Source organism: Enterobacter sp. PGRG2, assembly GCF_030291195.1.
Lineage (GTDB): Bacteria > Pseudomonadota > Gammaproteobacteria > Enterobacterales > Enterobacteriaceae > Enterobacter_D.
On record NZ_CP127837.1, the window covers coordinates 3,122,788 to 3,168,150 of the forward strand.

Annotated in this window: 47 protein-coding genes (1 of these 47 only partly in view); 17 read left to right on the top strand and 30 right to left on the bottom strand. The window is 56.1% G+C overall.

From position 1 onward, the window contains the following. Positions 1–175 carry the beginning of a mannose-6-phosphate isomerase gene (manA, locus tag QRD42_RS13925; RefSeq protein ID WP_321987395.1) on the bottom strand. The gene continues 1,004 nt to the left of window position 1, outside the view, so 175 of the gene's 1,179 nt are visible here — the first part of the coding sequence; it begins with the start codon at positions 173–175; the stop codon falls past the left edge of the window. Between the two features lie 199 nt (positions 176–374). Here manA and fumA point away from each other — a divergent pair, with 199 nt between their 5' ends. Continuing rightward, positions 375–2,021, top strand: a complete 1,647-nt coding sequence (gene fumA, locus QRD42_RS13930) for a class I fumarate hydratase FumA (RefSeq protein ID WP_318363065.1) — start codon at positions 375–377, stop codon at positions 2,019–2,021. Between the two features lie 147 nt (positions 2,022–2,168). Continuing rightward, positions 2,169–3,572, top strand: a complete 1,404-nt coding sequence (gene fumC / locus QRD42_RS13935; RefSeq protein ID WP_321987396.1) for a class II fumarate hydratase — start codon at positions 2,169–2,171, stop codon at positions 3,570–3,572. On the opposite strand, the gene tus is transcribed toward fumC, so the two are convergent. The 6 genes from tus to ydgH form a co-directional block, all read right to left on the bottom strand. After that, entirely contained in the window at positions 3,569–4,498 is a 930-nt protein-coding gene (gene tus, locus QRD42_RS13940; protein ID WP_321987397.1) for a DNA replication terminus site-binding protein, read from the bottom strand. The genes fumC and tus overlap by 4 nt on opposite strands. 64 nt (positions 4,499–4,562) lie before the next feature. Further along, a complete protein-coding gene (gene rstB / locus QRD42_RS13945; protein ID WP_321987398.1) occupies positions 4,563–5,870 on the bottom strand; it encodes a two-component system sensor histidine kinase RstB in 1,308 nt (435 codons plus the stop codon). A gap of 26 nt (positions 5,871–5,896) precedes the next feature. Further along, on the bottom strand, positions 5,897–6,616 hold the full coding sequence (gene rstA, locus QRD42_RS13950) for a two-component system response regulator RstA (protein ID WP_321987399.1): 720 nt from the start codon (positions 6,614–6,616) through the stop codon (positions 5,897–5,899). A 66-nt stretch (positions 6,617–6,682) separates the two neighbouring features. Further along, positions 6,683–7,405: a dihydromonapterin reductase gene (gene folM, locus QRD42_RS13955; RefSeq protein WP_072568342.1), complete on the bottom strand. Its 723-nt coding sequence runs from the start codon at positions 7,403–7,405 to the stop codon at positions 6,683–6,685. 37 nt (positions 7,406–7,442) lie between these two features. After that, entirely contained in the window at positions 7,443–8,825 is a 1,383-nt protein-coding gene (locus QRD42_RS13960; RefSeq protein ID WP_321987400.1) for an amino acid permease, read from the bottom strand. Between the two features lie 180 nt (positions 8,826–9,005). Further along, positions 9,006–9,950, bottom strand: a complete 945-nt coding sequence (gene ydgH / locus QRD42_RS13965) for a DUF1471 family protein YdgH (protein WP_072568344.1) — start codon at positions 9,948–9,950, stop codon at positions 9,006–9,008. Between the two features lie 525 nt (positions 9,951–10,475). Between ydgH and pntA the strand changes: the two genes are divergently transcribed. Next, positions 10,476–12,005 (top strand): Re/Si-specific NAD(P)(+) transhydrogenase subunit alpha, encoded by a 1,530-nt coding sequence (pntA, locus tag QRD42_RS13970; protein ID WP_321987401.1) that lies wholly within the window; start codon positions 10,476–10,478, stop codon positions 12,003–12,005. Positions 12,006–12,015: 10 nt separating this feature from the next. Further along, positions 12,016–13,404 (top strand): Re/Si-specific NAD(P)(+) transhydrogenase subunit beta, encoded by a 1,389-nt coding sequence (gene pntB, locus QRD42_RS13975; RefSeq protein WP_321987402.1) that lies wholly within the window; start codon positions 12,016–12,018, stop codon positions 13,402–13,404. A gap of 57 nt (positions 13,405–13,461) precedes the next feature. On the opposite strand, the gene uspE is transcribed toward pntB, so the two are convergent. From uspE to ogt, 3 genes are all read right to left on the bottom strand, one after another. Continuing rightward, positions 13,462–14,409, bottom strand: a complete 948-nt coding sequence (gene uspE / locus QRD42_RS13980) for a universal stress protein UspE (RefSeq protein WP_072568348.1) — start codon at positions 14,407–14,409, stop codon at positions 13,462–13,464. Between the two features lie 143 nt (positions 14,410–14,552). Next, a complete protein-coding gene (gene fnr / locus QRD42_RS13985) occupies positions 14,553–15,305 on the bottom strand; it encodes a fumarate/nitrate reduction transcriptional regulator Fnr (protein ID WP_072568349.1) in 753 nt (250 codons plus the stop codon). 194 nt (positions 15,306–15,499) lie between these two features. Next, positions 15,500–16,015, bottom strand: coding sequence for a methylated-DNA--[protein]-cysteine S-methyltransferase (ogt, locus tag QRD42_RS13990; RefSeq protein WP_321987403.1), 516 nt, complete (start codon positions 16,013–16,015; stop codon positions 15,500–15,502). A 503-nt stretch (positions 16,016–16,518) separates the two neighbouring features. On the opposite strand from ogt, the gene smrA reads away from it, so the two are divergent. Then, positions 16,519–17,082, top strand: a complete 564-nt coding sequence (gene smrA, locus QRD42_RS13995; protein WP_321987404.1) for a DNA endonuclease SmrA — start codon at positions 16,519–16,521, stop codon at positions 17,080–17,082. A gap of 184 nt (positions 17,083–17,266) precedes the next feature. Here the strand turns inward: smrA and map are convergent, their stop codons facing one another. Next, the gene (map, locus tag QRD42_RS14000) at positions 17,267–18,049 is read right to left on the bottom strand and encodes a type I methionyl aminopeptidase (RefSeq protein WP_318363058.1); all 783 of its coding nucleotides are present in this window, start codon (positions 18,047–18,049) and stop codon (positions 17,267–17,269) included. After that, positions 18,046–18,297, bottom strand: coding sequence for a ParD-like family protein (locus QRD42_RS14005; protein WP_318363057.1), 252 nt, complete (start codon positions 18,295–18,297; stop codon positions 18,046–18,048). Before QRD42_RS14005 ends, map begins: the two co-directional genes overlap by 4 nt. Before the next feature lie 165 nt (positions 18,298–18,462). Between QRD42_RS14005 and QRD42_RS14010 the strand changes: the two genes are divergently transcribed. Beyond that, positions 18,463–18,651 (top strand): DUF1272 domain-containing protein, encoded by a 189-nt coding sequence (locus tag QRD42_RS14010; RefSeq protein WP_321987405.1) that lies wholly within the window; start codon positions 18,463–18,465, stop codon positions 18,649–18,651. 78 nt (positions 18,652–18,729) lie between these two features. Here the strand turns inward: QRD42_RS14010 and QRD42_RS14015 are convergent, their stop codons facing one another. Together QRD42_RS14015 and QRD42_RS14020 are read right to left on the bottom strand one after the other, a co-directional pair. Continuing rightward, positions 18,730–20,568 carry a glycoside hydrolase family 15 protein gene (locus tag QRD42_RS14015; RefSeq protein ID WP_321987406.1) on the bottom strand — a complete coding sequence of 613 codons (1,839 nt, stop codon included), beginning with the start codon at positions 20,566–20,568 and terminating at the stop codon, positions 18,730–18,732. 52 nt (positions 20,569–20,620) lie between these two features. After that, complete coding sequence (locus QRD42_RS14020) at positions 20,621–21,505, bottom strand: SDR family oxidoreductase (protein ID WP_072568356.1); 885 nt, start codon at positions 21,503–21,505, stop codon at positions 20,621–20,623. Positions 21,506–21,936: 431 nt separating this feature from the next. On the opposite strand from QRD42_RS14020, the gene QRD42_RS14025 reads away from it, so the two are divergent. From QRD42_RS14025 to QRD42_RS14050, 6 genes are all read left to right on the top strand, one after another. Beyond that, positions 21,937–22,176: a hypothetical protein gene (locus tag QRD42_RS14025; protein ID WP_318374808.1), complete on the top strand. Its 240-nt coding sequence runs from the start codon at positions 21,937–21,939 to the stop codon at positions 22,174–22,176. Positions 22,177–22,395: 219 nt separating this feature from the next. After that, positions 22,396–22,827 (top strand): hypothetical protein, encoded by a 432-nt coding sequence (locus QRD42_RS14030; RefSeq protein ID WP_321987407.1) that lies wholly within the window; start codon positions 22,396–22,398, stop codon positions 22,825–22,827. Positions 22,828–22,884: 57 nt separating this feature from the next. Next, on the top strand, positions 22,885–23,028 hold the full coding sequence (locus tag QRD42_RS14035; protein ID WP_199775925.1) for a hypothetical protein: 144 nt from the start codon (positions 22,885–22,887) through the stop codon (positions 23,026–23,028). 427 nt (positions 23,029–23,455) lie between these two features. Then, positions 23,456–23,806, top strand: a complete 351-nt coding sequence (mdtJ, locus tag QRD42_RS14040; protein ID WP_072568360.1) for a multidrug/spermidine efflux SMR transporter subunit MdtJ — start codon at positions 23,456–23,458, stop codon at positions 23,804–23,806. Beyond that, complete coding sequence (gene mdtI / locus QRD42_RS14045; protein ID WP_321987408.1) at positions 23,793–24,122, top strand: multidrug/spermidine efflux SMR transporter subunit MdtI; 330 nt, start codon at positions 23,793–23,795, stop codon at positions 24,120–24,122. Before mdtJ ends, mdtI begins: the two co-directional genes overlap by 14 nt. A gap of 101 nt (positions 24,123–24,223) precedes the next feature. Next, on the top strand, positions 24,224–26,386 hold the full coding sequence (locus tag QRD42_RS14050; RefSeq protein WP_321987409.1) for a bifunctional diguanylate cyclase/phosphodiesterase: 2,163 nt from the start codon (positions 24,224–24,226) through the stop codon (positions 26,384–26,386). Here the strand turns inward: QRD42_RS14050 and QRD42_RS14055 are convergent, their stop codons facing one another. From QRD42_RS14055 to QRD42_RS14065, 3 genes are all read right to left on the bottom strand, one after another. Beyond that, entirely contained in the window at positions 26,387–27,208 is an 822-nt protein-coding gene (locus tag QRD42_RS14055) for a trypsin-like serine peptidase (RefSeq protein WP_318363053.1), read from the bottom strand. It lies immediately after the preceding gene. Positions 27,209–27,487: 279 nt separating this feature from the next. Then, complete coding sequence (gene asr, locus QRD42_RS14060; protein WP_072568364.1) at positions 27,488–27,811, bottom strand: acid resistance repetitive basic protein Asr; 324 nt, start codon at positions 27,809–27,811, stop codon at positions 27,488–27,490. 153 nt (positions 27,812–27,964) lie between these two features. After that, positions 27,965–29,449, bottom strand: a complete 1,485-nt coding sequence (locus QRD42_RS14065; protein ID WP_321987410.1) for a carboxypeptidase M32 — start codon at positions 29,447–29,449, stop codon at positions 27,965–27,967. Positions 29,450–29,614: 165 nt separating this feature from the next. Here QRD42_RS14065 and QRD42_RS19615 point away from each other — a divergent pair, with 165 nt between their 5' ends. After that, complete coding sequence (locus QRD42_RS19615) at positions 29,615–29,710, top strand: KPN_01571 family protein (RefSeq protein ID WP_415877714.1); 96 nt, start codon at positions 29,615–29,617, stop codon at positions 29,708–29,710. A gap of 50 nt (positions 29,711–29,760) precedes the next feature. Here the strand turns inward: QRD42_RS19615 and QRD42_RS14070 are convergent, their stop codons facing one another. Next, complete coding sequence (locus tag QRD42_RS14070; RefSeq protein WP_321987411.1) at positions 29,761–31,011, bottom strand: MFS transporter; 1,251 nt, start codon at positions 31,009–31,011, stop codon at positions 29,761–29,763. Positions 31,012–31,132: 121 nt separating this feature from the next. Here QRD42_RS14070 and QRD42_RS14075 point away from each other — a divergent pair, with 121 nt between their 5' ends. From QRD42_RS14075 to bioD, 3 genes are all read left to right on the top strand, one after another. Further along, positions 31,133–32,026: a LysR family transcriptional regulator gene (locus tag QRD42_RS14075; RefSeq protein WP_321987412.1), complete on the top strand. Its 894-nt coding sequence runs from the start codon at positions 31,133–31,135 to the stop codon at positions 32,024–32,026. 130 nt (positions 32,027–32,156) lie between these two features. Then, the gene (gene mlc, locus QRD42_RS14080) at positions 32,157–33,377 is read left to right on the top strand and encodes a sugar metabolism global transcriptional regulator Mlc (protein WP_072568368.1); all 1,221 of its coding nucleotides are present in this window, start codon (positions 32,157–32,159) and stop codon (positions 33,375–33,377) included. Between the two features lie 126 nt (positions 33,378–33,503). Then, positions 33,504–34,199, top strand: a complete 696-nt coding sequence (gene bioD, locus QRD42_RS14085; RefSeq protein WP_072568369.1) for a dethiobiotin synthase — start codon at positions 33,504–33,506, stop codon at positions 34,197–34,199. Between the two features lie 113 nt (positions 34,200–34,312). On the opposite strand, the gene osmV is transcribed toward bioD, so the two are convergent. The 9 genes from osmV to QRD42_RS14130 all read right to left on the bottom strand — a co-directional run bounded on the left by osmV (position 34,313) and on the right by QRD42_RS14130 (position 43,067). Continuing rightward, on the bottom strand, positions 34,313–35,461 hold the full coding sequence (gene osmV / locus QRD42_RS14090; RefSeq protein ID WP_318363047.1) for an osmoprotectant ABC transporter ATP-binding protein OsmV: 1,149 nt from the start codon (positions 35,459–35,461) through the stop codon (positions 34,313–34,315). After that, entirely contained in the window at positions 35,461–36,108 is a 648-nt protein-coding gene (osmW, locus tag QRD42_RS14095; protein ID WP_072568371.1) for an osmoprotectant ABC transporter permease OsmW, read from the bottom strand. The genes osmV and osmW overlap by 1 nt, the downstream gene beginning before the upstream one ends. Before the next feature lie 9 nt (positions 36,109–36,117). Further along, a complete protein-coding gene (gene osmX, locus QRD42_RS14100) occupies positions 36,118–37,020 on the bottom strand; it encodes an osmoprotectant ABC transporter substrate-binding protein OsmX (protein WP_321987413.1) in 903 nt (300 codons plus the stop codon). 22 nt (positions 37,021–37,042) lie between these two features. Further along, positions 37,043–37,753, bottom strand: coding sequence for an osmoprotectant ABC transporter permease OsmY (gene osmY / locus QRD42_RS14105; RefSeq protein WP_318363044.1), 711 nt, complete (start codon positions 37,751–37,753; stop codon positions 37,043–37,045). 310 nt (positions 37,754–38,063) lie between these two features. After that, on the bottom strand, positions 38,064–38,675 hold the full coding sequence (gene dmsD / locus QRD42_RS14110) for a Tat proofreading chaperone DmsD (RefSeq protein WP_321987414.1): 612 nt from the start codon (positions 38,673–38,675) through the stop codon (positions 38,064–38,066). A 14-nt stretch (positions 38,676–38,689) separates the two neighbouring features. Next, positions 38,690–39,547, bottom strand: coding sequence for a dimethyl sulfoxide reductase anchor subunit family protein (locus QRD42_RS14115; protein WP_321987415.1), 858 nt, complete (start codon positions 39,545–39,547; stop codon positions 38,690–38,692). A gap of 1 nt (position 39,548) precedes the next feature. After that, positions 39,549–40,166: a DMSO/selenate family reductase complex B subunit gene (locus QRD42_RS14120; RefSeq protein WP_072568376.1), complete on the bottom strand. Its 618-nt coding sequence runs from the start codon at positions 40,164–40,166 to the stop codon at positions 39,549–39,551. A 10-nt stretch (positions 40,167–40,176) separates the two neighbouring features. Further along, entirely contained in the window at positions 40,177–42,615 is a 2,439-nt protein-coding gene (gene ynfE / locus QRD42_RS14125) for a selenate/tellurate reductase subunit YnfE (protein WP_321987416.1), read from the bottom strand. Positions 42,616–42,764: 149 nt separating this feature from the next. Next, entirely contained in the window at positions 42,765–43,067 is a 303-nt protein-coding gene (locus QRD42_RS14130) for a DUF1161 domain-containing protein (RefSeq protein WP_072568378.1), read from the bottom strand. A gap of 167 nt (positions 43,068–43,234) precedes the next feature. Between QRD42_RS14130 and QRD42_RS14135 the strand changes: the two genes are divergently transcribed. Then, a complete protein-coding gene (locus tag QRD42_RS14135) occupies positions 43,235–43,948 on the top strand; it encodes a YnfC family lipoprotein (protein ID WP_072568379.1) in 714 nt (237 codons plus the stop codon). Positions 43,949–43,957: 9 nt separating this feature from the next. Here QRD42_RS14135 and speG read toward each other — a convergent pair whose 3' ends face one another. The 3 genes from speG to QRD42_RS14150 form a co-directional block, all read right to left on the bottom strand. After that, a complete protein-coding gene (speG, locus tag QRD42_RS14140; protein ID WP_072568380.1) occupies positions 43,958–44,518 on the bottom strand; it encodes a spermidine N1-acetyltransferase in 561 nt (186 codons plus the stop codon). Between the two features lie 23 nt (positions 44,519–44,541). After that, complete coding sequence (locus tag QRD42_RS14145) at positions 44,542–44,883, bottom strand: DUF1283 family protein (protein WP_318372879.1); 342 nt, start codon at positions 44,881–44,883, stop codon at positions 44,542–44,544. Positions 44,884–44,965: 82 nt separating this feature from the next. Then, on the bottom strand, positions 44,966–45,363 hold a 398-nt coding region (locus tag QRD42_RS14150), incomplete at its 5' end, for a MarR family transcriptional regulator (protein ID WP_321987417.1).

Genomic DNA, 45,363 nt, shown 5'->3' on the forward strand with positions numbered 1-45,363 from the left:
GCAGCACCTGAACGGAACCGTCCGCGTTCTGCACTTTTGAGCTGCTCTTCGGGTGCGCGCCCATCCACAGTTCCGCCATTGGCAACTGCTGTGGGTTGGCAATTCCGTAGAGATCCGTTAACGCACTTTTACTTCCCCAGGCATAGTTCTGCACTGAGTTGATGAGTTTTTGCATTATCAAGCCCTGTAGTTTCGTTAAAGAGTTTGCGGGTATTAAAGCAATAAACATCAGGGAAGTAACCACTGCATGCAAAAAGTCGTACTAGTCTCAGTTTTTGTTAAAAAATTGTGTAGGATAAAGCGACTCGCTTTTAAACAGGGCAATGGAACATCTGCCCGAACCATAACCAGACCGTGCAGTCAGTGAGAGAACAATGTCGAATAAACCCTTCCAGTATCAGGATCCTTTTCCGCTGAACAAGGACCAGACCGAATACTATCTGTTGAGCAGTGACCACGTCTCCGTCGCCGAATTCGAAGGACAGGAGATCCTCAAAGTCGATCCCCAGGCGCTGACCTTGCTGGCGCAACATGCGTTCCACGATGCGTCCTTTATGCTGCGCCCGGCGCACCAGCAGCAGGTGGCCGATATTCTGGCCGACCCGGATGCCAGCGAAAACGATAAGTATGTCGCGCTGCAATTCCTGCGTAACTCCGAAATCGCCGCCAAAGGCATTCTGCCCACCTGCCAGGATACCGGCACGGCGATCATCATGGGCAAGAAAGGCCAGCGCGTGTGGACCGGCGGCGGCGATGAAGCGGCGCTCGCGCGTGGCGTCTACAACACCTATATCGAAGACAACCTGCGCTATTCGCAAAACGCGGCGCTGGATATGTATAAAGAGGTGAACACAGGCACCAACCTGCCGGCGCAGATCGACCTCTACAGCGTCGACGGCGACGAGTACAAATTCCTGTGCATCGCCAAGGGCGGCGGCTCGGCCAACAAAACCTATCTCTATCAGGAAACCAAAGCGCTGCTGACGCCGGGCAGACTGAAGGATTACCTGGTGGATAAGATGCGCACCCTGGGCACCGCGGCTTGCCCGCCTTACCATATCGCTTTTGTCATCGGCGGCACCTCGGCGGAAGCGACGCTGAAAACGGTGAAGCTGGCCTCCACCAAATATTATGACGAGCTGCCGACGACGGGGAACGAGCTGGGTCAGGCGTTCCGCGACATCGAACTGGAAAATGAGCTGCTGCGCGCGGCGCAGGATCTGGGCCTCGGCGCACAGTTCGGCGGCAAATATTTCGCCCACGATATTCGTGTGGTGCGCCTGCCGCGTCACGGCGCTTCCTGCCCGGTAGGTATGGGCGTTTCCTGCTCCGCTGACCGTAATATCAAAGCGAAGATCAACCGCCACGGCGTGTGGCTGGAAAAACTGGAAAACAATCCGGGCAAATACATTCCGCAGGCACTGCGCCAGGCCGGGGAAGGTGAAGCGATCAAAGTGGATCTTAATCGCCCGATGGCGGAGATCTTACGCCAGCTGTCGCAGTATCCGGTGTCCACCCGCCTGTCACTGAGCGGCACCATCATCGTCGCCCGCGATATTGCCCATGCGAAGTTAAAAGAGCGTATGGATCGCGGCGAAGGCCTGCCGCAGTACGTGAAAGATCACCCGATCTATTACGCAGGCCCGGCCAAAACGCCGGAAGGTTACGCTTCCGGCTCCCTCGGCCCGACCACCGCCGGACGCATGGACTCCTATGTGGATCAGCTCCAGTCGCAGGGCGGCAGCATGATCATGCTGGCAAAAGGCAACCGCAGCCAGCAGGTGACGGATGCCTGTCACAAGCACGGCGGTTTCTATTTAGGCAGCATCGGCGGTCCGGCGGCGGTACTGGCGCAGAGCAGCATCAAAAGTCTGGAATGCGTGGAGTACCCGGAACTGGGTATGGAAGCCATCTGGAAAATCGAAGTGGAAGATTTCCCGGCGTTCATACTCGTGGATGATAAGGGCAATGACTTCTTCGCTCAGATCCAGTCCTCCGCCTGCGCGCGCTGCGTGAAATAAACCCTTTTCGTCCGGCAACGCAGCCCGTCGCCGGACGTTTTTTTGCAACATTTTCTATCGTGCCACGCAACTTCAGTAATACTTACAACTTCGTTTGCAGGTGAGCAATGTCGGCAACCCACATCACTTGGTATCCAGGGAGAAAGTATGACTTCGCATCGCAATGAAAAAGATTCGATGGGCGCCATCGACGTTCCGGCAGATAAATTATGGGGCGCGCAAACCCAACGGTCGCTGGAGCATTTTCGCATCTCGACGGAAAAAATGCCGGAGGCGCTGATCCGCGCGCTGGCGCTGACCAAACGTGCCGCCGCTAAGGTGAATCAGGATCTGGGGCTGCTGCCCGAAGAAAAAGCCCGCGCCATTATCAGCGCCGCCGATGAAGTGCTGGCGGGGAAACATCCTGACGAGTTCCCGCTGGCCATCTGGCAGACCGGCTCCGGCACCCAGAGCAACATGAACATGAACGAAGTGCTGGCGAACCGCGCCAGCGAGCTGCTGGGGGGCGTGCGCGGTATGGAGCGCAAAGTTCACCCGAATGACGACGTTAATAAAAGCCAGAGCTCGAACGATGTTTTCCCCACGGCGATGCACGTCGCCGCGGTGATCGCCATCCGCGAACAGCTGCTCCCGTCGCTGAACGAACTCAAAACCACGCTCAGCGAAAAATCCCGCGCCTTTGCGGATATCGTCAAAATCGGCCGTACCCATTTGCAGGACGCCACGCCGCTGACGCTGGGGCAGGAGATCTCCGGCTGGGTGGCGATGCTGGAGCATAATCTCAAACATATTGAGCACAGTCTGCCGCATCTCAGCGAGCTGGCGCTGGGCGGCACGGCGGTGGGCACCGGCCTGAACACCCATCCGGAATACGCGGTGCGTGTGGCGGAAGAGCTGGCGGCCACCACCGGGCAGGCGTTTGTCACCGCGCCGAATAAATTCGAAGCCCTCGCCACCTGCGACGCGCTGGTGCATACCCACGGCGCGCTGAAAGGGCTGGCGGCCTCGATGATGAAAATCGCCAACGATGTGCGCTGGCTGGCCTCCGGCCCGCGCTGCGGCATCGGCGAGATCGCCATTCCGGAAAACGAGCCGGGCAGTTCCATTATGCCGGGCAAAGTGAACCCGACGCAGTGCGAAGCCATGACCATGCTGTGCTGCCAGGTGCTGGGCAACGACGTGGCGGTGAACATGGGCGGCGCGTCCGGTAACTTTGAGCTGAACGTCTTCCGCCCGATGGTCATTCATAACGTGCTGCAATCGGTGCGTCTGCTGGCGGACGGCATGGAGAGCTTTAACGAACACTGCGCCACCGGTATCGAACCGGTGCGCAGCCGTATCGATCAGCTGCTCAACGAGTCACTGATGCTGGTGACGGCGCTGAACACCCACATCGGCTATGACAAGGCAGCGGAAATCGCCAAGAAAGCGCATAAAGAAGGGCTGACGCTGAAAGACGCTGCCCTGGCGCTGGGCTATCTCACCGCTGAAGAGTTCGACAGCTGGGTGCGGCCTGAATCCATGGTCGGCAGCATGAAGCCGGGCCACTAACCGGCAACAAAGAGGTGCAGCCGGGGAATAATCGGCGTTAACGGCTGCGCCTCAGGCTTATAACGATGCTGAATATTGTCAGCATCGTAATTCAGCAGTTCCCCGATATCCGGCACCCGGCCGCCGTTTTCCGCATCAATCAGCGCAATCATCGGCGCGGGGCAGGCGTACTGCACCTGCTTTTTGGTGTCCGCATACCAGACGCGGGCAATGGGCTGCACCTTCACCGGCCGTTTGATTTTCAGTTTCGCCCGTTGCGGCAGGGCGGCAATATCGTTGTACTCCTGCTCCAGCCGCGTCTGCCACTGTTCACGCGTCCAGCCGCCCACCGCGCGGGGGGCTTTCAGGCTCTTCGCCAGCATCGCCAGCACCTCATCCCGGGTCAGATTCTTAATGATGTGTTTGTTCGCCCAGCCAAAGCGCAGCGTCGCCGGATCGCGCAGGGTGGTCAGCGAGCGATAGGCGTTAAGGGTAATCAGCCCCGGCAGGTGGTGGTGCACCCATTCAAAGCGCGCGGCGGGAGGAAGTTCCGATTCCACGGTGATAATGCGCTCAAAAGCCTGCTTCAGGTCATTGATGGTGGCGATGCGCGCTTCGATGGCGTCGCGCAGCCCGGGAGCCGTTTGCAGGCAGATCACGCCGGGCAGCCGCACGGCGGCTTTGCTGCTGCGCTTTTCGGACTGCTGCTGGATAAACAGGTGCGTGAAGTGGCGCAGCGCCCGTTCAGCCGCTTCCTTGCCGATATGCTGCTTCACGGTGATGGTGGTCAGGGGATCGTGCTCGCTGCCTTTTTCCACTGCCGGCAGCTCAAAGACGCGGCCTGCCAGCAGCCGACAGGCGGCGAGTTCGGTTTTCAGCTCCGCCAGTTGCTGCTCAAGCTGGCGAAAAGTGCTGGTGAGGCGTTCGATCAGGTCGTAGCGCGCCATAGCTTACTCCTTAGTTACAACATACTTTATGTATAGCACAGCCGGACCGCTCCGGCCACCGCGATTAACGGTCCGGCAGGACGGGAAGGGCGACCAGTTGTGTAACTGGCCAGCGAAAACGAAAGCGCGCGCCGCCGGTATCGCTGGCATCACAACTCACTTCACCGCCCATCGCCTGTGCGATCGAGTGCACAATCGCCAGCCCCAGTCCGCAGCCGCCGGTGGCGCGATCGCGGCTGGGATCAAGACGCACAAAAGGCTCAAACACCCGCTGGCGTTCCGCTTCGGCGATGCCGGGGCCGTCGTCGTCAACCTGTAAACAGGCATAGCTGCCGTCCAGATCCAGGCTGACGCTCACCTCGTTTTCACAATAGCGCAGGGCGTTATTGAGCAGGTTATCCAGCACCCGTTCCATCAGACGCATGTCCAGCGCGCCAAAGTGCGCGGCGCTGTCGGCATAAACCCGCAGACGTTTGTCAGGGGTTACGCTCTGCACGTCGGCGATATGACCGGTCAGCCAGGCGGGCAGATCCGGCGTCGTCAGCCGCAGCTCATTTTGCGGCCGATCGAGGCGGGCATAGGTGAGCAATTCTTCGATCAGTCCTTCCAGCTGGCCAATATCACGGTTCAGCGCCGCCCGTTCCGGCTCGCTGAGGTTATCGCTCATCTCCAGACGGTAACGCAGGCGCACCAGCGGCGTGCGCAGTTCATGGGCGATGCCGTCTATCAGCTGTTTCTTGCTGGCGATGAGAGCGTTAATGTTATCCGCCATCTGATTAAAAGCCACGCCGAGCCGCTCAAAGCTTGAGCCACGATCAAAGTGGATGCGCTCGGTCAGATGCCCGTCGCCAAAACGCTGCGCCGCCGATTCGATACGCAGCATCTCCTGCCAGTGCGGGCGCATCCAGATAAAAACCGGGAAGGCGAGCGAAATCGCGATAAACACCAGCAGCGTGATGTCGAGAATGCGCATCTCATGCAGATAAAACAGATAAGGCACCGGCCCGACCGCCAGCACATAGTGGCTGCGGGGGATGCGCTGGATAAAGGTGTACTCCGCGTCCAGCGCCACAATGTCGCCTTCCCGCAGCCGCTGCGCCGTTGGCGCGTCAAGGCTGAACTTATTCAGCGGCTCAATACGCATATCGAATGAGAGATTAAGATCCATCTCTTTAAGGGTTTTGCTCCACTCGTGGGGCGGGATTTCGCGCAGCTCGCTGCGGATAAGGTACAGCGAGCTTTTCATCAGATCGTCCAGCGACTGTCGGCCCGCACGCTCGGCGGTGAATTTGTACACCAGGCCGACCAGCATGGTCATCACCAGAAAACAGACGAACAGCAGCAGGTAAAACTGCACAAACAGCTTTTTCATTCAGACACCTGTGATAGTAGCGACACTCAGTTTTCCCAGGCGTGGGGCGCGAACAGATAGCCCTTGTTGCGCACCGTTTTAATGCGGTAGGGCTCGGTGGCATTATCGAGCAGTTTTTTGCGTAAGCGTGAAATGGCCACGTCAACGCTGCGATCCATCCCGTCGTAGCTGACGCCACGCAGATTCTTTAGCAGCGCGTCCCGGTCCATAATCTGCCCGGCATGGGTCGCAAGCTCCCACAGCAGATCAAAATCCGCCGTCGAGAGGACAATTTCATCCCCGGCCAGCAGCACCTGGCGATTAACCGGATCGATGGACAAACTGCCAAAGCGCAAGGCTTTGTGCGGCGTTAAGGTATTTTGCTGCGCCGCGGGCGTGGAGTTCGCGGCATGCTGGCGCAGGTGCAATCGCAGACGGGCCAGCAGCACGGCGGGAGGGGTGGTTTTCAGGATGTAATCGCTGGCGCCCATTTCCAGCGACAAAATATGGTTCATATCGCTGTCAAGAGAGGTCAGCAGCACGATGGGTCCCTGCCACTGGCTGCGCAGATCGCGGCACAGCGTCATGCCGTCTTTACCGGGCAGCATGATGTCCAGCAGCACCAGTTCAGGGTTCTCCCGCAGGATCACCGCTTCGGCGCAATCGCCACGCGGCTCGACAATCACGTCGATATCGTGTTTACCAAGATACGCCGCGATCAGCGCGCCGACTTCCGGGTCGTCTTCTACAAAAACGATCTTATTCATATGCATGATGGTTAGCTAAAAACGCCAACATACACCGCCTTGTTTCAACCCGCCATCACTCTTTCGTTAGCGGAGCGGACGACCGCCGTCGATGGCGAAACTGCGACCGGTGACATAACAACTGGTGAGCAGATAATCCACAAGATCGATAACCTCTTTTTCACCGGGGGCGATTTTCATCAGTGACTTATTCAGCGCCTTCTGACGATAGCTGGCGTCGTCGTGCTCGTTGAATAAAATCAGCGACGGGGCGATGGCATTGACTTTCACTTCCGGCGCGAGCTTGCGGGCAAAGGAGCGCGTCATGTTATCCAGCGCCGCTTTACTGGCGGCGTAGGCGATATGTTTATCACTGCCGCGCTCCACCACGTAATCGGTGAAATGGATAATGTCGGTGGACGCATGACCCTGACCGCGCAGCAGACCTTCCAGTGCATGATTGAGCAGGTAAGGGGCGTGGACATGGATTTGCAGCATGGCGGACAGCACTTCGGTAAGAGGCGTGCCGGGCTTTTCCGGCAGCCAGCCGCTGGCGTTGTGGATCACCGCGCGCAGACAACGGGTACGGGATTTGATCTCCTCGGCAAATTTTAATATTCCGTCATCGGAACAAAAATCCGCCTGGATGCAGACCGCGCCTTCTTCCTGCAACACATCGATAGCCGGGTAAGGCGTGCGATAGCTGACGATCACCGGCTGGTGCAGGTTGAGAAAATGGTGGGCAAGGGCGAGGCCGATACGGCGGCCTCCGCCGGTAATTAAAATGGGATTGGGTTGATCTTTACCCATCGCTATCTCCTTATCGTTAAGACGATGGGCGCAGCATTTATCCCATCAGCATCCAGGTCGCCGGAACCGCTGCAAGCAGCAGACAGGCAATCATCACATGTTCGGCGCGGCGCAGCGGTTTATCATGCTGGTGGGTACGGCGGGCATAGATAAACACCAGCAGGCCGGGCGCATAAAGCACCACCGACAGCAGCAAATGCATCGGGCCGGAGGCATATAATAACCATAAACCATACAGGCAGGATCCGACACCCACGACCTTATGCAGTGGACGGCTGGCGATTTTCAGCAAATACGCCCCGACGAGGAAATAGGGCACGAGGATCATTTCGGAGGCGATGGTCAACAGCGTGTTGTAATCGGATCCCGTCAGCCAGATAAGGATCAGACACACCTGGACGCTGGCGTTGGTCAGCCACAGGGAAGCAGAAGGCGCGCTGTTTTTATTCTGACGGGCGCAGATACGCGGGAAGGCTTTGTAGGTGGCGGCCAGCAGCGGCACTTCCGCCGCCATGATCGTCCAGCTCAGATAGGCCCCGCAAACGGAGACAACCAGACCGGCGGCGATAATAATTTCGCCCCAGGAACCCATCATACGTACCATCAATCCCGCCATCGACGGGTTACGCATTTCAGCCAGGTCCGGACGGGCCACCACCCCCAGCGACAGTAGTGTCACCAGCAGGTAAACCGTTAAGGCAGCCATGACCGCCAGCAGCGTCGCGCGGCCCACGTCATGCTTGCTGCGCGCCCGGGCGGACACCACCACTGCGCCTTCCACGCCGATAAACACCCACAGGGTGATAAGCATGGTGTTTTTCACCTGCTCCCACACCGGCACGCCCAGCTCAATGCCGGTAAAATCGAGTTTGAACTTATCAAAATTAAAGGCCAGCGCAGCCAGCACCACGAACAGCCCCAGCGGCACCAGTTTCGCCAGGGTCGCGGCGAGGTTAATACTGGCGGCCGTCTGCACGCCGCGCAGCACCAGCGCATGGACGATCCACAGCAGGCAGGACGCGCCGACGATGGACTGCCATGTGTTGCCATCGCCAAAGATGCGCAGCTGTGGGCTGTCGGTGAAGAAGCTCAGCGCCGAGAACACAATCACCAGGTAAGAGACGTTGGCGATCACCGCGCACAGCCAGTAACCCCAGGCGGAGCAGAAACCGATCAGTTCGCCGAAGCCTTCCCGCGCATAGGTAAAGATGCCGCCATCCAGATCCGGCCGCAACCGCGTCAGCAGCAGCATGGCAAAGGCCAGCAATAAAATGCCCGCGCCGGTGATCCCCCAGCCAATCAGCAGGGCGGCGGGACTGGCGACTTCCGCCATATTCTGCGGCAGACTGAACACACCCGCGCCAAGCATGGAGCTCAGAACGAGCGCAGTTAAAGCGCTAAGGCCAAGTTTCTTTTCCATCGTCATCCTGTTATGAACGAACTGGATCCAGAATAATTATTTCGCCGTAGCGCATAAAAATGGTGGATCACACTGAGGCGCGGAATTTTACGGAGAGCGGCAGGCGCATGCAATGAGGTACAGCAGAAAATTATGCAAAAAGCTGTAAAAGGCGGCACAAGCCGCCTTTTAAGAGGGGAATTACTTATACAGATCGGCGCTGATGGTGATATTGCCACCACGTTCCTGCCACTGGCGGGTGATGTGGTAATATTTTGCGCCTTTCTTTGCTGCGCGTTTGGCCACCTGGTAGGAGATTTCCGTCATGTTGCCGTAGTTACCGGTGAACTTCACGCTGTCGAAGGGCACCATTTGCGCCGCGGTGATTTTATTCACTTCTTCAATTTTGGTGCCGTCCGGTAAAGTGACAGTGTAACGGCCACCTTTTGATGACTGGGTTTCAAAGAAACGACCCACTTCGGCGCTTGGCGCGGCGCTGGTCGCGATACCCGGGATCTCAACTTTTTTCGCTTCTTCGCCGCCTTTCGCCAGCATTGCGCGTCCTGCGTCAGAGTTTGCCGGAATAGCGTCCGGGCTTTGCAGTACGCGTTTTTTAGCATCTGCTTTATAGACGTAGGCGGTGATCATCTGGTTGCCGCCGTCGTTGGTATCCACCTGGCGCACAATATAGTAAGAAGCCGCATTTTTCGCTTTAGCGGCCTTGGTGATGGCGGCGTTAATATCAGGCTGGCTGCGGTAGAAACCCCGCACGGAAACGGTATCGAAAGGTTCCAGCTCGATCGCCTGATCTTTGGTTAATTCGGTCACGCCGTTAATGACACGATTTTTTGGCGCATCCGCTTTTGGCGCATCTGATTTATAGAGATCGGCCACCACGCGCTGATTACCGCTGTTGGCATAATCGGCAGAGTCGACAATATAGAAGGCATCCGCGCCTGCTTTATCGGCGCGATTAGAGACGGCATTCACGGCGTCGCTGATGGCATTAAAACGGCCAGTGATCGTGATGCGATCGTAAGGCTTAACCGCTGCTGCCTGCTCAGGCGTCAATTCTGTCGCGGCATTAACCGACAATGTTGTCGCTGAAAGAAGTACAGACGCCACGAGGGTGTTCTTAAGCTTCATAAAAATAATCCTTCGCCTTGCGCAAACCAGTAATTGGTAGTGTGGTTGTCTTGAAAACGTTGCCGATTATGGCATTGAAATGTCGTCATTGTCTGCGTCATTTTTAACGGCCAGTGCGGGGTGTGGGCTGAATTACCATAACAATTAGATATATGTGGAAAAAACAGCCGCCAGACCTGCAAAACCGGTAAAGCATATGACTTTTATAAGTTAACTCATTGTTAAATTGTTGATCTCAACAAACAGGTAATCATGTTTTGCCGCCTCGCTTTGGCGGATTATGGGGCGCGCGCCGCAATTTTAAGTTAAACCAGCCAGTCAGAACGCGTTTCTCTTAATATTCCGCAATTAAATAAGAAATACTCTTTTCTGGCGCTAGATCGCAGGCGTTATTTTCAGTAGGTTATAGAAAGTTTGTTACCGTTTGATTTATTAGCGTTGATGTTCGTTACCCCTGTGGGTGGCGGGCAAGGTCTTTTGAGAAAACTGACAAACCATCATCTTAAACCGATGGAAGGGAAAACTATGCGTATTGGTGTACCAAAAGAACGGTTGGCCAATGAAACCCGCGTGGCTGCCACACCGAAAACGGTCGAGCAGCTGCTTAAGCTGGGTTTCACTGTCGCTGTGGAAAGCGACGCGGGCAGACTGGCAAGTTTTGACGACGAGGCGTATATCCGTGCGGGCGCGCAGGTCGTTGACGGAAATGACGTCTGGCAGTCAGACATTATTCTCAAGGTGAATGCTCCGGGCGATGATGAGATTGCGTTGCTCAATCCGGGCACCACTCTGGTGAGCTTTATCTGGCCTGCGCAGAATCCGGAACTGCTGGAAAAACTCGCGGCCCGCAATGTCACCATTATGGCGATGGACTCGGTGCCGCGTATTTCCCGCGCCCAGTCGCTGGATGCGCTCAGTTCGATGGCCAACATCGCTGGTTACCGCGCCATTGTCGAAGCCGCCCACGAATTTGGCCGCTTCTTCACCGGGCAGATCACTGCCGCCGGTAAAGTACCGCCCGCGAAAGTGATGGTGATTGGCGCAGGCGTGGCAGGTCTGGCGGCGATTGGCGCAGCTAACAGCCTTGGCGCTATTGTCCGTGCCTTCGACACCCGTCCGGAAGTGAAAGAACAAGTGCAGAGTATGGGCGCGGAGTTCCTTGAGCTGGATTTCGAAGAGGAAGCGGGCAGCGGCGACGGTTATGCCAAAGTCATGTCCGAGGCCTTTATCAAAGCGGAAATGGCGCTGTTCGCCGCCCAGGCGAAAGAAGTGGACATTATCGTCACCACCGCGCTAATCCCCGGTAAACCGGCACCTAAGCTTATCACCCGTGAAATGGTCGATTCCATGCAGCCGGGCAGCGTCATCGTCGACCTGGCGGCGCAAAACGGCGGCAACTGTGAATACACTATCGCCAATGAAGTCGTCACCACGCCAAACGGCGTAAAGGTGATCGGCTATACCGATTTACCGGGTCGTCTGCCGACCCAGTCCTCCCAGCTGTACGGCACCAACCTCGTTAACCTGCTTAAACTGCTCTGCAAAGAGAAAGACGGCAACGTGAACGTTGATTTTGACGACGTGGTGGTGCGTGGCGTAACTGTCGTGCGTGAGGGTGAAATCACCTGGCCCGCGCCGCCTATTCAGGTTTCTGCCCAGCCGAAAGCGGCGGCAAAAGCCGCACCTGAGCCGGTTGCAGAAGCGGTTCCCGCATCGCCTTGGCGTAAATTCGCCCTGATGGCGCTGGCGATCATTCTGTTCGGCTGGCTCGCTGATGTGGCGCCGAAAGAGTTCCTCGGTCACTTCACCGTCTTCGCGCTCTCCTGCGTGGTGGGCTATTACGTGGTGTGGAACGTATCTCATGCGCTGCATACGCCGCTGATGTCGGTCACTAACGCCATCTCCGGCATTATCGTGGTCGGCGCGTTATTGCAGATTGGTCATGGCGGCTGGATCAGCTTCCTGAGCTTTATCGCCGTGCTGATCGCCAGCATTAACATTTTTGGTGGTTTCACCGTCACTCAGCGCATGCTGAAAATGTTCCGGAAGAACTAAGGGGTAACATATGTCTGGAGGATTAGTTACAGCTGCATACATTGTTGCCGCGATCCTGTTTATTTTCAGTCTGGCCGGGTTGTCAAAGCATGAAACCTCCCAGCAGGGTAACCGTTTCGGCATCGCCGGTATGGCTATCGCGCTGATTGCCACCATCTTTGGCCCGGAAACCGGCAACGTGGTGTGGATCATCGTGGCGATGGTTATCGGCGGCGCGATCGGTATTCATCTGGCGAAGAAAGTCGAAATGACCGAGATGCCGGAGCTGGTGGCGATCCTGCACAGCTTCGTGGGTCTTGCGGCGGTACTGGTGGGCTTTAACAGCTATCTGTATCACGAGGCGGGTCTGGATCCGATTCTGGTCAACATCCATCTGACCGAAGTGTTCCTCGGTATCTTCATCGGCGCGGTGACCTTTACCGGCTCCATCGTGGCCTTTGGCAAACTGCGCGGCAAAATCTCCTCTAAGCCGCTGATGCTGCCTAATCGCCATAAACTGAACCTGGCGGCGCTGGTGGTCTCTTTCCTGCTGATGGTGATCTTCGTGCGCACCGAAAGCGTCGGGTTGCAGGTGCTGGCGCTGCTGGTGATGACCGTTATCGCGCTGGCCTTTGGCTGGCATCTGGTGGCGTCTATCGGCGGGGCGGATATGCCGGTGGTGGTCTCCATGCTCAACTCCTACTCGGGCTGGGCGGCAGCGGCGGCGGGCTTTATGCTGAGCAACGACCTGCTGATCGTCACCGGCGCGCTGGTAGGCTCATCCGGCGCCATCCTCTCTTACATTATGTGTAAGGCGATGAACCGTTCGTTCTTCAGCGTGATCGCGGGCGGCTTCGGCACTGACGGCTCCTCGACCGGCAGCGACGAAGAAGTGGGCGAACACCGTGAAATCAGCGCCGAAGAGACCGCTGAGATGCTGAAAAACTCCCACAGCGTGATCATCACCCCAGGCTATGGCATGGCGGTGGCACAGGCCCAGTATCCGGTTGCCGATATTACCGAGAAGCTGCGCGCGCGCGGCATCAAGGTGCGTTTCGGCATTCACCCGGTTGCCGGTCGTCTGCCGGGCCATATGAACGTGCTGCTGGCGGAAGCGAAGGTGCCCTATGACATCGTGCTGGAAATGGACGAAATCAACGACGATTTCAGCGATACCGACACGGTGCTGGTCATAGGCGCGAACGATACGGTGAACCCGGCGGCGCTGGACGATCCGCGCAGCCCGATCGCCGGTATGCCGGTGCTGGAAGTGTGGAAAGCGCAGAATGTTATCGTCTTTAAACGCTCCATGAACACCGGCTATGCAGGCGTGCAGAACCCGCTGTTCTTCAAAGAGAACACCCACATGCTGTTCGGCGATGCAAAAGCCAGCGTGGATGCGATCCTGAGAGCGCTGTAAGACACCGCAAAAATAAAAGGCCGCTCAATGAGCGGCCTTTTTGTTTCTGAGGGCAGGTTAATCGTCTTCGTCATCCAGCTCGATCGGGGTCTGGAACTCGTCCGGCTTCAGCACCAGCACATCGCAGCGCAGGTGATCGATAACCTGTTCCGCCGTATTCCCCAGGAACGCCGCTGACAGCCCGGTACGGCCCACCGTACCTAACACCACCACGCCCGCCTGCATATGCTCCGCCAGATCCGGGATCACTTCTTCAGGCAAACCTTTTTCCACATGGGTCAGCTTCTCATCGATGCTGTATTTCTGGCGCAGCGCCTTCATCGCCAGCAGATGCTGGCCGCGAATGGCATCGTTGTAGACGCTGGGATCGAACTCCGGCAGTTCAATGGCGATATTGATTGGCGTAACCGGATAAGCGCCTACCAGGTGCACTTCGGTATGGTTAACCATATCCGCAAGCTGGATGGTTTCCTTCACCAGCTTCTCATTAAGCGCGGTGTGGTACGGCTCTTCGCTGGCAAGGTTTACCGCCACCAGCGCTTTGCCGCCTTCCGGCCAGGGCTGATCCTTCACCATCCATACCGGACACGGGCATTTACGCAGCAGGTGCCAGTCGGTAGGGGTGAAGATCACCGATTCCAGTTTGTCGTGCTGGTGGGTCATTTTCAGCACCAGGTCGTGATGATCGCTCAGCACTTCCTGGATAATGGCTTCGAAGGGACGGTTATGCCAGACCACTTTAATGTCGATAGGTACGCCGGCATCAAGATAATACTGGGCCTGTTCGCGGATCCACGCGGTCCGCTGGCTGATCACCCCTGACCGCATGGCGGTGCGCTCATCAGGCGACAGCAGGGTGGTCATCTCGTAGGAAAAATCATAGATTGGCAAAAAGGCTTTGATCCGACCACCAATCCGTTGATGTAGATAAACAGCGCGCCGTAATGCCGGTTGATCGTCCTGGTTGGGATCGATGGCAACCAACATATTTTGATATCTGGCCATACAGGGTCTCCTTACATCTGTCACCGCAGTCTGTAACTAAAAGATAACCCAAATATGATGAATGAAACAGGGGAGAACCTTTGCCAGATCAATAAATCAGATAAATTTAACGATCCAGCAAAGGAGGCTGCGAAGGGGAAAAATCAGGCAACGTTACGGGAGTGTCCGGCCAGTACCGCCAGCGCGTCACCGTTTTCAATAGTGATGTATTTGCCTTTCACCGCCAGCATGCCGCTCTTCTGGAAGCGACCAAGCAGACGGCTGATGGTTTCTACCGTCAGACCCAGATAGTTGCCGATATCGCCACGGGTCATGGTCAGACGGAACTCACGGGGCGAGAAGCCTCGCTGGGCAAAACGGCGCGACAGGTTATAGATAAAGGCCGCCAGACGCTCTTCGGCATTTTTCTTCGACAGCAGCAGGATCATGTCCTGATCGCCTTTGATTTCGCCGCTCATCAGACGCATCATTTGCTGACGCAGGTTCGGCATTTTACCGGACAGGTCATCGAGGGTTTCAAAGGGGATTTCACAGACCATGGACGTTTCCAGCGCCTGCGCAAAGCTCGGGTGATGGCCGGTGCCAATAGCATCGAAGCCCACCAGATCGCCAGCCAGATGGAAGCCGGTGATTTGCTCGTCGCCCTGTTCAGTGATGGTGTAGCTCTTGATGGTGCCTGAACGGATAGCGTAGAGCGATTTCAGTTCATCCCCTGCTTTAAACAGCGTCTGCCCTTTCTGAATAGGCTTTTTGCGCTCGATAATGTTATCAAGCTGGTCCAGCTCATGTTCATTAAGGGTAAAAGGGATACAAAGCTGGCTGATGCTGCAATCCTGGCAATGGATAGCACAACCGCCAGACTGAATGCGTCGTATAATTCGCTTTTCCGGGATCATAGGTCTGCTCAAGCCTTAATTGATTTTGGTCAATTTTAACATCTTTTTAGAGCAGAGGTAAGTCCGGGACAGTGCCAGAAGGTGATTATTGGAAACCTAATAACATTATTTATTGTATGTCATTGATATTCCGCATATAGATTAGGGCTTTTTACGCTAATCACTGATAGAAAAGCACTAAATGTCCTTTTTTCTCACAATAAAAAGTAGCCCTCATGGCGCAACAACCACTCTTTTCGCTGTACGCCGCCCGCATACCCCGTGAGCATACCATTGCTGCCAATCACCCGATGACAGGGCACCACAATGCTTACCGGATTTGAACCATTAGCAGCGCCGACTGCGCGGGCGGCACCTGCCCGACCCAGCGCCGCGGCCAGCTGACCATAATGCATCACCTGGCCGCAGGGAATAGCGCGCAGGGCTTTCCATACCTCGCGCTGAAAGAGCGTGCCGGCGGTTTCGGTGGGCAGGGTGTCAATAACGTCAAGATCGCCCGCGAAGTAGTCGCGCAGCTTCTGGCTGAGGCCGCCCGGATTACTGGCGCTGACGCGCTGATAACCTTCAAGGCGATAATGCAGGCCCAGCAGCTGTTCCATGCGATCGCTGTGCTCTTCCCATTCCACCGCCCGCAGACGGAACTGTTCATCGCACATCACCCACAAGGGGCCCAGCGGGGTAGCAATTTTATCTTCAAGCAGCGTCAGCATGGGGATCCTGGTAAAGGCAGCGGGAAAGGGCGGAGATAATCTAGCACGACGACAAACCCGTCTCTACTCTCCCTGAGAGGTAGCGCAACATTAATAACCAGCGAAACGTTTTGCTGGCGAAATAATAATCACCTGCGCATTTAAGAAATAAAAAAATAGAGTCTGCCGACATCCGTCAGACTCTAGAGTACACACAGCAGTGCTTCCTAAGCTTATTCCCGATAAATCGTCCCTGTGGGTTGATTTAAGTTATAGCCAGGTTGCGGTATAATTCCAGTCGCGGATGTCATTAATGTCTCATTATTTTTATTTATCCCGTTATTTTAATTTCCATGGGGTATTAGTTAAGCGCAGGCGAATAAATGTCCAGCGAAATAGTATTCCATCTGGTTATGATTTTTTTAACGCCTTTCGGAAAACAGGGATGATCATTGAGACGCGGGCGCGGCGCAGTTATAGTAGAGAGATGCTGGCACCAGCAGAAGTAGCCTGAGGACAACAACATGAACCTTGACGACAAATCCCTGTTCCTCGACGCCATGGAAGATGTCCAACCCCTGAAGCGCAGCACCGACGTGCACTGGCAGCCGGAGCGCCGCGCCTCTGGCCCGCAGCATCCTGATCTCCTGCAACTGGATAACTTCCTGACCACGGGTTTTCTGGACATTGTGCCGCTCAACACGCCGCTGGAGTTCAGGCGCGAAGGCCTGCAAACGGGCGTCATTGAGAAATTACGCCAGGGCAAATATAGCCAACAGGCGAGTCTGAATCTGCTGCGTCAGCCGGTGGAGCAATGCCGGCAAATGCTGTTCAGCTTTATGCATCAAGCGGCGAAAGATAATCTGCGCAATCTGCTGATCATTCATGGTAAAGGACGCGACGACAACTCTCACGCCAATATTGTGCGCAGTTACCTGGCACGCTGGTTGACTGAGTTTGAAGACGTGCAGGCGTTTTGCGTGGCGAAAGAGCGCCACGGCGGCAGCGGGGCCTGTTATGTGGCGCTGCGTAAATCCGTCGCCGCAAAACAGGAAACCTGGGAGCGTCACGCCAAACGCAGTCGTTAGTTTGTTTTTATTTAACGGCTGCGCCGGTGATAATTTTCCCCGCCGTCAGCGGGGCGCATGAATAAGCAGGGCCGCAATTTTTATTTATTTGCGCTTAAATTATTCACCTTGTAAATATAAAACGCCCTGCATACCAGACAGGGCGTTTAATATTATCCTTCAGGAGTAGAAAATTATCAGCGCGCTAGAGCGCTTCATATTCGCCGGTGCCATCCGGCCACGGCGTCAGTAAATCATAACCGTTTTCCGTAACGGCTACGGTGTGTTCCCACTGGGCGGAAAGCGAGCGATCTTTAGTCACCACCGTCCAGCCGTCAGACAGCACGCTGGTGGCCGCTTTACCGGCGTTGATCATCGGCTCAATGGTGAAAATCATGCCCGGTTTCAGCACCGTGCCGGTGCCGGGCACGCCGTAATGCAGGATCTGCGGCTCGTCATGATAAATTTGCCCAACGCCGTGCCCGCAATATTCCCTGACGACGGAAAAACCGGCGTCTTCCGCCACGCGCTGGATCGCCGCCCCGATGTCTCCCAGCGTTGCGCCCGGACGAACGGTTTTGATCCCGGCCACCATAGAGGCATAGGTAATATCCACCAGGCGTTTCGCGCGGATCGAGGGTTCGCCGACAAAATACATACGGCTGGTATCGCCGTACCAGCCATCTTTGATCACCGCCACGTCAATATTCACGATGTCGCCTTTTTTCAGGACTTTCTCCGCCGGAATACCGTGACACACCACATGGTTGACGGACGTGCAGACGGTGCGAGTATAGCCCTGATAGCCAATGTTCGCCGGCGTGATTTTCAGCTCGTTCACAATGAAGTCGTGACACAACCTGTCCAGTTCATCGGTGGTGATCCCGGGGCGCACATGAGGGCCGATCATCGCCAGTACACTGGCGGCAGCCTGTCCTGCGGCACGGGCCAGCTCTATTTCTTCCTGCGTATGGAGTTTTATCGTCATGGTATCAGCGCCTCTTTTTGTGCCGGAAATGCCCCGGTCTGGACTAATTTTTGAATTTCCGCGCCGCCCTGCGACTCGGTCTGCACCAGCAGGCGCATCAGGTCCTGATGGGTTAAATGCGGATAGACTTCCGCCAGCATGCCAATTTTTAACCAGTGTTCCGCCTGAGAATTTATCGAGCGGCTCATCGCATTGCTGGCAAGACGCAGATTCTCATGCATCAGGTCCGAGATTTTCACAATACCCATAGGTGATCCTGCCTGTCGGTTTAATACGAAACATATATGAAACGTATAATAGCATAACCTCACCGGCGTACAACATGTCCCTTTTTGACATCAGGCTGTCCGGCGCGGGGCTGTTGCCTGTGGCGGGATTGCCGTAAGCTCAGTAAAAAACAGAGGGGACAATTGATGCTTGAACTAAAACCTGCCTGTGAACGCTGTGGCGCCGCGTTGCCGCACACCTCGACCCAGGCCATGATTTGCTCATACGAATGCACTTTCTGCGCCGACTGCGCCCGCTCGCCGTTGCTACATACTTGTCCGAACTGCGGCGGCGAACTGGTGCGGCGACCCGCGCGGCATAAAAAAGAGGCCTGACGGCCTCTGATTTGTGGTGGATTTTGTCGGGTGGCGGCTGCGCTTGACCCGACCTGCGATATGGTGATCTGTGACTATTCACACATGCCACGCGTTATCGCCTTCTTCCCGCTGGCGGGAAAGGGCATCGGCGGCGCAAATCAACGACAAATGGCTCAGCCCCTGCGGTACATTTCCCGTCCATTCGCCGGTACGCACATCAAACATCTCATTAAAGGTTTCGACGTTGCCCTTATTACACAGGCATTCCAGGATGTGCTCCATATAACCTGACGCCTTTTCGTCGTTGCCCAGCCGCGCCCAGGCTTCAACCAGCCAGAACGAGCAGGCCACGAAGGTGCTTTCCTCTTTTTCTACGTCGCTGTAACGATAGAGCATCGGAGTGCCGTGCCCCAGTTCCGCCACCATTGCGTCAAAGGTGGACGTCATACGCGCCAGATTGTTTTCCCGGCCGTAGTACCACACCAGGCACAGCGAGGCATCCAGTCTGTCTGTTCCGGGATAAAAAGTGTAGGCCTGCTTCTTTTCAGACCAGCAGTGTTCTTCGATCCAGTCCCGAATACGATCTTTTTCCCGCGTCCAGCGGTCGATCCAGGTGGATTCTATATGTCCATCGCTGGCAAGCTTAGCGGCGATATCCAGCGTCACCCAGCAGGCCATTTTCGAATGGGTATAATGATTACGTTCCGGCAGTTCCCAGATCCCCGAATCATCCTGTCGCCAGGAGTCGGCACAGTCATTGGCCAGCCGTGACAGCAGACGGGAAGTGGTCAGATCCAGCACGTGGCCGGCATGGACGAACAGCAGGGCGGTGTCGAGCATATCGCCAAACATACTCAGCTGACGCTGGCTCTGGGCATTATTACCAATTCGCACCGGTTGCGATCCCTTATAGCCTTCCAGCGGCAGCCAGGTTTCATCCGGCACAATTTCACCGTTAAGGGTGTAGCAGGCGCGCAGCTCGCCTTCATGGCGCACAATGGTGTGCGTCAGCCATGAAAAAGCCGCTTTGCACTCCTCCAGCGCGCCAATAAAGGCAAATGCGCGAATAATCAGACAGGCATCGCGGATCCAGGCGTAGCGATAATCATAATTTTTCTCGCCGCCAATGCCTTCAGGTAACGAGGTGGTGGGCGCCGCCGCCAGTGCGCCGGTTGGCGAGTAGAGCAAAAACTTCAGCGCCAGCGCCGAGCGTTTGACGTGTTCCGGGAAACGTCCGTCATAGCTCAGATCCTCCGCCCACTGCCGCCACATCTGATCGCTGATCTCGATCCGGCGGTCGATTTTTTCCAGCGGCGGCACGGCCAGCGGCTCTTTATCGCTTACCAGCAGGGCAATCAGGCTGCGGGAACCGGGAGAAGTAGTCAGGGTCGCCTCTATACGATCATCTTCCGCGCGGGTAAGCGTGACGTCCGGGGTGGTGCTGATCATCGCCATCAGCTCGCCAATATGAATGACCTGGCCTTTGGGCGATTCAGCCAGCCAGGGGGCGCGCGTACAGGCGGCTGAACCCGGCACGAAGATCATTTTTAATGTCACTTCCCCTTCAAGGCCTTCCACACGACGCGCCAGTTCACACCAGGGCAGTCGTCCCGCATGATTACTGTTCAGCGATTCGGTAAACTTTACTTTGCCGGACCCGGTCTCGTAACAGGTTTCCAGCACGTTGCTGTTTTCCCGGTACATACGGTTTACGCAGTATTCGCCGATGGGTTCAATCTGAAAGAAGCCGCCATGCGTGGCGTCGAGAATACGGTCAAACAGCGGGGGTGAATCCATATTAGGCGCGCACCACCAGTCAATGGCGCCATCCGGGGCGATAAGCGCCACCGAGCGGCCATCGCCGATAGCGGCATAGTCGCCCAGCCCGGCATAGCCATCCACGCGACCCGGGTGGGTATAAGATTGATTCTTCATCGGCACTCTATCCTGCAAAAAGAAAAATGGCAGGCAAAGGCCCGCCATTCTGTTACACGGTGCCGGTACCACCGTCGGAACACCAGACCTGGCCGGATGCGAAGGAGCTTTCGTCAGAAGCGAAAAGCACATACAGCGGCGCGATCTCCACCGGCTGGCCCGGACGACCCAGCGGCGCGGTTTCGCCAAAGGCTTTCACTTTTTCCTGCGGCTGACCACCGCTGGACTGGAGCGGCGTCCAGTAAGGCCCCGGGGCGACCGCATTCACGCGGATGCCTTTTTTACCCAGCTGTTTGGCGAGCGCTTTGGTAAAGGCCACGTTACAGGCTTTGGTCTGCGCGTAGTCCAGCAGGATGTCGCTCGGGTTAAAGGCCTGTACGGACGAGGTATTAATGATCACCGCGCCTTCTTTCAGGTGCGGCACCGCCGCCTTGGTGATCCAGAAAGGAGCATATACGTTGGTTTTGAAGGTGTCGTCAAACGCCTCGGTTGTGAGATCTTCAATGGATTCACAAAACTGCTGACGACCAGCGTTATTCACCAGAATATCCAGACCGCCCAGCTTATTAATGGCTTCCACCACTAATTGCTGGCAAAAGGTTTCGGAACGAATATCGCCCGGCAGGGCAACAGCGGTACGGCCTTCTGCCTGAATCAGGGCAATCACGGCTTCCGCATCGGATTCTTCTTCCGGTAAATAGTTAATAGCCACGTCTGCGCCTTCACGAGCATACGCAATGGCAACAGCACGGCCAATACCTGAGTCGCCTCCGGTGATCAGCGCCTTTTTCCCTGCCAGACGGCCAGAGCCGATATAGCGAGTTTCGCCATGATCGGGAATCGGCTTCATCTCAGAGGCAAGGCCTGGCGCCTGTTGCGGCTGCTCAGGGAAAGGTGGACGTGGGTACTGCGAAAGTTTGTTATCCTGGTTTGTCATTATATCCGCCTCGTTGATAAAAACACGTATTAACCCTAGACACGAAATCATCGGTGCGCGAAATTTTTCTATAATAATTAAGATTAATTTTAAGAACTTTACTTCTTTTATATTAGGATCTACCCGCCATAAATAAGGGGAGATGTTTAAAAAATGTTCTTTTTTGTTAAGCTAATGGGCGAGTAATAGCGGGTAAAACGTTTCGATGACACCAAAAAACGGATTATTCCTTAAATAAGACATTTCTTACGAAATAGGCTTGTGACTATTATCAGTTAGGCTAAGATAATTCCTGACACTGGAGCCTGATTAGCATGCGTCGTACCTGATATTTACGGCCCGGCACTGTTTTTTGATCGGTTAAACATGTCGTAACAAACGTGTTGTAATGTTAAACCTGTGAAAAACATTGATTTATAAGGAGATTTAGGATGAGCATTGAGCCCGTGTTTCCTGCCTTTCCCGTAGTGGGCTGGCAGGTTGGTCCGGTTGAAAGTCGTAGTAATGTCGTCGTTAAATTTGGCTACAGCACGTCGCCCCATACGGTGGGTGCCAGTACCTTTGATTCGCAGTTCTTTAGTTTGTCGCCTGAGATGGTGCGCAGTCTGATTTATGATTTGCAGCGCAGCCTGCGTGAGTGTGAAGCACCGCTGGAAACGAAAGTCGCCTGAGTCCGTCGCACATTAAAATCGCAGCAGGCCGTTGATCACCTGCCTGCTGCGAAATACCTTCGCCTTCCGGCAACACGCCAACTAATCTATTAATTAAAAATTCCAGCTCATACTTTTTGCTTAATTCCACCTCTCAGTGGAATCTTAATTAATTCTTCGCCGCTACGTTCTGCGCTATAACTTAATACAGATAGATTGTATCTGCGGAATGGAGAAAGCATGAACTTTGTTTATTTTAAGGCGGAGAATCATCAGCAGGATAATAACACGCCCATCAACCTGGTAGTTGAAGACGTGGTACTTATGCGAGATGGGGAAGTTATCGCCGGACTGGGAGATATAAAAATCACCCGTTTGCCATTATATGTATATCGTGCAGTACCAACAGGTTTTCGTAAGATTGAATATAAAATGAAAACCACCAGTCACCGGCGTATTTTGTTTTCAGCAGGTTATCTGAAAACGGGTGCCTATTATGTTGAAACGCCTGACGGTGAACAGACAATGAACTTTAACGCGCTTTCCGGTTTATGGACCGGAGTGCATGAAGATGAAAAGATAATGGATAACCATGCTTTTCTGAATCAGGGATACGCTGTCTTACGCCCGGTACCCAGGGTAAAGAAAAAACGCAGCGAATTGCCCCGTTAAACTTCTGCGTCGGCGATTATCAACTAAACTAAAAAGACAAGATAACAGGAGGCCGACATGACAACGCAAACGCAACCACCACACATCACAGCAGCAGAACCGCAACGGCCGGTCAAAGATAACCCGGCGAAGCAGGGCGAATTGCCCCGTAAACGCGACGACAGCCAGGATGACAGTAAAGATCCGTTTAAGGCAAGTTAATCGACGTGAACGATTTAAAATAAAGGGTGCGCTGCACCCTTGTTTATTTTAAACCCCCGCAATTTTGCTTAAAAAATAACCCTGTCGCTGCGTAAAGATTTGAAAATTTCGACAATCCCTTACGGCCGTTGTGGTAAAAATATTGCGTGTTTAACTACCGAGGACAATTTTCATCCGCAGGACGAGAAGCAAGACGCGGATAATTGTAATTTTATGGACAATCTTTGCAGGTCAATTCGTTTTACCCCCCGTTTTATCCTTTCTGCACCCACTCAGCTTGCTGGTGAACAGTACTGGCGCTCGGCGCTTTAGCCTTCTTTCTCTCTGCACGAGCTGGCGCATGATGCGCGCGGCTACCCTCTACCGTTTTAAGGTTTGCGATTTATCGTAAGCCACGAAGGATTATATTCTCACGCAGGAGAGAATTATGCGTTACTGGATCTTACTGGCTCTGGCTATTCTGGCTGAAATTATTGGTACCCTGTCCATGAAATGGGCGAGCGTTTCTGGCGGCCATACCGGCTTTATTTTAATGCTGGCGATGATCGCTCTGTCTTATATTTTGCTGGCCTTTGCCGTGAAAAAAATCGCCCTTGGCGTGGCCTACGCGCTGTGGGAAGGGATTGGCATTCTGCTCATCACCCTGTGCAGCGTACTGTGGTTTGATGAAAGCCTGACGGTGATGAAAGTCGCCGGGCTGACCACGCTGGTGGTGGGCATTACGCTTATCAAATCCGGCACCCGTAAAGTGAAGGAGTCCGCCCATGCAGCCCTTTGAATGGCAACACGCGGCCTGGCTGGGGCTGGCAATTTTGCTGGAAATTATCGCCAACGTACTGCTGAAGTTTTCCGACGCTTTTCGCCGCAAAAGTTATGGCGTGCTGTCGCTGGCGGCGGTACTGGCCGCCTTCAGCGCGCTGTCACAGGCTGTAAAGGGCATTGATTTATCGGTCGCTTACGCGCTGTGGGGCGGTTTCGGCATCGCCGCTACCCTGGCCGCTGGCTGGATATTATTTTCCCAGCGGCTGAACAGGAAAGGCTGGGCGGGGGTCATACTGCTGATCCTCGGCATGGTGCTGATTAAACTTGCCTGATGTGATCGCCGTCTGCTGCCGCTGACGGCGAAATCAGCTAAGCTTATTTTTACTTCTGTAAAAAAGATAACAGCCTTTTCAGGCGGATAAGAGGGCGGTGAATGTTCAAACCCTTAAGCTGGAGTAATCTACCCACCGCACGAACCTTATCCGTAATGATATTCGTGGCGGGTATTGGTCTGGTTATTTCCGTTATTACCCTGATTTATCTCTCGCTGCATCTCATCAGCGCTAAAACCAACGAAATCGATGAACACCGCTCGGCGCTGTCGGTGCAGGGGGCGATCCAGACTTCGGTAAACCGGGTATGGTCGCTGGTGCTGGACAACGCCGTCTGGGACGATGCGGTGCGCGAGGTCTATCGCCCGCAGGTGAATGCCAGCTGGTTATATAACACCTGGGGCGCAGGCTTTAAGGTTAATAATCTTTATGACGGCACCTTTGTGCTGAATGAGAATTTCGACATGCTGTGGGGTTCCTTTCGCATGGAGCCTTTTACCGAACTCAGTCTGGATTTTTTTGGCGCGGGGCTGAAGGCGTTAATCAGTCATAATCAGCGTACGCTGCCCGGGGAAAATCTGATCTACGCGGGGATCACCCGTACCCGTTACGGCGTGGCTTTTGTGGGGATCGGCCTTATCCGCCCGACCACCGGTCGTCTCGAAGTGTACGACAATACCCGGCGCTATCTGGTGATCACCCGCCATCTGACGCCGCAAATCCTCAAAGACCTGGGCGACACCTTCCAGATCAACAATCTCACCTTCAGTCACACCATGCCGTCCACCGCCAGCGTCCCGCTGCGCAGCGCGGCAGGGGAAATCCTCGGCTACCTGAGCTGGGATCCGCAGCTTCCCGGCGCGCAGGCCGCTCATGCGGCGGCGTGGGAAATCCGCCAGATTGTCGGCCTGGTGACGCTGTTGATCCTGATGTTTATCCTGCTGACCAGCGCCGGGCTTTACAAACTGTCGCGTGGCGAAAAGCTGGCCCGCCGCATCGCCGTCACCGACTGGCTGAGCGGCTTACCCAACAGGCGCGCGCTGATCGAACGGCTGGAGCAGCTTAATCAGTCCGGCGATACCGACACCATCACGGTGGTGTTTATGGATCTGGATGGCTTTAAGGATGTCAACGACGTTTACGGTCATGACGTCGGCGACAAGCTGATCGTCGCCATCGCCCGCAGCCTGAGTGAAAAAGTGCCGCCGGGCGGGATGCTGTCGCGCATGGGCGGCGATGAGTTTGCCATGACCATGCACGGCGACAATGCTCACGAAAAGAGCGCGATATTTGCCATGCTGGTGCTCTCCTGGTTCAATGCGCCGGTGCGGCTGGACGAACGCAGTATTCACATCACCGCCAGTATCGGCATCGCCAGCAGCGTGCAGGGCGACTGTAGCAGCACCGAGCTGTTCCGCCGCGCCGACATCGCCATGTATCACTCGAAAATGACCGGTAAAGGCCGCATCACGCATTATGACGCGGCGCTGAACAGCGCGCGCGAACGCAAGTTGATCATCGAGAATGACATTCGTGACGGTCTGGAAAACGACGAATTTGACGTCTGGTATCAGCCGATTGTCGATGCCCATACGCTGACCATGACCGGCGTCGAGGCGCTGGTGCGCTGGCCCCGTCGTCCAGCCGGGGCGCTGGGGCCGGATGAATTTATCCCGGTGGCGGAAAGCAGCGGCCTGATTTACGCCCTCGGCCAGTTTGTGCTGCGCCGCGCCTGTACCGATTTACTGGCGATGGAAGATCTTAAGCTGTCGGTGAATATCTCCCCCGCGCAGTTTCGCGATCCGGAGTTTGAAGTGAAAGTGGCGGGCGTGCTGGACACCGTCGGTTTTCCGGCGCACCGTCTGCAACTGGAAGTGACCGAAACCTATGTGCTGGAAAATCCGGAGCGTTCGCGTACGGCGATCGCCAATCTGAAAGCGCTGGGTACCGGCGTGGCGCTGGATGATTTCGGCACCGGCTACTCCAGCATTGGCTATTTGCGGCGCTTTAATTTCGACACCATTAAAATTGATAAATCGCTGGCCGGGCTGGTAGATGCGGACGATCAGGCCGCCGCGCTGGTCAGCGGCACCGTTCGGATCGCCAGCGCGCTGGGTATGTCGGTCACTGCGGAAGGGGTGGAAAACGAAAAGCAGATGAAACTGCTGCGCCTTGCCGGTTGCGATCGGTTACAGGGCTTCTACTTCAGCCAGCCGCAGCCGATTTCTGTGCTGATGCCGCTGCGTAAACAGCGGCGGGGATGATCATTCCTGCGCCAGTTCGCTCAGTTTTTCGCGAAAACCCGTTACTGAAATCGCCCGGTTATCCGCCCGCCAGCGATCTTTCGCGGCCGGGGCGGAACTCTGCACGCCAATTAACTGCCAGCCGGTGTCCGTCTGGATCATCAAAGGCGATCCGCTGTCGCCGGGCAGGGTATCGCACTGATGGGACAACACCGAAGTCTGCGCCCAGCCTGTCACCACGCAATCTTTATGGCTGTACAACGCATCCAGATGATCCTGCGGATACCCGGACTGGGTAACGTGGCGGCCGGTCGTTTTTAGCGCTGCCGTTAATGCCTCGCGATCGCCGGTAAACAGCGGCAGCGGCGTGATGCCGGACGGCGGATAGCGCAGCACGATCAGGCCAAAATCCCAGGGTGCCGCGGAGGACGGTACGATCCAGCCCTCGCCGTCAGGCTTCAGACGTTTGCCCAGAGACGGATCGACACGGCCTTCAATGCCATGGATCTCATAACGCCAGATGCCTTTTTGCGCCACAAACCGCAGCGCCAGCGCTTTATCCGGCTTGCCGTCGGGCGGCGTCAACAGACAGTGCCCGGCGGTGAGCGCCAGATGCGGGGAGATCAGGGTGGCAGTACATAAATTGCCGCTGACGGTTTCCAGCTGTCCGATCGCATCCCAGGGGGACTGCTCCGGTTGCGTGACGCGGGTCCGATCATCATGACCGAAAAACAGCGTTTTCACCTCACCGGCATTCATCGCCTCATCATCGCCTTCATCAGCATGCAGGACTGCGGAAAATAAACAGAACGTTCCCAGTAACATCACAACAGTTTTACGCATAGCACACTCTGGTGGGGTAATTATGATTATTAAAAGTAACCCAATGTAAGACTAACTATAGACGGGAGGCGTGGAAAGTGGGAGTAAAATCAGCGTACTACAATCAGGAAAAATAAAAATGCGTGGCAACGATTGCGCATAAAATAAGCGTGATGAGAATTAACTCAAACCGATAACGCCCCAGCATACGCCCTCCGGATAAAAAACGGCGCTTACCAGAAAGCTAAGCGCCGTGTTATTAGCCTGCCCGGACATGTGGGCAGATAACATTGCTACAACTTATGCAGCAGGTTGTGCGGCCGGTTTTGCGGCTTCATGTTTTACGTGTTTTTTGTGATGCTTTTTAGCGGCCTGAGCTTTTTGCTCCGCAGCCGGTTTAGCAGCGGCTTTTTTGTGGTGCTTTTTAGCAGCCTGCGCTTTCTGGGCAACGGCTTTTTTGTGTTTCTTGTGTTTTGCCGGGGCAGTTTTGGTCGCAGCCGGAGCCTGCGCAGTGGTCGCGGTAGCGGCCGGTGCAGCAGTGGTGGAGGTGGCAGCATCAGCAGCGAAAGCGGCGGAAGACAGACCCATAGCAGCGGCAACAACCAGAGCTAATACTTTTTTCATCTCGTGATCCTCGAATTGGTTTCAACATTCAACCCCACTGCGGGGCCGTTGAAAACACTATATCCCTGATAATTCGCGGCTTCCGTGAGTCATTGGTATCGGCGTGTAACCATATGTACAGCGCCGGGCACGCTGGCCCGGCGCGTGGAGGATTTACAGATAGCGGGCGGTGAGATGCTGGCGGAAATAGCGGCTGTTCAGCGCTTCGCCGGTTGCGTTTTCAATCAGTTGCGACGTGGTGAAGCGGCTGCCGTGCTGCCAGATATTCTGCCGCAGCCAGTCAAACAGGGCGGTGAAATCCCCCTGCGCGATGGCGGCATCCAGATCCGGCAGGGCGGTTCTGGCGGCGTGGAACAGCTGTGCGGCATACATGGCGCCCAGAGTGTAGGACGGGAAATAACCGAAGCCGCCATCCGTCCAGTGAATGTCCTGCATACAGCCATCACGGTAATTGCCTTCCGTGGACAGCCCCAGCCAGCTCTGCATTTTCTCGTTCCACAGCGCCGGAATATCCTCCACCTCAATGTCGCCGTTAATCAGCGCGCGCTCAATTTCATAGCGCAGCACCACGTGCGCCGGGTAGCTAACTTCATCCGCATCGACACGGATATAACCCGGCTTGACGCGCTGGTTCCAGGCAATAAAGTTGCTTTCGCTGAAAGCAGGTTGATCGCCAAAGCGCTGTACCACCGACGGCAACAGTTGTTTCAGAAAGGCTTCACTGCGCCCGAGCTGCATTTCGAAAAACAGGCTCTGGGATTCATGAATGGCGGTGGAGCGCGCCAGCGCCACTGGCTGCCCCGGCCAGGTACGCGGCAGGTTTTGTTCATAACGCGCATGACCGGTTTCATGCACCACGCCCAGCAGGGCGCTTAACAGCTCGTTTTCGTCATAACGGGTGGTGATGCGCACATCGTCCGGCACGCCGCCGCAGAACGGGTGGGCGCTGACGTCCAGCCGCCCGCCGTTAAAATCAAAGCCCAGGCGCGCCATGGTTTCGACGCCAATCTCCCGCTGTAAATCAACCGGGAACGGGCCCTGCGGCGCGATCAGCGGCTGCTGCGCCTGTTTCTCCACCACCTGATTCAGCAGATCCGGCAGCCAGGATTTTAAATCGCCGAACAGCGCATCGAGACGGGCGCTGGTCATGTCCGGCTCGTAAATATCCAGTAGCGCATCATAAGGCGAGCAGCCCTTAGCGTCGGCGCGCAGACGGGCCTCTTCGCGGCTGAGTTTCACCACCTCTTTCAGATTGGCAGAAAACCCGGCCCAGTCGTTGGCCGGACGCTGACTGCGCCAGGCGTGTTCGCACTTGCTGCCCGCCAGCGATTTTGCTTCCACCAGCGCTTCCGGCAGCAGCGCCGCCTGTTGATACTGGCGGGTCATCTCGCGCAGGTTAGCCTGTTCAATATCATTCAGATTTTCTTGCGCCGCGCCTTCCAGCCATACCGCAACATTTTTATCGGTGAGGATCTGGTGTTGCAGCACGCTCAGTTCCGCCAGCGCTTCGCCGCGCGCCTGGCTACCGCCCGGCGGCATCATGGTGAACATGTCCCAGCCCGCCATCGCAGAGAGGTGAGAAAAGCGGGACAGGCGGGTAAAAATGCGGGTGAGTTGCTGGTAATTTTTATTTTCCATAATGCCTCATGTCATCGAAGGGGCTGCGAAATAATCTTACTTGAGTAAATTCTTATTGGGTAATTTGATTTCCATCAAACGAAAGTTGTGTTTTTGTGAGGAAAGATAATACTGTGTCATAATAGATAAAGTTCATGTTAACCAACAACATAAGAATTCGATGTTATGAATCCATTTTATTGGGTGATATTGGCAGTCTTGACGCTGGATGCGGTCCGTGAATTGATGGGTGCATCATCCGTAACGGGAATATTTTCGTAAGCAGACGTGCAGGCCGGGTCAGCGCAGCGCCGCCCGGCAAAGAATGCTAATCAACCCAGCCGCCGGTGCAGGCAGCGTCCCACCAGCAGGGCGGCGATCAGCAGCAGCGCGATAAACCCGCCCACGCCATTCCAGCCAAAACGATGCCAGAACACGCCGCCCAGCGTGCCCGCCACGCTTGATCCCAGATAATAACTGAACAGATACAGCGACGATGCCTGGCCTTTCGCCCGTCGTGCGCGCGGCCCGATCCAGCTGCTGGCCACCGAATGTGCGGCAAAGAAACCGGCAGAAAACAGCAGCATCCCGGCAAAAATCAGCCATAACGAAGCCAGCAGCGTCAGCAGCACGCCCGCCAGCATAATGGCGGTGGAGCCGAGCATCACCGGGCCGCGCCCGAACCGGCTGGTCAACATGCCCGCCTTCGGGGAACTCCAGGTGCCCGTCAGATAGGCCACCGACAGCAGACCGACAATCGCCTGGCTGAGATGCCAGGGCGCCTGCATCAGGCGATAGCCAATATAGTTAAACAGCGTGACAAACGCGCCCATCAGCAGAAAACCGGTGACAAACAGCAGCGGCAGGCCGCGATCGCGCCAGTGCAGGCGAAAGTTAATAGCAAGCGTCCTGGGTCGCAAGGGCGTCGGACGAAAGTGGCGCGAGTCCGGCAGAATTTTCCAGAACATCAGCGCCGCCGCCAGCGCAAAGCAGCCAATCACGCCCACGGCGATACGCCAGGAAAAAAAATCGGTAAACACGCCGCTGAGCAGACGGCCGCTCATGCCGCCAATGGAGTTGCCGCTGATGTACAGCCCCATCGAGAACGCCACAAAACTGGGGTGGATCTCCTCTGCAAGCCAGGTCATGCCCACTGCCGCCACGCCGCTTAACGACAGGCCGATCAGCGCGCGCATAATTAAAATGCCGTGCCAGCTGGTCATTACTGTGGAGAGCAGCGTACAGCAGGAGGCGAGCAGCAGCGCGGTGACCATCACCGGTTTACGGCCAATGGCATCGGAGAGCGGACCGGTAAACAGCAGACCGATGGCCAGCATGCCGGTGGAAATCGACAGGGAAATACTGCTGGTGGCAGGGGACACGCCGAACTCCTGGGACAGCACCGGCAGGATCGGCTGCACGCAGTAGAGCAGGGCAAAGGTGGCAAGACCGGCGGAAAACATCGCCAGGGTCACGCGCATAAACAACGCGGTGCCGCGTTTGATCCAGGGGGCGGGTCGGGAAATCACCTGTACATCGTCATCGCTGACCGGAGCGACATCAACAGGGGTTGTATGACTCACAGAACATCCTTAACTTCACATCCCCGTGATTCAGGGTGACGGGTAAGACCACCGCCACAGGGTAGGAAAATGTAAATATTCTGTCTAATATATTAATCCTCTCAAATAATATGTTTAGCGAATGAATATAGAACTGCGTCACCTGCGCTATTTTGTCGCCGTCGCCGAAGAGCTGCACTTTGGTCATGCGGCGGCCCGACTTAATATCTCCCAGCCGCCCCTGAGCCAGCAAATTCAGATCCTGGAACAGCAGGTGGGCGCGCGGCTGCTGGCCCGCACCAATCGCAGCGTGGAACTCACCCCCGCCGGGAAGCAGTTTCTTGCCGACTGTCGGCAGATTTTAAGTCAGGTGGAGGATGCCGCTGCCCGCGCCGCGAGGCTGCATCAGGGGCAGACCGGCGAGCTGCGTATTGGCTTTACCTCATCGGCACCCTTTATCCGGCCGGTTTCCGACACGCTGTCGCTGTTTCGCCGCCGCTATCCGGACGTGCATCTGCAAACCCGCGAAATCAATACCCGGGAACAGATAGCGCCGCTGCATGAGGGGACCCTCGACCTGGGGCTGATGCGCAACACCCAGTTGCCGGAGACGCTGGCCTGGCAGGTTATTCTGCGCGAGCCGCTGCTGGCAATGGTGCCTCGTGATCATCCGCTGGCGGCGAAAACCAGCGTAACGCTCAGCGAACTGGCGCGTGAACCTTTTGTCTTCTTCGATCCGCAGGTCGGCACCGGGCTGTATGACGACATACTCGGGCTGCTGCGTCGCTACGGGCTGACGCCCTTTATTGCGCAGGAAGTCGGGGAGGCAATGACGATCATCGGGCTGGTAGCCGCCGGGCTGGGTGTGTCGATCCTGCCCGCCTCCTTTAAACGTGTACAGCTGGACGAAATGCGCTGGCTGCCCATCGCGGAAGCGGATGCGGTGTCGGAAATGTGGCTGGTATGGGCGAAGCATCATGAGCAGGGATCGGCTGCGGCGCGTTTCCGGGAACAGCTGCTGGCGACCATTCAGTAAATTTATTCATCAAAGCAAAGGGTAAAATGTGCGGTAAATCACAAGGCTAATCAAAAATTTGACGGCCTCATTGAACTGCTTCACCATAGCCCACAGATTATTTCGAAGCTCGAAAATAAGGGAGTCTTAGGTGGTTGCTGATAGTCAGCCAGGGCATATTGATCAGATTAAGCAGACCAATGCGGGCGCCGTTTATCGCCTGATTGATCAGCTTGGCCCGGTTTCGCGCATCGATCTTTCACGCCTGGCGCAGCTGGCGCCAGCCAGCATCACCAAAATTGTGCGCGAGATGCTGGAGGCGCATCTGGTGCAGGAGACGGAAATCCAGGAGCCGGGCAGCCGTGGCCGTCCTGCGGTCGGGCTGGTGGTGGAAACCGAAGCCTGGCACTATTTATCGCTGCGTATCAGCCGCGGTGAAATTCATCTGGCGCTGCGCGATCTGAGCAGCAAACTGGTGGTGGAAGAGCAGCAACCGCTGCCGCTGGTGTCGGATGAACCTTTTATCTCCCGTGTCATTACCCATATCGATCAGTTTTTTATCCGCCATCAGCATCAGCTTGAACGTCTGACCGCCATCGCCATTACGCTGCCCGGGATCATTGATACGGAAAATGGCATCGTCCACCGCATGCCGTTTTATGAGGATGTCAAAGACATGGCGCTGGGCGAAGCGCTGGAAGCGCACACCGGCGTGCCGGTCTACATTCAGCATGACATCAGCGCCTGGACCATGGCCGAGGCGCTGTTTGGCGCCTCCCGCGGCGCGCGTGACGTGATCCAGGTGGTCATCGACCATAACGTGGGCGCGGGGGTGATCACCGATGGCCGCCTGTTACACGCGGGTAGCAGCAGCCTGGTGGAGATCGGCCATACTCAGGTCGACCCTTACGGCAAGCGCTGTTACTGCGGTAATAATGGCTGCCTGGAAACCATTGCCAGCGTCGACAGCGTGCTGGAGCTGGCGCAGCAGCGCATGAGCCAGTCAATGAGCTCCATGCTGCACGGCAAACCGCTCAGCGTTGAATCCCTGTGTCAGGCCGCGCAGGACGGCGATCTGCTGGCTAAAGACATTATCACCGGCGTCGGCACCAACGTGGGCCGCATCCTGGCGATCATGGTCAATCTGTTTAACCCGCAAAAAATTCTTATCGGTTCGCCGCTGAGCCACGCCGCCGACATCCTGTTTCCGGCCATCAGCGACTGTATCCGCCAGCAATCCCTTCCGGCCTACAGCCGGCATATGGTGGTGGAAAGCACGCAGTTCTCAAATCAGGGGACGATGGCGGGCGCGGCGCTGGTAAAAGACGCGATGTATAACGGTTCTTTATTGATACGTCTGTTGCAGGGTTAACATTTTTCTTACTGACGTAAGAAAAATTGCGCTACCTCAAGCCGACTCCTTACGCCTTAACGTAGACTTCCGCCACTGAATTATTGTTCAGATTAATATTTCCGAAGCATAACGGTGGAGTAAGTGATGCTTAAGCGTTTCTTTATAACGGGTACAGATACCTCAGTCGGGAAGACCGTGGTTTCACGTGCATTGCTGCAGGCGCTGGCTGCCAGTGGCAGAAGCGTGGCAGGGTACAAACCAGTTGCGAAGGGGAGTAAAGAGACGCCGGAAGGAATGCGCAATAAAGATGCGCTGGTACTGCAAAGCGTCTCCAGTATTGATCTGCCTTATGAGGCGTTCAATCCTATTGCCCTGAGCGAAGAAGAGAGCAGCGTGGCGCACAGCTGTCCGATCAGTTACAGCCTGTTAAGCAGCGGCCTCGCGGCCCTTGGCGAACAGGTCGATCATGTGGTGGTGGAAGGCACCGGCGGCTGGCGCAGCCTGATGAACGATCTGCGCCCGCTCTCGGAATGGGTGGTGCAGGAGCAACTGCCGGTCGTGATGGTGGTGGGGATCCAGGAAGGGTGCATCAACCATGCGTTGTTAACCGCTCAGGCGATCGCCAGCGATGGTCTGCCGCTGATAGGCTGGGTGGCGAACCGCATTAATCCGGGGCTGGCCCATTACGCCGAAATCATCAACGTGCTGAGCCGCAAAATTCCGGCGCCGCTGATCGGCGAACTGCCTTATCTGCCGCGCGCGGAGCAGCGCGAGCTGGCGCAGTATATCGATCTGCTGACCTTTAACCGCACGCTGGCGGCGGATCGGGTGCTGGCTTAAGCTGGMCTGCCCGGCGGCGCTTTGCTTGCCGGGCCTACTGACTGTCGCAATCCCGTAGGCCGGGTAAGCGCAGCGCCACCCGGCAAATTCAGCAGCACCACCCGGCAATACGATCAACTGTCGGTATGAATATTTAACGCCCGGCGCGTTCTGCCGGAGCTTAAATAATCGGCGATATAATCCTGCGAAATCTCGCCGTTATAACGACCTTCCTCATCGACAATCGGCATCCAGCTGGTATTGCTCTCATAGAGTTTTGACAGCACCACGCGCAGGTTATCTTCCGCCTTACCGGTGACGCGGAACGGATGCAGCAGTTCCGCGCAGTCGCCGCTGGCGTTACGCGCTTCACGACGCTTCACAAAGCCGAGCGGCTTGCCGTCCACATCCACCACGGTAATGGCGCGAATATCGTTCTCATCCATAATGGCGAAGGCTTCCGCCAGCGGGGTGGATTTACGCACCGTCAGCGTCGGCTGCTGATCGGTAACATCGCCCGCCGACACCAGCAGCAAGCGCTTCAGCGTGCGATCCTGGCCGACAAACGAACCGACAAACTCATTCGCCGGTTTCGCCAGCAGTTCATCCGGGCTGGCGCACTGCACGATGCGTCCCTGACGGAATACGGCGATACGGTCGCCCAGCTTCAGGGCTTCATCGATGTCATGGCTGACCAGCATCACCGTCTTTTTCAGCTTACGCTGCATGTCGAGGAACTGCGTCTGGATCACCTCGCGGTTAATCGGGTCGACGGCGCCGAACGGCTCATCCATCAACAGTACCGGCGGATCCGCCGCCAGCGCGCGGATCACGCCGATACGCTGCTGCTGACCGCCGGACATCTCTTTCGGATAGCGGTTAAGGAATTTTTTCGGATCCATCGCCACCATATCCATCAGCTCTTCGGCGCGGCTTTTATAACGCGCGCGATCCCAGCCAAGCATGCGCGGAACGACGGTAATGTTCTCCTCAATGGTCATGTTCGGGAACAGACCGATTTGCTGGATCACATAGCCAATGTTGCGGCGCAGGGTGACGGTATCCATGCCGGTGGTGTCTTCGCCGTTAATCAAAATCTTGCCCGCGCTCGGGGCGATCAGCCGGTTGACCATTTTTAGCGTGGTGGTCTTTCCGCAACCGGACGGGCCAAGCAGCACGCACATTTCGCCTTCCGGCACATTCAGGTTGACGTTATCGACAGCTTTAAAGGTCTGGCCGTTTTTCTGTGTAAATTGTTTGGTCAGGTTTTCAAGTTTTATCATTATCGTATTCCTTTCGGTGTCAGGGCGGTCTGCAAACGATGCAGCAGCCAGTCAAGCACAATAGCCAGCACACAAATCATCAACGCGCCGGCAATTAACATACGGATGTCGCTGCCGCCGATGCCGTTCAGCAGCAGCAGGCCGAGGCCGCCTGCGCCAATCACAGCGGCGATGGCCATCACGCCGATATTCATCACCACGGCGGTACGAATGCCGCCAAAAATCACCGGCAACGCCATCGGGATCTCCACCCAGCGCAGACGCTGCCAGAAGGTCATGCCGATACCGCGGCCCGCTTCACGCAGACCGGGCGGCAGACTGTCCAGCGCGGTATGGGTGTTACGCACAATCGGCAGCAGCGAATAGAGAAACACCGCGGTAATGGCGGGCAGCGCGCCTATACCTTGTCCCACCAGCGAAAACACCGGGATCATCAGGCCGAACAGGGCAATCGACGGAATGGTCAGCAGCAGGGTGGCAATGCCAAGCACCGGCGTCGCCAGCCATTTGTACCGTACAATCACTATACCCAGCGGCACGCCGATAATAATCGCCAGCCCGACGGCCAGCAGAACCAGCCACAGGTGCTGGAAGGTCAGGCTCATCAGATAGCCTGCGTTGTCCATCATGTAATGAATCGTATCCATGGGCGCTCCTTACAGCAGGCCTTTTTCATGCAGGAAGTCGCGGGCGACCTGCTGCGGTGTCTGGTGCTCAATATCCACCTTCGCATTCAGCGTGGTGATGGCCTCATTATCCAGCAGACCGGAGAGGGTGTTCAGCGCCTCTTCCAGTCCAGGATTAGCCGCCAGCGTGTCTTTACGCACCACCGGCGTGACAGCGTAACTTGGGAAGAAGCCTTTATCGTCCTTCAGCACTTTCAGATCGAAGCCTTTCACGCGGCCATCGGTGGCATACACCAGACCGGCATCGACAAAGCCATCGCGGATGGCGTTATACACCAGGCCCGGATCCATCTGGCGGATTTGCGGGCGATCCAGCTCCATCTGATAGGCCTGTTGCAGCGGCTTCATGCCGTCGCTGCGCCCGGCGAATTCCAGGTCAAGGCCGAGCATCCAGTTGTTGTCGGGATCGGTTTTGCGGATGTGTTCAATTTTCGCCACCATCTCCGACATGGTGTTGATGTGTTCCGCCTCGGCGCGTTTACGCTGCATGGCGAAGGCATAGGTATTATTCATGTCCGCCGGTTTCAGCCATACCAGACCCAGTTTGGCGTCCAGCTGTTTCACCGTGGCGTAGGACTGCTCCGGCGACATGCGTTTGTTGATGTGGTTGAAAATAATCAGCGAGGTGCCGGTGTATTCCCAGGTCATATCCACCTGTTTGTTAATCATCGCGTTACGGGAAATCACCGTCGCAATGTTGGTCTGCGGCGTCACCTGAAAACCTTTCTTTTGCAGATACTGCACCGTCATGGCCGACAGAATATGCTGTTCGGTAAAACTCTTGGTGGCGAGCACCAGCGGCGCGGCCTGTGCCTGGGCGCTTAGCAGGGCAATGGCAGCCATACAGCCTGCCAGTCGTGTAAACCATTTCATACCGGATTCCTTATTCTTGTTATCAGGCGGTGTGCGGGCTGAGCACGCGTCCCAGCGCGGCAAGCAGCGTATCCAGGATTAGCGCAAAGAGCGCGGTTGCCGCAGCGCCCAGGATCAGCGTCGGGAAATCGTTCAGATAGATGCCAGGGAAGATCAGCTCGCCATAACTGCTGGCGCCAATCAAAAACGCCAGCGGCGCAGTGCCCACGTTGATAGCGGTGGCGATGCGGATGCCTGACAGCATTACCGGCCAGGCGTTCGGCAGTTCCACCTGGCGCAGGCTCTGCCATTTGGTCATGCCAATGCCTCTGGCGGCTTCCAGCAGCGAAGGTTGCACGCCGCACAGACCGGCATAGGTGTTACGCACAATCGGCAGCAGCGAGGCGAGGAACAGCGCGATGATCGCCGGCGTATCGCCAATCCCGAAAATCACCATCGCCAGCGCCAGCACCGCCAGCGGCGGCAGGGTGTTGCCGACGTTGAAGATCTGCATGATGTACTCCGCAAAACGGCGGCATGCCGGGCGGCTGAGCAGGATCCCGCTGGGAATGCCGACCAGCAGCGCGAAGAACATCGAACTGAAGACGAGGATCATGTGCTGTTGCCCGAGATACAGCAGATCAACCTGCCGCTCGCGGATAGTTTGCAGGCCGATACCCCAGACCAGCAGGGCGATGACAATAAGCAGCGCGGCCACAAAAAGCAGCGCGCGAACAAGGGGGGATCTTTGCATTGCAGTGTGTCTCCCTGGGTGCATGCGTTATTGCAACAGTCTGTTGCGTGTTGTTATGCCATGTATCGGCAGGGTGAATGAGCTATAGCAAGCTGCCGGAAAGGATGCCAGTGTGCGGCAAGTTTCTGATCGGGCGAATATTTATACGAACAGCTGCCATGCCTTGCGGCGTATAGCGCGATTTGCGGGTCGGGAATTATCTTAAATTGCGACGGTAAAAGTGACGTTGTAACAGTTTGCGTTTGGGATTATCACGCAGCTGAACAAAAAAGCCGCACGGCCGACGCCGCGCGGCTCACAGAGGCGTGGCTTATTTATACAGCGGCTTTTCCGCCACCGGGATCAGCAGATGCGTTTGCCAGGCCGCGAGGGTTAAGCGCGTCAGTTCACCGAGCGCCTGATAAAACGGATGGGCAGCATGTTCCGCGAACACGGCAAGCCAGCGCCCGGCCCACGGCAGCAGATGCCAGGCCAGCAGCTGTTCGCATTCAGCCTCCCGCTTTTCTTCCAGCAGCCAGGCCGCCATCATCAGCAGCGTGCCGATATGATCTTCCGGTTCATTTTGTCCCGGCGCAAAAACAATGTTGTTGTCACGCATCCACTGGCGCAGCGCCAGCGTCGAGTCGCCGAACAGGACATTTTCGCGATCCAGCCACACCGATCCCCATGGCGGGGCGGGTAACGCCCAGGGGCCGAGGAACAGGCGCTGCCAGGCGTCCGGCAGCGGCTCATCGGCAGAGGCGGTAAAACGCGCCGCCAGCGGCGTCAGCGCGTCAGGCAGTAGCGGCCACTGTTCCTGCCAGGCAGGATCCTGTAGCGCCGCCACCAGCGGGGCGGCCTGTTCGCTCTGCGGCGGGTAGTAAAATAACGCGCCCAGAACCCGGGCGGCAACGGCAAACGCCTGACGCTGTGCGTCATCCATAAAACACTCCTGATTTATCCACCAACCGCCATACCGACGGTCATATGTAATCCGTAAAACACGCCGCGCCCCAGCAGCTCGCCCGCCAGCACCAACAGCAGCCCGGCCAGCAAACTGAACACCTGTGGCTCCCGATGCCACAGCAGCGGGCAGATCCAGCAGCCCAGCCCGGCGGCGAGCAGCGCCAGACGCCAGACCTGGAGCGCGGCATAATCCGGCACCAGGGCGGCTGCCTGCTGTACTGACGACGAGATCGTGGCGAGATCCGCAGTCTGCATGATCACCACCGCCACGCTTGCCAGCAGCGCCAGCACGCTGATAAAGGCAAACACGCCGCCGTTAAAGGGGATACGCGCCAGACGCAGCAACAGCGCCGCCAGTAACGGGCCGCTCAGCAGCACGGTGAGGAAAAACGCGGCGGTGGTGTAACCGTTATGCCAGGTCGGCACGGTGTCGATCTGATACACCCGGCTCATGGCATACACAAACACGACGCCGAGGGCCATGCTGACGACAAGCCAGATCCTGCCCAGGGCTTCAGGCATTTTGCCGATTACCGCCACCAGCCACCACAGGCCGCCGACGGCGAAAAACAGCGATCCGGCGGCGATCTCGTTGCTCAGCGCCGACGCGCCGATGCGGTTCAGGGAATTAAATGCCCGCAGGGGCGATCCCAGATGCATCATCGAGGCGATAAAGCCCACGCCCATCAGCAGCCAGAGAAAAAACAGGCTGCGGGTAAGCCGGGCGCGGTTTTCGCTGTTGTCGGCGCACGCCATCCAGCCAAGCCCGCCGACGATAAGCGCGCCGGTGACGCACTGACCGATGACGGTAAATAACACCAGCGGCCATTCATGCCATCCGTTGCCCATCTCACACCTCCTGCGGGTTAGCCAGAAAGCCGGTTTTGTCCCCGGTGGGGCGGCTGTTGGCGTTGGGTTTGATCACGATATTCGGCTTTGTAAAATGCCCGGACGGCAGCGGGGCGACGGCATCAAGGCTGCCGTATTTTTCACGCAGYTCGTCAACGGGCGCAAAGTCCAGCGCGCGCAGCGGGCAGGAYTCGACGCAGATCGGCTTTTTGCCCTCYGCCACCCGCGAATGGCAGCCGTCGCACTTGGTCATATGSCCTTTAGCGGCGTTGTACTGCGGCGCRCCRTACGGGCAGGCCATATGGCAGTAACGGCAGCCGATGCACACCTCTTCATTTACCACCACAAAACCGTCGTCGCGCTTGTGCATCGCGCCGCTGGGGCAGACTTTGGTGCAGGCCGGATCGGCGCAGTGGTTGCAGGCAATCGACAGATAATACGCAAAGACGTTCTGCTGCCAGACGCCGTTGTCTTCCTGCCAGTCTCCGCCCGCGTATTCATAGATGCGACGGAAACTGACCTCCGGGGTCAGGTCTTTGTAATCTTTGCAGGCCAGCTCGCAGGTTTTGCACCCGGTGCAGCGGCTGGAATCAATATAAAAGCCGTACTGAGTTGTCATGGGTTACTCCTTAAACCTTCTCAATTTCCACCAGGTTGGTGTGCTGCGGATTTCCCTTCGCCAGCGGAGAAGGACGGTGCGTGGTCAGGGTATTGATGCAGGCGCCATGATCGATGCGGTCGCCCGTCATACTGGCCTGATGCCATGCGCCCTGGCCCATGGCGCTGACCCCCGGCATGATGCGCGGCGTCACTTTGGCGGCAAGGCGCACTTCGCCGCGTCCGTTAAATACCCGCACCATATCGCCATGTGCAATGCCACGCTGTTTCGCGTCGAGGGGATTGATCCACACTTCCTGACGGCAGGCGGCCTGCAACACATCGACGTTGCCGTAGCTGGAGTGGGTACGGGCTTTATAGTGGAAACCAAACAGCTGAAGCGGGAAGGTTTTGCGTTCCGGCGAATCCCAGCCTTCAAAGGTGGCGGCATACACCGGCAGGGGGCTTATCACTTCATCTTTTGCCAGCTGCCAGCTTGCGGCGATCTCCGCCAGCTGCGCGGAGTAAATTTCAATTTTGCCGGACGGGGTTTCCAGCGGATTCGCCTGCGGATCTTCACGAAACTTTTTATAGGCAACAAAATGCCCCTGCGGATCCTTGCGCTTATAAATACCCATTGCTTTGAGTTCGTCATACGCCGGCAGCAGCGGATCTTTCGCCCGCATCTTCGCGTATAAATAATGCAGCCATTCTTCCTGAGTGCGGCCTTCGGTAAAGCGCTGAAAGACGTCCGGCCCCAGGCGTTTTGCCACTTCGCTTAAGATCCAGTAAATCGGCTTGCGCCCGAATTTCGCGGAGGTGGCAGGCTGGATGAAGATCAGATAACCCATATTTCCCGCGTAATCGTTGGGAATAATATCTTCCTGTTCGACGGTCATCAGATCCGGCAGCAGAATATCGGCATATTTTGCCGACGAGGTCATGAAGTTTTCGATCACCACTATGGTTTCGCATTTCGACTCGTCCTGCAAAATCTCGTGGGTTTTATTGATGTCTGAATGCTGATTAATTAGCGCGTTTCCCGCGTAATTCCAGATGAACTTGATCGGCACGTCCAGCTTGTCTTTACCCTGCACGCCATCCCCGGTGGCGGTCATCTCCGGCCCACGGGCAATGGCATCGGTCCAGGTAAAACAGGAAATTTTCGTTTTAACCGGGTTTTCCGGTACCGGCATGCGTTCAATGGTGAGGGTGTAAGTGGATTCACGCGCGCCGCTGTTGCCGCCGTTGATGCCGACGTTGCCGGTGAGGATCGGCAGCATGGCGATGGCGCGCGCGGTCAGCTCGCCGTTAGCCTGACGCTGCGGCCCCCAGCCCTGGCAGATATAGGCCGGTTTTGCGGTACCGATTTCCCGCGCCAGTTTGATAATGCGATCGGCGGGAATGCCGGTGATGGCGGCGGCCCACTGCGGTGTTTTGGCGATACCGTCGTTGCCGTCGCCCAGAATATACGCCTTATAATGCCCGTTGGCGGGCGCGCCTTCCGGCAGCGTGCTTTCATCGTAGCCAACGCAGTAGTTATCCAGGAAGGGCTGGTCGACAAGGTTTTCGCTGATCAACACATGGGCAAGCCCTGCCACCAGCGCCGCGTCTGTGCCAGGGCGAATGGGGATCCACTCATCTTCACGCCCGGCGGCGGTATCGGTGTAGCGGGGATCGATGACGATCATGCGCGCATTCGAACGATCCCGCGCCTGTTCAAGGAAATACGTAATGCCGCCGCCGCTCATGCGGGTTTCGGCCGGGTTGTTGCCGAACATCACCACCAGCTTCGTGTTTTCAATATCCGAGGTGCTGTTGCCTTCATTACTGCCATAGGTGAAGGGCATGGCGCGGGCGATCTGCGCGGTGCTGTAAGTGCCGTACTGACCCAGAAAGCCGCCGTAGCAGTTCATCAGACGCGCCACCAGCGAAGCGGAAGGGGATGAGCGGGTAATATTGCCGCCGACAATGCCGGAGGCGTAATTAATATACACCGCTTCATTGCCGTATTTTTCCACCACGCCTTTGAGATTCGTCGCAATGGTGTTTAACGCCTCGTCCCAGGAGATCCGTTCGAATTTTCCTTCGCCGCGTTTACCCACGCGCTTCATCGGATAATTAAGCCGGTCAGGGTGATTAATACGCCGCCGGATAGATCGCCCGCGCAGGCAGGCGCGTACCTGATGGTGACCATAGACATCGTCGCCGGTATTATCGGTTTCCACCCAGGTCACTTCATCATCGCGCACATGCAGGCGCAGGGCGCAGCGGCTGCCGCAGTTTACTGAACATGCGCCCCAGACGGTTTTATCGGCACTTTCTTTCACGGCCTGCTGCACCGCGGCGGCGGCCTGGCGCAGACCAAAAGGTAACGTGAAACCACCGGCCGCCATGACAAGCGCACCGGCTGCGGAGGATTTAACGAGGGTACGCCGGCTGATACCGCCGGTATTATCGACATCGGACATCGCTCACTCCCTGTTTTTATAATGAATAGCATTACAGCTGAAATAGTTATCAGCCTGAGGAAGTGTGAGGGTACTAATAAGGGAGTAGAAAGGTATTATCTGAGGTCAATGTTTAAGAAATTCCCCCTGTAAAGACAGGGGGAATAAGTTTACTGGGGTTCGGTGCGGGCGCCGTCGCTGGTTGCGGTGCTGCCCGAGGCGGCGCTCATCCCCCCGGTGCGGGTATAAAGGATCTTCCAGGTGTCATTGGCGCAATGGCCGACCACCTGCGCGTCGGGTTTATCCGCCTGATCGCCGGGGACAATATCCAGCGTAAAGCCGGATTCCGGTACGCCATTATTCACGATACGCTGCGCAATATCGCTTTTGACGTTTTCACAGGACTCCGGGGCGGCCATAACCGGAGCCGCTGCCAGCATCAATCCTGCGCATAACCAGTATGTAGCTTTCATAAACGATCCCTTATCTCATGAATTTATCTACAGTTTAGCAGCCCGCCCGGGAAGCATCGCCGTTGCGGGAAATCTCAGAACCTTCCGCATAACAGGCGAGACGGGTGAGGCGGCAAACCGCTGTATTTGCTACTATGAGGGAATATTTTGCACCTCTGGTAATCTACATGAAAAAAACAATCATTCTGGCCGCGCTAACGGTAGCGCTTGCTGGCTGTGATAATAATGCGCAGGGCCCGGCTTCTTTTACGCCGGAGATGGCGAGCTTCTCAAACGAATTTGATTTTGATCCGCTGCGTGGTCCGGTGAAGGATTTCAGTCAGACCCTGCTGAATGATAAAGGGGAAGTGGCGAAACGCGTCACCGGTACGCTGTCGACGGAAGGCTGTTTTGATTCGCTGGAGCTGCACGACATCGAAAATAATACCGGCGTTTCGCTGCTGCTGGACGCTAATTATTATCTCGACGGACAAACCAACGAGAAAAGACTGCGTTTACAGGGGAAATGCCAGCTGGCGGCGTTCCCGGCGGCAGGGGTGACCTGGGACACGGATGAAAAAGGTTTTGTGGTGACGGCGCGCGGTAAGGATTTGCAGGTGGATTATCGTTATGACGCCGAAGGCTATCCATTGGGGAAATCCACCACCTCGAAAGAGATGCACTTACAGGTGGATGCCACGCCGTCAGCGGATAAGCGTAAGAAACTCGATTATACCGCCGTCAGCGTGCTGAACGACAAACCGCTTGGCCATGTGAAGCAAAGCTGCGACTACGACCGCCACGATAACCCGGTCAGCTGTAAGTTGCTGATCGTCGATGAAAGCGTCACCCCGGCGGTCGAACGTCAGTTCACCATCAAAAATACCATCGCTTATTACTGATCCCGCCGCCTACTGTGCTGTAGGCTTTAACAGCGTCCTGCCGGGCGCTTTATGCTCGGCAAGATACTGATGCTGGAAAATACACATGCGGATGGTGTTGCGATACTCGCCGTTAATGAAGAACTCATGGATCAGTTCGCCTTCCACCATAAATCCGAGCTTGCGATAAATATGGATGGCTTTCTCGTTTTCTTTATCGACGATGAGATAGAGCTTATACAGATTTAATACCGTAAAGCCGTAATCCATCGCCAGCTTCGCCGCTTTGCTGGCCAGGCCTCTGCCCTGATGTTCCGGGGAGATAATGATCTGAAACTCCGCGCGGCGGTGGACGTGGTTAATCTCCACCAGCTCCACCAGCCCCACTTTTTCACCGTCGCATTCCACTACAAAACGGCGCTCGCTCTGATCGTGAATATGCTTATCATACAGATCGGACAGTTCAACAAAGGCCTCGTAAGGCTCTTCGAACCAGTAGCGCATGACGCTGGCGTTATTGTCCATCTGATGCACATAACGCAGATCTTCACGCTCCAGCGGGCGCAGCTTCACGCCGTTAATCTCACTCATGGTCAAATCCTTATGACGAAAATTTACGGCGCAACCACGCGGCCGGTACGACGATCAAGACAGCGCAGGGTGTTATTTTCCCAGTAGGCATTGAGATTGGCGCTTTGCTGGCACTTATCGCGGGCATCAAAAGCCGCGTCGTCTTTATCCCACTCTTTTTCCACGCGCTTGTTCACTTTGTTACGCAATGAACGGGTGTCATTCCACTGCTCTTTTTCCATCGACGCCTGCTGGCGGCTCTGGGCGCTGTCGCCGGATTCAATAATCAGTTTGCTGGTTTCAGCCATTGCGCCGGGGGTGACCATCACCGCGCCCAGCGTCAGCATCGCCGTCAGGCAAAGGCGTTTGCGAAGAGAGTTTTTCATCAGGCATTCCTTTTAACTATTGCAGGGGCATATTGCTTATATTCTACACCATCACAAGTCGGCGACATACCGGCGCGAGGGGTTATGCCGCATTACCGTTGGCCAGAAGTTCACTTTCCACGCGGATCACGAAATCGGTAAATAGCGCCGTGGGTTTAACCGTATTTCCCTTGCGCTGCAAATGCACAAAACCATGGCTCTCAAGGGTTTTGAGAGTGGTCGACAGGTTACTGACCTGACGGCCCGCCAGCCGCGCCAGTTCACTGATTGTTTCGGGTTTATGTGCTGCCATCATCCGTAGCAGAGTGATATTTTCATTGCTCAAAATTTGCCCGATAGCATTAAGCGAGGCAAACCAGACTTTCGGCTCGCCCGGTTCCGGCGTGTATTTACCGGCAGCGATAGCGAGCATTCTTTTACGAAGGTTTTCCTCCGAAATGATGCCTATAAGTGCTTTCATAATGAACCATTTATATCTTT

Bases quoted from the DNA above. Each gene is read 5' to 3' on its own strand.
- fumA (WP_318363065.1), top strand. From the start codon at position 375: ATGTCGAATAAACCCTTCCAGTATCAGGATCCTTTTCCGCTGAACAAG.
- fumC (WP_321987396.1), top strand. From the start codon at position 2,169: ATGACTTCGCATCGCAATGAAAAAGATTCGATGGGCGCCATCGACGTT.
- tus (WP_321987397.1), bottom strand. From the start codon at position 4,498: ATGGCGCGCTACGACCTGATCGAACGCCTCACCAGCACTTTTCGCCAG.
- rstB (WP_321987398.1), bottom strand. From the start codon at position 5,870: ATGAAAAAGCTGTTTGTGCAGTTTTACCTGCTGCTGTTCGTCTGTTTT.
- rstA (WP_321987399.1), bottom strand. From the start codon at position 6,616: ATGAATAAGATCGTTTTTGTAGAAGACGACCCGGAAGTCGGCGCGCTG.
- folM (WP_072568342.1), bottom strand. From the start codon at position 7,405: ATGGGTAAAGATCAACCCAATCCCATTTTAATTACCGGCGGAGGCCGC.
- QRD42_RS13960 (WP_321987400.1), bottom strand. From the start codon at position 8,825: ATGGAAAAGAAACTTGGCCTTAGCGCTTTAACTGCGCTCGTTCTGAGC.
- ydgH (WP_072568344.1), bottom strand. From the start codon at position 9,950: ATGAAGCTTAAGAACACCCTCGTGGCGTCTGTACTTCTTTCAGCGACA.
- pntA (WP_321987401.1), top strand. From the start codon at position 10,476: ATGCGTATTGGTGTACCAAAAGAACGGTTGGCCAATGAAACCCGCGTG.
- pntB (WP_321987402.1), top strand. From the start codon at position 12,016: ATGTCTGGAGGATTAGTTACAGCTGCATACATTGTTGCCGCGATCCTG.
- uspE (WP_072568348.1), bottom strand. From the start codon at position 14,409: ATGGCCAGATATCAAAATATGTTGGTTGCCATCGATCCCAACCAGGAC.
- fnr (WP_072568349.1), bottom strand. From the start codon at position 15,305: ATGATCCCGGAAAAGCGAATTATACGACGCATTCAGTCTGGCGGTTGT.
- ogt (WP_321987403.1), bottom strand. From the start codon at position 16,015: ATGCTGACGCTGCTTGAAGATAAAATTGCTACCCCGCTGGGCCCCTTG.
- smrA (WP_321987404.1), top strand. From the start codon at position 16,519: ATGAACCTTGACGACAAATCCCTGTTCCTCGACGCCATGGAAGATGTC.
- map (WP_318363058.1), bottom strand. From the start codon at position 18,049: ATGACGATAAAACTCCATACGCAGGAAGAAATAGAGCTGGCCCGTGCC.
- QRD42_RS14005 (WP_318363057.1), bottom strand. From the start codon at position 18,297: ATGGGTATTGTGAAAATCTCGGACCTGATGCATGAGAATCTGCGTCTT.
- QRD42_RS14010 (WP_321987405.1), top strand. From the start codon at position 18,463: ATGCTTGAACTAAAACCTGCCTGTGAACGCTGTGGCGCCGCGTTGCCG.
- QRD42_RS14015 (WP_321987406.1), bottom strand. From the start codon at position 20,568: ATGAAGAATCAATCTTATACCCACCCGGGTCGCGTGGATGGCTATGCC.
- QRD42_RS14020 (WP_072568356.1), bottom strand. From the start codon at position 21,505: ATGACAAACCAGGATAACAAACTTTCGCAGTACCCACGTCCACCTTTC.
- QRD42_RS14025 (WP_318374808.1), top strand. From the start codon at position 21,937: ATGAGCATTGAGCCCGTGTTTCCTGCCTTTCCCGTAGTGGGCTGGCAG.
- QRD42_RS14030 (WP_321987407.1), top strand. From the start codon at position 22,396: ATGAACTTTGTTTATTTTAAGGCGGAGAATCATCAGCAGGATAATAAC.
- QRD42_RS14035 (WP_199775925.1), top strand. From the start codon at position 22,885: ATGACAACGCAAACGCAACCACCACACATCACAGCAGCAGAACCGCAA.
- mdtJ (WP_072568360.1), top strand. From the start codon at position 23,456: ATGCGTTACTGGATCTTACTGGCTCTGGCTATTCTGGCTGAAATTATT.
- mdtI (WP_321987408.1), top strand. From the start codon at position 23,793: ATGCAGCCCTTTGAATGGCAACACGCGGCCTGGCTGGGGCTGGCAATT.
- QRD42_RS14050 (WP_321987409.1), top strand. From the start codon at position 24,224: ATGTTCAAACCCTTAAGCTGGAGTAATCTACCCACCGCACGAACCTTA.
- QRD42_RS14055 (WP_318363053.1), bottom strand. From the start codon at position 27,208: ATGCGTAAAACTGTTGTGATGTTACTGGGAACGTTCTGTTTATTTTCC.
- asr (WP_072568364.1), bottom strand. From the start codon at position 27,811: ATGAAAAAAGTATTAGCTCTGGTTGTTGCCGCTGCTATGGGTCTGTCT.
- QRD42_RS14065 (WP_321987410.1), bottom strand. From the start codon at position 29,449: ATGGAAAATAAAAATTACCAGCAACTCACCCGCATTTTTACCCGCCTG.
- QRD42_RS19615 (WP_415877714.1), top strand. From the start codon at position 29,615: ATGAATCCATTTTATTGGGTGATATTGGCAGTCTTGACGCTGGATGCG.
- QRD42_RS14075 (WP_321987412.1), top strand. From the start codon at position 31,133: ATGAATATAGAACTGCGTCACCTGCGCTATTTTGTCGCCGTCGCCGAA.
- bioD (WP_072568369.1), top strand. From the start codon at position 33,504: ATGCTTAAGCGTTTCTTTATAACGGGTACAGATACCTCAGTCGGGAAG.
- osmV (WP_318363047.1), bottom strand. From the start codon at position 35,461: ATGATAAAACTTGAAAACCTGACCAAACAATTTACACAGAAAAACGGC.
- osmW (WP_072568371.1), bottom strand. From the start codon at position 36,108: ATGGATACGATTCATTACATGATGGACAACGCAGGCTATCTGATGAGC.
- osmX (WP_321987413.1), bottom strand. From the start codon at position 37,020: ATGAAATGGTTTACACGACTGGCAGGCTGTATGGCTGCCATTGCCCTG.
- osmY (WP_318363044.1), bottom strand. From the start codon at position 37,753: ATGCAAAGATCCCCCCTTGTTCGCGCGCTGCTTTTTGTGGCCGCGCTG.
- dmsD (WP_321987414.1), bottom strand. From the start codon at position 38,675: ATGGATGACGCACAGCGTCAGGCGTTTGCCGTTGCCGCCCGGGTTCTG.
- QRD42_RS14115 (WP_321987415.1), bottom strand. From the start codon at position 39,547: ATGGGCAACGGATGGCATGAATGGCCGCTGGTGTTATTTACCGTCATC.
- ynfE (WP_321987416.1), bottom strand. From the start codon at position 42,615: ATGTCCGATGTCGATAATACCGGCGGTATCAGCCGGCGTACCCTCGTT.
- QRD42_RS14130 (WP_072568378.1), bottom strand. From the start codon at position 43,067: ATGAAAGCTACATACTGGTTATGCGCAGGATTGATGCTGGCAGCGGCT.
- QRD42_RS14135 (WP_072568379.1), top strand. From the start codon at position 43,235: ATGAAAAAAACAATCATTCTGGCCGCGCTAACGGTAGCGCTTGCTGGC.
- speG (WP_072568380.1), bottom strand. From the start codon at position 44,518: ATGAGTGAGATTAACGGCGTGAAGCTGCGCCCGCTGGAGCGTGAAGAT.
- QRD42_RS14145 (WP_318372879.1), bottom strand. From the start codon at position 44,883: ATGAAAAACTCTCTTCGCAAACGCCTTTGCCTGACGGCGATGCTGACG.